At 71.6% G+C, this 57,671-nt stretch carries 47 protein-coding genes, 1 tRNA gene and 1 rRNA gene (1 of these 49 running past the window's edge); 18 read left to right on the top strand and 31 right to left on the bottom strand.

The window, feature by feature from the left end:
- A protein-coding gene (locus J2Z30_RS19400; protein WP_107073506.1) for a diaminobutyrate--2-oxoglutarate transaminase family protein crosses the window boundary here: on the bottom strand, nt 1-1,493 show its 5' portion. 160 nt of this gene lie to the left of the window's left edge; 1,493 of the gene's 1,653 nt are visible here — the first part of the coding sequence; its start codon is at nt 1,491-1,493; its stop codon lies off the left edge, out of view.
- 260 nt (nt 1,494-1,753) lie between these two features.
- Here J2Z30_RS19400 and J2Z30_RS19395 point away from each other — a divergent pair, with 260 nt between their 5' ends.
- Complete coding sequence (locus J2Z30_RS19395; RefSeq protein ID WP_044569366.1) at nt 1,754-2,929, top strand: trypsin-like serine peptidase; 1,176 nt, start codon at nt 1,754-1,756, stop codon at nt 2,927-2,929.
- A gap of 137 nt (nt 2,930-3,066) precedes the next feature.
- On the opposite strand, the gene hflX is transcribed toward J2Z30_RS19395, so the two are convergent.
- The 6 genes from hflX to miaA form a co-directional block, all read right to left on the bottom strand.
- Entirely contained in the window at nt 3,067-4,569 is a 1,503-nt protein-coding gene (gene hflX, locus J2Z30_RS19390; protein ID WP_044569367.1) for a GTPase HflX, read from the bottom strand.
- A 122-nt stretch (nt 4,570-4,691) separates the two neighbouring features.
- Nucleotides 4,692-6,272 carry a M1 family metallopeptidase gene (locus J2Z30_RS19385; RefSeq protein WP_044569374.1) on the bottom strand — a complete coding sequence of 527 codons (1,581 nt, stop codon included), beginning with the start codon at nt 6,270-6,272 and terminating at the stop codon, nt 4,692-4,694.
- Nucleotides 6,273-6,390: 118 nt separating this feature from the next.
- Nucleotides 6,391-8,646 carry a RelA/SpoT family protein gene (locus tag J2Z30_RS19380; protein WP_044569376.1) on the bottom strand — a complete coding sequence of 752 codons (2,256 nt, stop codon included), beginning with the start codon at nt 8,644-8,646 and terminating at the stop codon, nt 6,391-6,393.
- A gap of 136 nt (nt 8,647-8,782) precedes the next feature.
- Nucleotides 8,783-9,715: a diaminopimelate epimerase gene (gene dapF, locus J2Z30_RS19375; RefSeq protein ID WP_044569377.1), complete on the bottom strand. Its 933-nt coding sequence runs from the start codon at nt 9,713-9,715 to the stop codon at nt 8,783-8,785.
- Between the two features lie 76 nt (nt 9,716-9,791).
- Nucleotides 9,792-10,289 (bottom strand): hypothetical protein, encoded by a 498-nt coding sequence (locus J2Z30_RS19370; protein ID WP_044569379.1) that lies wholly within the window; start codon nt 10,287-10,289, stop codon nt 9,792-9,794.
- 108 nt (nt 10,290-10,397) lie between these two features.
- Complete coding sequence (gene miaA, locus J2Z30_RS19365; protein ID WP_044569381.1) at nt 10,398-11,336, bottom strand: tRNA (adenosine(37)-N6)-dimethylallyltransferase MiaA; 939 nt, start codon at nt 11,334-11,336, stop codon at nt 10,398-10,400.
- A 285-nt stretch (nt 11,337-11,621) separates the two neighbouring features.
- On the opposite strand from miaA, the gene J2Z30_RS49715 reads away from it, so the two are divergent.
- Nucleotides 11,622-11,804: a hypothetical protein gene (locus J2Z30_RS49715; protein WP_052701326.1), complete on the top strand. Its 183-nt coding sequence runs from the start codon at nt 11,622-11,624 to the stop codon at nt 11,802-11,804.
- Nucleotides 11,805-11,828: 24 nt separating this feature from the next.
- Complete coding sequence (locus J2Z30_RS19355; protein ID WP_044569386.1) at nt 11,829-12,071, top strand: antitoxin; 243 nt, start codon at nt 11,829-11,831, stop codon at nt 12,069-12,071.
- 112 nt (nt 12,072-12,183) lie between these two features.
- On the opposite strand, the gene J2Z30_RS19350 is transcribed toward J2Z30_RS19355, so the two are convergent.
- Together J2Z30_RS19350 and miaB are read right to left on the bottom strand one after the other, a co-directional pair.
- Nucleotides 12,184-12,963 carry a class III extradiol dioxygenase subunit B-like domain-containing protein gene (locus tag J2Z30_RS19350; protein ID WP_044569388.1) on the bottom strand — a complete coding sequence of 260 codons (780 nt, stop codon included), beginning with the start codon at nt 12,961-12,963 and terminating at the stop codon, nt 12,184-12,186.
- Nucleotides 12,964-12,985: 22 nt separating this feature from the next.
- Complete coding sequence (gene miaB, locus J2Z30_RS19345) at nt 12,986-14,518, bottom strand: tRNA (N6-isopentenyl adenosine(37)-C2)-methylthiotransferase MiaB (RefSeq protein WP_078956596.1); 1,533 nt, start codon at nt 14,516-14,518, stop codon at nt 12,986-12,988.
- 147 nt (nt 14,519-14,665) lie between these two features.
- Between miaB and J2Z30_RS19340 the strand changes: the two genes are divergently transcribed.
- From J2Z30_RS19340 to J2Z30_RS19330, 3 genes are all read left to right on the top strand, one after another.
- On the top strand, nt 14,666-15,388 hold the full coding sequence (locus tag J2Z30_RS19340) for an IclR family transcriptional regulator (protein WP_044569389.1): 723 nt from the start codon (nt 14,666-14,668) through the stop codon (nt 15,386-15,388).
- Between the two features lie 172 nt (nt 15,389-15,560).
- On the top strand, nt 15,561-16,550 hold the full coding sequence (locus J2Z30_RS19335; protein ID WP_044569390.1) for a TAXI family TRAP transporter solute-binding subunit: 990 nt from the start codon (nt 15,561-15,563) through the stop codon (nt 16,548-16,550).
- A 62-nt stretch (nt 16,551-16,612) separates the two neighbouring features.
- The gene (locus tag J2Z30_RS19330; protein WP_044569391.1) at nt 16,613-17,215 is read left to right on the top strand and encodes a class I SAM-dependent methyltransferase; all 603 of its coding nucleotides are present in this window, start codon (nt 16,613-16,615) and stop codon (nt 17,213-17,215) included.
- Between the two features lie 126 nt (nt 17,216-17,341).
- Here the strand turns inward: J2Z30_RS19330 and J2Z30_RS19325 are convergent, their stop codons facing one another.
- Entirely contained in the window at nt 17,342-18,778 is a 1,437-nt protein-coding gene (locus J2Z30_RS19325) for a sensor histidine kinase (RefSeq protein WP_044569392.1), read from the bottom strand.
- A gap of 18 nt (nt 18,779-18,796) precedes the next feature.
- Nucleotides 18,797-19,507 carry a response regulator transcription factor gene (locus J2Z30_RS19320; protein WP_044581309.1) on the bottom strand — a complete coding sequence of 237 codons (711 nt, stop codon included), beginning with the start codon at nt 19,505-19,507 and terminating at the stop codon, nt 18,797-18,799.
- A gap of 306 nt (nt 19,508-19,813) precedes the next feature.
- On the opposite strand from J2Z30_RS19320, the gene J2Z30_RS19315 reads away from it, so the two are divergent.
- From J2Z30_RS19315 to J2Z30_RS19285, 8 genes are all read left to right on the top strand, one after another.
- The gene (locus J2Z30_RS19315) at nt 19,814-20,590 is read left to right on the top strand and encodes an amino acid ABC transporter ATP-binding protein (protein WP_044569395.1); all 777 of its coding nucleotides are present in this window, start codon (nt 19,814-19,816) and stop codon (nt 20,588-20,590) included.
- Between the two features lie 98 nt (nt 20,591-20,688).
- On the top strand, nt 20,689-21,600 hold the full coding sequence (locus J2Z30_RS19310) for a glutamate ABC transporter substrate-binding protein (protein WP_044581310.1): 912 nt from the start codon (nt 20,689-20,691) through the stop codon (nt 21,598-21,600).
- Nucleotides 21,601-21,710: 110 nt separating this feature from the next.
- A complete protein-coding gene (locus J2Z30_RS19305) occupies nt 21,711-22,358 on the top strand; it encodes an amino acid ABC transporter permease (RefSeq protein ID WP_020868017.1) in 648 nt (215 codons plus the stop codon).
- Nucleotides 22,355-23,299 (top strand): amino acid ABC transporter permease, encoded by a 945-nt coding sequence (locus tag J2Z30_RS19300; protein ID WP_044569398.1) that lies wholly within the window; start codon nt 22,355-22,357, stop codon nt 23,297-23,299. Before J2Z30_RS19305 ends, J2Z30_RS19300 begins: the two co-directional genes overlap by 4 nt.
- Nucleotides 23,300-23,532: 233 nt before the next feature.
- Entirely contained in the window at nt 23,533-25,272 is a 1,740-nt protein-coding gene (locus tag J2Z30_RS19295) for an FAD-dependent monooxygenase (RefSeq protein WP_044569399.1), read from the top strand.
- Between the two features lie 274 nt (nt 25,273-25,546).
- Complete coding sequence (locus J2Z30_RS51705) at nt 25,547-25,636, top strand: putative leader peptide (protein ID WP_309471148.1); 90 nt, start codon at nt 25,547-25,549, stop codon at nt 25,634-25,636.
- A gap of 61 nt (nt 25,637-25,697) precedes the next feature.
- Nucleotides 25,698-26,273, top strand: a complete 576-nt coding sequence (locus J2Z30_RS19290) for a cupin domain-containing protein (protein WP_372453284.1) — start codon at nt 25,698-25,700, stop codon at nt 26,271-26,273.
- A gap of 5 nt (nt 26,274-26,278) precedes the next feature.
- A complete protein-coding gene (locus J2Z30_RS19285) occupies nt 26,279-26,674 on the top strand; it encodes a rhodanese-like domain-containing protein (RefSeq protein ID WP_372453286.1) in 396 nt (131 codons plus the stop codon).
- A gap of 59 nt (nt 26,675-26,733) precedes the next feature.
- Here the strand turns inward: J2Z30_RS19285 and recX are convergent, their stop codons facing one another.
- The 4 genes from recX to J2Z30_RS19265 form a co-directional block, all read right to left on the bottom strand.
- Complete coding sequence (gene recX, locus J2Z30_RS19280) at nt 26,734-27,345, bottom strand: recombination regulator RecX (RefSeq protein ID WP_044569403.1); 612 nt, start codon at nt 27,343-27,345, stop codon at nt 26,734-26,736.
- A 3-nt stretch (nt 27,346-27,348) separates the two neighbouring features.
- The gene (recA, locus tag J2Z30_RS19275) at nt 27,349-28,488 is read right to left on the bottom strand and encodes a recombinase RecA (protein ID WP_044569405.1); all 1,140 of its coding nucleotides are present in this window, start codon (nt 28,486-28,488) and stop codon (nt 27,349-27,351) included.
- Nucleotides 28,489-28,624: 136 nt separating this feature from the next.
- Entirely contained in the window at nt 28,625-29,830 is a 1,206-nt protein-coding gene (locus J2Z30_RS19270) for an AI-2E family transporter (protein ID WP_078956597.1), read from the bottom strand.
- Between the two features lie 79 nt (nt 29,831-29,909).
- Nucleotides 29,910-30,104 (bottom strand): DUF3046 domain-containing protein, encoded by a 195-nt coding sequence (locus J2Z30_RS19265; protein ID WP_044569407.1) that lies wholly within the window; start codon nt 30,102-30,104, stop codon nt 29,910-29,912.
- Between the two features lie 78 nt (nt 30,105-30,182).
- Between J2Z30_RS19265 and J2Z30_RS19260 the strand changes: the two genes are divergently transcribed.
- Nucleotides 30,183-31,178 (top strand): hypothetical protein, encoded by a 996-nt coding sequence (locus tag J2Z30_RS19260; protein ID WP_209468746.1) that lies wholly within the window; start codon nt 30,183-30,185, stop codon nt 31,176-31,178.
- Between the two features lie 18 nt (nt 31,179-31,196).
- On the opposite strand, the gene J2Z30_RS19255 is transcribed toward J2Z30_RS19260, so the two are convergent.
- The 3 genes from J2Z30_RS19255 to J2Z30_RS19245 are packed head-to-tail and all read right to left on the bottom strand — an operon-like array spanning nt 31,197 to nt 33,089.
- Complete coding sequence (locus J2Z30_RS19255) at nt 31,197-31,499, bottom strand: AzlD domain-containing protein (RefSeq protein ID WP_020868027.1); 303 nt, start codon at nt 31,497-31,499, stop codon at nt 31,197-31,199.
- Nucleotides 31,496-32,236: an AzlC family ABC transporter permease gene (locus J2Z30_RS19250; protein ID WP_107073274.1), complete on the bottom strand. Its 741-nt coding sequence runs from the start codon at nt 32,234-32,236 to the stop codon at nt 31,496-31,498. The genes J2Z30_RS19255 and J2Z30_RS19250 overlap by 4 nt, the downstream gene beginning before the upstream one ends.
- Before the next feature lies 1 nt (nt 32,237).
- Complete coding sequence (locus tag J2Z30_RS19245; RefSeq protein WP_044569412.1) at nt 32,238-33,089, bottom strand: AraC family transcriptional regulator; 852 nt, start codon at nt 33,087-33,089, stop codon at nt 32,238-32,240.
- An 81-nt stretch (nt 33,090-33,170) separates the two neighbouring features.
- On the opposite strand from J2Z30_RS19245, the gene J2Z30_RS19240 reads away from it, so the two are divergent.
- Both J2Z30_RS19240 and J2Z30_RS19235 read left to right on the top strand, forming a co-directional pair.
- The gene (locus tag J2Z30_RS19240) at nt 33,171-37,835 is read left to right on the top strand and encodes an ATP-dependent helicase (protein ID WP_044569413.1); all 4,665 of its coding nucleotides are present in this window, start codon (nt 33,171-33,173) and stop codon (nt 37,833-37,835) included.
- 97 nt (nt 37,836-37,932) lie between these two features.
- Nucleotides 37,933-38,739 (top strand): Fpg/Nei family DNA glycosylase, encoded by an 807-nt coding sequence (locus tag J2Z30_RS19235; RefSeq protein ID WP_044569414.1) that lies wholly within the window; start codon nt 37,933-37,935, stop codon nt 38,737-38,739.
- On the opposite strand, the gene J2Z30_RS19230 is transcribed toward J2Z30_RS19235, so the two are convergent.
- From J2Z30_RS19230 to J2Z30_RS19185, 10 genes are all read right to left on the bottom strand, one after another.
- Entirely contained in the window at nt 38,673-38,975 is a 303-nt protein-coding gene (locus J2Z30_RS19230) for a hypothetical protein (protein WP_078956598.1), read from the bottom strand. The genes J2Z30_RS19235 and J2Z30_RS19230 overlap by 67 nt on opposite strands.
- 317 nt (nt 38,976-39,292) lie before the next feature.
- Complete coding sequence (locus J2Z30_RS19225) at nt 39,293-39,775, bottom strand: Dps family protein (RefSeq protein ID WP_044569415.1); 483 nt, start codon at nt 39,773-39,775, stop codon at nt 39,293-39,295.
- A gap of 145 nt (nt 39,776-39,920) precedes the next feature.
- Nucleotides 39,921-40,307 carry a helix-turn-helix domain-containing protein gene (locus tag J2Z30_RS19220; RefSeq protein WP_020868033.1) on the bottom strand — a complete coding sequence of 129 codons (387 nt, stop codon included), beginning with the start codon at nt 40,305-40,307 and terminating at the stop codon, nt 39,921-39,923.
- A 109-nt stretch (nt 40,308-40,416) separates the two neighbouring features.
- Nucleotides 40,417-40,935 carry a CinA family protein gene (locus J2Z30_RS19215; RefSeq protein ID WP_044569418.1) on the bottom strand — a complete coding sequence of 173 codons (519 nt, stop codon included), beginning with the start codon at nt 40,933-40,935 and terminating at the stop codon, nt 40,417-40,419.
- Nucleotides 40,932-41,567 carry a CDP-diacylglycerol--glycerol-3-phosphate 3-phosphatidyltransferase gene (pgsA, locus tag J2Z30_RS19210; protein WP_044569420.1) on the bottom strand — a complete coding sequence of 212 codons (636 nt, stop codon included), beginning with the start codon at nt 41,565-41,567 and terminating at the stop codon, nt 40,932-40,934. Before pgsA ends, J2Z30_RS19215 begins: the two co-directional genes overlap by 4 nt.
- Nucleotides 41,564-43,060: a 30S ribosomal protein S12 methylthiotransferase RimO gene (rimO, locus tag J2Z30_RS19205; RefSeq protein WP_044569422.1), complete on the bottom strand. Its 1,497-nt coding sequence runs from the start codon at nt 43,058-43,060 to the stop codon at nt 41,564-41,566. Before rimO ends, pgsA begins: the two co-directional genes overlap by 4 nt.
- 63 nt (nt 43,061-43,123) lie before the next feature.
- Nucleotides 43,124-43,954, bottom strand: coding sequence for a helix-turn-helix domain-containing protein (locus J2Z30_RS19200; RefSeq protein ID WP_044569423.1), 831 nt, complete (start codon nt 43,952-43,954; stop codon nt 43,124-43,126).
- 189 nt (nt 43,955-44,143) lie between these two features.
- Complete coding sequence (locus tag J2Z30_RS19195) at nt 44,144-46,975, bottom strand: DNA translocase FtsK (RefSeq protein ID WP_044581314.1); 2,832 nt, start codon at nt 46,973-46,975, stop codon at nt 44,144-44,146.
- A gap of 177 nt (nt 46,976-47,152) precedes the next feature.
- Nucleotides 47,153-47,830: a response regulator gene (locus J2Z30_RS19190; RefSeq protein WP_020868040.1), complete on the bottom strand. Its 678-nt coding sequence runs from the start codon at nt 47,828-47,830 to the stop codon at nt 47,153-47,155.
- A 274-nt stretch (nt 47,831-48,104) separates the two neighbouring features.
- Complete coding sequence (locus J2Z30_RS19185) at nt 48,105-53,663, bottom strand: HAMP domain-containing protein (RefSeq protein WP_078956599.1); 5,559 nt, start codon at nt 53,661-53,663, stop codon at nt 48,105-48,107.
- A gap of 249 nt (nt 53,664-53,912) precedes the next feature.
- On the opposite strand from J2Z30_RS19185, the gene J2Z30_RS19180 reads away from it, so the two are divergent.
- Complete coding sequence (locus J2Z30_RS19180; RefSeq protein WP_044569425.1) at nt 53,913-56,546, top strand: SpoIIE family protein phosphatase; 2,634 nt, start codon at nt 53,913-53,915, stop codon at nt 56,544-56,546.
- Between the two features lie 81 nt (nt 56,547-56,627).
- On the opposite strand, the gene J2Z30_RS19175 is transcribed toward J2Z30_RS19180, so the two are convergent.
- From J2Z30_RS19175 to rrf, 3 genes are all read right to left on the bottom strand, one after another.
- Nucleotides 56,628-56,700 (bottom strand) — tRNA-Thr (locus J2Z30_RS19175).
- Nucleotides 56,701-56,760: 60 nt separating this feature from the next.
- Nucleotides 56,761-57,459, bottom strand: a complete 699-nt coding sequence (locus J2Z30_RS19170) for a DegT/DnrJ/EryC1/StrS family aminotransferase (RefSeq protein WP_044569426.1) — start codon at nt 57,457-57,459, stop codon at nt 56,761-56,763.
- A gap of 107 nt (nt 57,460-57,566) precedes the next feature.
- Nucleotides 57,567-57,671: ribosomal RNA gene (gene rrf, locus J2Z30_RS19165) — 5S ribosomal RNA — on the bottom strand; the annotation flags it as partial.

Here is a 57,671-nt window from a genome sequence, read left to right as displayed (position 1 = left end):
AGACGGATCACCGCGCCGTGGCGCCCGCCGAGTTCGACGATGAGTCCGCGCCGCAGGCACTCCTGCTGAACGGCCGCCGCGAGCGCGGGATCGGCGGGCGGAGCCCCCGTACGCATGGCACCGGCGTACGACGCTCCCCCGTCCAACGCCCCGCCCGCACCGTCGTCTTGAGCGCCCGCCCGTCGGCCTCCCTCGCGCGGAGTCGTCTCGCAGGGGGCCGCCTCGCTCGGGGATGCCTGGTACGGGGATGCGAAGCCCGGGGCTCCTTCGCGGGTGGCGTTCGTCGCCGGCCCGGCCCCCTTGGCATACCCGGCCCCCGCAGCGTGTCCACCCGGCGCTGCGTTCCCGGCCTCCCCTGCGGGCCCAGCGTCCTGGTCCACCAGTTCCAAGCCGATCATGAGGCCGCGGCCGCGTACGTCTCCGATCCACGCACGCCCAGTGGCGAATTGGCGCAGCCGGTCCAGCATCCGGGCGCCGACGGTTGCCGCGCGTTCGGCGAGATTGTTCTCGCGGACGTAGGCGAGGGTCGCGGCGCCCGCGGCCATGGCCAGTTGGTTGCCGCGAAAGGTGCCCGCGTGGGCTCCGGGGGGCCAGACGTCGAGATCCTCGCGGTAGACCACGACGGCCAGCGGCAGGCCACCACCGATGGCCTTGGACAGCACCATCACATCGGGCACCACCCCTCCGTGATCGACCGCCCAGAAGGCCCCGGTGCGCCCGACGCCGGTCTGGACCTCGTCCGCGATGAGCGGGATGGAGCGGGCCGCGGTGATGTCGCGCATCCGGCGCAGCCAGCCGTCCGGGGCCGGGATCACCCCGCCCTCGCCCTGCACCGGTTCGAGGATCATCCCGGCCGGGCCGGGCACCCCGCCCTTCGGGTCGTCGAGCAGCTTCTCGGTCCAGCGCGCGGAGAGTTCGGCGCCGTGCTCCCCGCCGACCCCGAATGGGCAGCGGTAGTCGTACGGAAAGGGCAGCCGGGTCACACCGGCGGCCGGGGCACCGCCGGAGACGGCCAGGGCTCCGGCCGTCATGCCGTGGTAGGCCCCTGAGAAGGCGAGCAGGCCGTCGCGCCCGGTGGCGGTCCGCACCAGCTTGAGCGCGGCCTCGACCGCGTCCGTTCCCGCCGGTCCGCAGAACTGCACCCGCGCGCGGGCGGCGAGTCCGGGCGGCAGGGTGGCGAACAGCTCGTCCGTGAAGGCGTCCTTGACCGGTGTGGCCAGATCCAGGACCTGCAGCGGCGCCTCCGCGTCCAGGACGGCCCGGATCGCGTCCAGCACCACCGGGTGGTTGTGTCCCAGGGCCAGCGCCCCGGCCCCGGAGAGACAGTCGAGATAGCGGCGGCCGTCGGCCCCTTCGACCGTCATCCCCCGGGCCCGCACCGGAACGATGGGCAGCGCACGGGCGTAGGTGCGGGCGGCGGACTCACGCAGCGCCTGGCGCCGCAGAATGCCCTGGGCGGCGCCGCCGTCGTCGGAGACGGCGGCCAGGGCCATCGGCGGGAGCTGGGTCACGGCCACGCGTCTCGGTCCTCCTGCTGCTGAACACCCTCCGGCTGTCCCCCGTACGTACCAACGACGCGTGGCGCTCTGGATCACGGGCTGGGCGAAGATCCTTGCGGCCGGGAACCAAGGACCCGCTCGCAGCCGTCGTAGGCGGCACCGGCATAGTGGGATACCACCCCATTGCCGGGGCGGTGCATGACAATTCCATACAGGCCGTAGAGCAGCTCAGAACCTCAGGGGGAGTCCCACCCATGCCATCCAAACGCCGACCCGCACTGGCCGTGGCCGCCATAGCCTCGGTTCTGGCGCTCGCCGCCACCGCGTGCGACTCCTCGGACGACAACACCGATGCCAAGCCGACCGCGTCGTCGGAGCAGCAGGGCGTGGACGACATCAAGCTGCCCGACAACCTCAACGACAAGTTGAAGAACCTCGGCATCGATCTGGACCAGTGGAAGAACGGTGCCTGGAACAAGTGGGACAAGGACGACTGGCTGCGCGAGGCCGGTGACTTCATCAACCCGATCATCAAGGGCCTGTGGAAGCCGGACCGGATGCGCGAGGCACAGGAGCCCGACAAGCCGGTCGACGACGGCGATATCGCGGACGACCAGGGTGTGACCGACCCCGATCCGCAGCCCGTCCCGGCCAAGGAGGTCACCAGCCCGTACAGCTCCAAGGTCCCCTACGCGGGCAAGGTCTTCTTCGACGGCCCCGAGGGCTCGATGGTCTGCTCCGCGACGGTGGTCGAGGACCCGGCGCACCCCGGCAAGTCCAACCTGGTGTGGACGGCGGGCCACTGCGTCCACGCGGGCAAGGGCGGCGGCTGGTACAAGAACCTGATGTTCGTGCCCTCCTACAACGACGCGGGCAAGTCGCAGGCGGAGCTGGAGAACGCCACCAAGGAGGAGCTGGCCCCCAAGGGCGTCTGGTGGGCCGACTGGGCGCAGACCTCCTCGCAGTGGCTCGACAACGGCGCGGCCGTGGGCGGTAAGGGCGCCCCATACGACTTCGCGGTGATGCATGTGAAGCCGGAGGCCAGCGGCGGCAAGTCGCTCGAGGAGACGGTGGGCGGCGCGCTGCCGGTCGACTTCAACGCCCCGGCGGTGAAGTCCATCGACGAGATCACGGCCACCGGTTACCCGGCCGCCCCGCCGTTCGACGGCCAGAAGATGAACCAGTGCGCGGACAAGCCGGGCCGGCTCTCCCTGGACGCCAAGCAGCCGACGATGTACCGCATCGGCTGCACCATGACCGCGGGTTCGTCCGGCGGTGGCTGGGTCGCCAACGGCGCGGACGGCAAACCGGCGCTGGTGTCCAACACCTCGATCGGCCCGTCCAACGCGACCTGGCTGGCGGGCCCGCATCTGGGCCCCGAGGCCAAGGGTGTCTACAGCGCGGTCAGCAAGAAGTTCGCGAACCAGTGACCGGCTGAGCCGGTAGCCGTCAGGCAGCCGTCCATCCCACGACGAGGGCCCGCCCCCGGAAATCCGGGGGCGGGCCCTCGTCGTGTAGGTGTCGTAGGTGTCGTAGCCGACGCGGTGCGGCTGGTGTGACCAGCTGGCTAGCGCTGTCCGGCGGCCGTGGCCGGGATGAAGCGCCGCAGCTCCGCCGCGAGCTCCTCGTGCACGCGCGCCTTGAGCAGCGTGCCCTCAGGGGTGTGCTCCTCGGAGAGCACCTCGCCCTCGACGTGGGTGCGCGCGACGAGCTTGCCGTGGGTGTACGGCAGCAGCACCTCGATCTCGACCTGCGGCCGGGGCAGCTCCTCGTCGATCACCGCGAGCAGCTCGTCGATGCCCAGCCCGCTGCGGGCCGACACCGCCATAGCGCGCCGCTCCATGCGCAGCAGCCGCTGCACAACGAGCGGATCGGCCATGTCCGCCTTGTTGATCACGACGATCTCGGGCACGTCGACCGCGCCCACATCGCGGATCACCTCGCGCACGGCGGCCAGCTGCTCCTCGGGGGTCGGATGGGAGCCGTCCACCACATGGAGGATCAGATCGGCGTCGCCGACCTCCTCCATCGTGGAGCGGAACGCCTCCACCAGGTGGTGCGGCAGATGCCGGACGAATCCGACGGTGTCCGCCAGTGTGTAGAGCCGCCCGCTGGGGGTCTCGGCCCGGCGCACGGTCGGGTCGAGGGTGGCGAACAGCGCGTTCTCCACCAGGACGCCCGCGCCGGTGAGCCGGTTGAGCAGCGAGGACTTCCCCGCGTTGGTGTATCCGGCGATGGCGACCGAGGGAACCTTGTGGCGCCGGCGCTCCTGCCGCTTGATGTCACGGCCGGTCTTCATCTCGGCGATCTCGCGGCGCATCTTCGCCATCTTCTCGCGGATGCGGCGCCGGTCCGTCTCGATCTTGGTCTCACCGGGACCACGGGTGGCCATACCGCCGCCCGAGGATCCGGAGCCTCCGCCACCCATCTGGCGGGACAGCGACTGACCCCAGCCTCGCAGCCGCGGCAGCATGTACTGCATCTGGGCGAGCGAGACCTGCGCCTTGCCCTCTCGGGACTTGGCGTGCTGGGCGAAGATGTCGAGGATCAGGGCGGTCCGATCGACCACCTTGACCTTGACGACGTCCTCGAGGTGGATCAGCTGCCCGGGGCTCAGCTCACCGTCGCAGACCACGGTGTCGGCACCGGACTCGACCACGATGTCACGCAGTTCCTCGGCCTTGCCGGAGCCGATGTACGTGGCGGGATCCGGCTTGTTGCGCCGCTGGGTCACGCCGTCGAGCACCAGGGCGCCGGCGGTCTCGGCGAGCGCGGCGAGCTCCGCCAGGGAGTTCTCCGCGTCTTGCACCGTGCCGGAGGTCCATACGCCGACCAGCACCACGCGCTCCAGGCGCAGCTGCCGGTACTCGACCTCGGTGACGTCCTCGAGCTCGGTGGACAGCCCCACCACGCGCCGCAGGGCGGCACGGTCGGAGCGGTCGTACTGGTCGCCGTCACGCTCCTCGTCGATCTCGTGACTCCAGGCGACGTCCTCTTCCATCAGGGCGTCGGCCCGAAGGCTCTCGGCGGGGCGCTGCCGGTCCTGCGGAAGGGAAGAGGAGTGGGTCAAAGGAATCCTTACGTCGTGGAATACCGTCACTGTCGACAACGCGTGGCGGGCCCGCGGGATTCCCCCGCCGGGGCCGGCCACGGACGCCGACCCCTTGATGGTCGCACGCGGCGGGCGGGCCGTCACCCGGGTTTCACGGCCCATGGCACCGCGTGACGGACCGCGTGCCGCCCCGCCCGCGCGCCGGGCAGCGCGGCACCCTTCGTGGTCTCCTTCTCCGTCTGCTTCCAGTCGGGGTGTCCCGGCATCGGCGGCGTCTTCCTGCCGTACAGCCACGGATGGAGGAATCCGCTCAGATCGCGCCCCGCCACCGTGGAGGCCAGCCGGACGAAGTCGGCGGTCGAGGCCACTCCGTCGCGGTGGCGGAGCACCCATCGCCGCTCCAGCCGCTCGAAGGCGGCCCGGCCGATCCGCTGCCGCAGCGCGTACAGCACCAGCGCGCTGCCGTCGTAGACCACCGGGCGGAAGATGCCGATCGGCTGGCCGGGGTCGGCGGCCTCGGGGGCCGCGGGCGGCCCTCCCTCGGCCCGCCAGGCGTCGGACTGCCCGTACGCCTTGCGCATCCGCCGTTCCAGGCTCGCCTTACCGCGCTCATCGGCGTACAGCGCCTCGTACCAGGTGGCGTGGCCCTCGTTGAGCCACAGATCCGACCAGCGGCGCGGGCTGACGCTGTCGCCGAACCACTGGTGCGCCAGCTCATGCACCATGATCGACTCGATGTACCACCGGGGCAGCTGATCGCTGGTGAACAGATCGCGCTCGAAGAGGGAGAGCGTCTGGGTCTCCAGCTCGAAGCCGGTGGTGGCGTGGGCGATCAGAACGCCGTAGGTCTCGAAGGGGTAGCGCCCGGCCTTCTTCTCCATCCAGGCCAGCTGTCCGGGGGTGCGCGCGAGCCACTTCTCCAGCCGTGCGCGGTCCGCCGCGGGGACGACGTCGCGCACCGGCAGCCCATGGGGCCCGGTGCGGCGCGGCACGGCGGAGCGGCCGATGGAGATCTGCGCCAGCTCGGTGGCCATGGGGTGGGCGAGGCGGTACGTCCAGACGGTGCGCGAGCCCTTGCGGACGCGCTGTCCGGGCAGACCGCCCGCGACGACCGTAAGGCTCTTCGGAGCGGTGATCCGGAAGGTGAAGCGGGCCTTGTCGGCGGGGTGGTCGTTGCACGGGAAGACCCGGTGGGCGGCGTTGGCCTGGTTGGCCATGGCCAGCCCGTCGCTGGTGCGGACCCAGCCGCCGTTCATGCCGCTCCGCGGATCGCTGGTGTGGCGGACGGTGACCCGGAAGGCGGCGCCCTTACGGAGGGGGGCGGACGGGGTGATCACCAGGTCCTCACCGGCCGTGGCGAACCGGGCCCGCGCTCCGTCGACCCGCACCGAGTCCACGACGCCCTGGGCGAAGTCGAGGTTGACGGTGCGCAGCGGGGCGGTCGCGCGGGCCTCGATGGTGGTGACGGCGTCGAGCGGCCGGTCCTGACGGTGGTAGGCGAACGCGATGTCGTACGCCGTGACGTCGTACCCGGGGTTGCCGAGCTGCGGGAAGAGGGGGTCTCCGATGCCCAGGGGAGCCGGGTGCGCGGGGGACACCGGCCCCGCGGCGGAGGAGGGGCCGACCGCGAGGAAGACGGCGGCCATGGCGGCGGCCACCGACGCGGTCCTGCGGCGCCCGGTGCGCGGCGGCCAGGGGCGGCGCCCCGAAGAAAGCGTCATGTCCTACGGCTACCAGCGCCCCGGCGCCCGCGCAGTCGCTCCCGGTCTTGATCCACCCGAAGGAGTTCAGGCGCCCGAAAATGATCAGGAGCGTGCCGCTCAGGAGCGCGCCCGTCCGTCAGTGCGCCGCGGCCATGCTGCGGCCCTCGCGCGTCACGTCGTAGACCCCGGGGACGTTCCGCATGGCCCGCATCAGCGTCGGCAGCCTGCCCGCGTCGGGCAGCTGGAGCGTGTAGGTGTGCCGGACCCGCTGCTCACGCGGCGGTTCGACGGCGGCCGCCACCACCTCCGCGCCCTCGGCCGCGATGGCCTCGGTGAGATCCGCGAGCAGATGCGGCCTGCTGAACGCCTCCGCGAAGAGGGTCACGCGATAGTCCCCGCCCCCGTCCCCGTCGTCCTCGTCCGCCCAGCGCACCCCGACGGCCGTGCGCCCGGCCGAGGTCATCCGCGCCACTCCGGGGCACCGCTCGCGGTGCACGGTGACGGCCCCTCCGCGGACCGCGAAGCCGGTGATCGCGTCGGGCGGCACGGGGGTGCAGCAACGGGCGAGCCGTACGGTCGCGCCGGGCAGGTCGACGACGATGCCCGCCTCGGGGCGGCCCGCACCGGGCGACGCGGGGGCGATGGTCTGGCCGCCCTGCGAAGTCTGCGGGTCCCGCGTGGCCTGCGGGTCCTGACCGCCCTGCGGGTCCTGACCGCCCTGCGGGTCCTGGCCGTCCTGTCCGTCCTGGCCGGTGGGCTCGGCGGCGGACTCCGGCTCCTCGGCGGCCTCCCGGGGCTCGTGCTGCGACGCCGGATGGGCGGCCAGCCAACGGTTGATGGCGATGCGGGCGGCCGGAGTGCGGGCGTGGTCGAGCCACTCCGGCGAGGGACCGTGGGAGGCGGTGTCCCGGGTGTCGCTCGCCATCAGCAGCTGCAGGGTGTCACCGTCGCGCAGCACCGTGCTCAGGGTCGCGATCCTGCCGTTGACCCGGGCGCCGATACAGGAGTGCGCGTCGTCGCCGTACAGGGCGTACGCGGCGTCCACGCAGCTCGCGCCCGCGGGCAGGCCGAGCGTCCCGCCGTCGGAGCGGAAGACGGTGATCTCCCGGTCCTGGGCGAGGTCGTCGCGGAGCGAGGTCCAGAAGATATCGGGGTCGGGGGTGGCGCTCTGCCAGTCGAGCAGCCGGGACAGCCAGCCGGGCCGGGTGGGGTCGGCCCGCTCGCCCTCGGGGGCGTCGGCGCCCTCCGTCGGGGCGTACGGATTGCCGAGAGCGATCACGCCGGCCTCCGCGACCCGGTGCATCTGGCTGGTGCGGATGAGGACTTCGGTGACCTCGCCGTCGCGCCCGGCCACGGCCGTGTGCAGCGACTGGTAGAGGTTGAACTTGGGCACCGCGATGAAGTCCTTGAACTCCGAGATCACCGGCGTGAAGCAGGTGTGCAGTTCGCCGAGGACCGCGTAGCAGTCCGCGTCGTCGGAGACCAGGACGAGAAGGCGGCCGAGGTCGGTGCCGGTCAGCTCGCCGCGCTTGAGCCCGACCCGGTGGACGGAGACGAAGTGCCGCGGCCGGACCAGGACTTCGGCGGTGATGCCCGCCTCGTGCAGCACGCCCCGTACGTCCTCGGCGGCCTGGGCCAGCGGGTCGGGGCGGCCGGCGTGGGCCTGGAGGAGCTCGCGGGTCCGCGCGTACTCCTCGGGGTGGAGGATGGCGAAGACCAGGTCCTCCAGCTCGGTCTTGAGCGCCTGCACCCCGAGCCGCTCGGCGAGCGGGATCAGCACATCGCGGGTGACCTTGGCGATGCGCGCCTGCTTCTCGGGGCGCATCACGCCGAGGGTGCGCATGTTGTGCAGCCGGTCGGCGAGTTTGATCGACATCACCCGGACGTCGTTGCCGGTGGCGACGAGCATCTTGCGGAAGGTCTCGGGCTCGGCCGCCGCGCCGTAGTCGACCTTCTCCAACTTGGTGACGCCGTCGACGAGAAAGCGGACCTCCTCGCCGAACTGCTCCCCCACCTGATCGAGGGTCACATCGGTGTCCTCGACCGTGTCGTGGAGCAGCGAGGCGGTCAACGTCGTGGTCTCGGCACCCAGTTCGGCGAGGATCAGAGTGACGGCCAGCGGATGGGTGATGTACGGCTCACCGCTCTTGCGCATCTGACCGCGGTGGGAGGACTCGGCCAGGACATACGCCTTGCGGAGCACATCCAGATCGGCTCCGGGGTGGTACGCGCGGTGGACCTTGGCCACATGCTCGATCGCGTCAGGCAGCCGGCCGCGGGAGGCGGACCCCAGCAGGGCGGCCCGACTGAACCTGCGGAGATTGCGCAGGTCGATGCGGGGGAGGCCGCGCCTGCGGCCGAACGGGGCCTGGTCGGTGGCCTCTGCGCTCATGGGCACCTCCGGCGGCGTCGAGCGTCAACCGGCGTGGGTACTCCCCCGGGGCCGGTGCTTGATGCTATCGAGCCCATCACGCACGGCCGACCGGCTCTCGCCCAGAGTGAAACGGATCACCCATTCGAGGGAAGTGTCAGCCGAGGTCCGTGCCCAGCCAAGAGGGATCTATCTCCCCCTCGGCCACGATCACGGCAGGGCCGGTCATCTCCACCGTACCGTCCGGCCGTTCGCTGATGACAAGCCGCCCTCCGGGAACGTCCACGGTGTACGTGACGGGGTGCCCGGTGACGGCCGGATCGGCCCCGTCACGGCGTGCGGCGGCCACCATCACGGCGCAGGCGCCGGTGCCGCAGGACCGGGTCTCTCCGGAGCCGCGCTCATGCACGCGCATCGCGACATGGCGCGGGCCGCGGTCGACGACGAATTCGACGTTGGTGCCGTGCGGGTACACGGCGGCGGGGCGCACGGCGGGGGCCGTGAACAGATCACCGGCCTGGGCCAGGTCGTCGACGAAGGCGACCGCGTGCGGATTGCCCATGTTCACGTTGCGCGCGGGCCAGCTGTGGTCACCGACCGTGACCGTGATCTCCCCTTCGGGGCCGGGCTCGGGCAACGCGGCCCCGCCCATCACCACGGTGATCGGGCCATCGGTCCCGGCCGTGGCCTCACCCGGCCGGGCGGCGTCACCGGCGTCCTTGGCGATGTGGGCCCGGCGCACCCCGGCCCGGGTGGCGATCGCGAGATCACCCGCCTCGACCAGCCCGGCGCGCTGAAGGTACCGGGCGAAGACGCGGACTCCGTTGCCGCACATCTCGGCGATGCTGCCGTCGCTGTTGCGGTAGTCCATGAACCATTCGGCCTGGTCGGCCATGCCCCGCGCCTCGGGGTGTGCCGAGGACCGCACGACGCGGATCAGGCCGTCGCCGCCGATACCGGCGCGCCGGTCGCAGATCCGGGCGACGGTGGCCGCGGACAGCTCCAGACGACCGTCCGGGTCGGGGACGATGACGAAGTCGTTCTCGGTGCCGTGCCCCTTCAGGAAGGCCAGCCGTGGTGCGGTGCTCATTCCTCGATCCTACGGGGCACCGCGCGCGCCGTCCCCCGGTGCCCGGCCCGCCCGGGGGACCCACTGGACGGAGGGCCTAGCGGAGACGGGCCACCCGCCAGAAGGTGAGGGCGGCCAGCAGCGCCACGATCACCACATAGAGCACGACGAAGCGCCAGTCCGGGCGGCGCCCGGAGCCTCTGGGGGGCAGACCCGGCCAGGTGTAGCCCACCCGGCGGGCGGCCATCAGGCCCCAGCCCGCCGCACAGCAGCTCAGCAGCAGGCCGAGCATGGCCACGACCGCCCCTCCGTCGCCGAACTCGAAGGCGAGCGGGAAGGCGAACATCAGCGAGCCGAGGATGGCCAGGGCGACGATCGGCGCGATCTGCCAGATCCGCAGCCGACGCGGCGGGCGCAGCTCCCGGAAGGACTCCCCGGAGACCGAGCCCGCGCCGGCCTCGCCCTCGGAACCGTCCTCGAGGACCGGTGCGCCGGGTTCGTGGAGCCCTCCGGCCTCATCGGGGCCGTCCGGGGTCAGCGGCCGCGCGTCTCCGTGCGGCGATTGCTGCGATGCGTCGCGAGGGCCGGCCTCCATCGCCACACACCCTCCCAACTCCAGACACCACGGCACGATCGGAGCTTGATGATGGCATGCCCGCCGGGGCCCGAATGACGAGCTGAGCTTCCCGATGCCATGACGTGATCAGGCTGTGACCGCCCGTTCAACCAACGCGAGCGCACTCGCCAGGAGTTCCCCTCTGTGGTCGGCCGCTCCGCTGAGCCAGTGGACCCTGGGATCGCGGCGGAACCAGGAGTCCTGACGGCGTGCGAACCGCTTGGTGGCGCGCACGGTTTCGGCCCTCGCCTCCTCCTCGGCACACTCTCCCGCGAGCGCGGCGAGCACTTGCTGATAGCCCAGCGCGCGGGAGGCGGTACGGCCGGAGCGCAGCCCGGCGTCCTCCAGCCGGCGGACCTCCGCGACCAGCCCGGCGTCCCACATCCGGTCCACCCGCAGGGCGATCCGCTCATCCAGCTCGGGCCGCTCGACGTCGACGCCGATCTGGAGCGTGTCGTAGACCGCCTCGTGTCCGGGCAGATTGGCGGTGAACGGGCGGCCGGTGATCTCGATGACCTCCAGCGCCCGGACCACCCTGCGGCCGTTGCTGGGCAGGATCGCGCGCGCCGCCTCGGGGTCGGCGTCGGCGAGCCTGGCGTGCAGGACCCCGGAGCCCCGCTCCTCCAGCTCGGCCTCGAGCCGGGCCCGGACGGTGGGGTCGGTGCCCGGGAACTCGAGGGCGTCGATGGCCCCTCGGATGTACAGGCCGGAACCGCCGACCAGGACGGGGGTACGGCCCTCGGCGAGCAGGCGGTCCATCTCGGCGCGGGCCAGCCGCTGGTACTCGGCGACGCTCGCGGTCTGGGTGACGTCCCAGATGTCCAGCAGCTGGTGCGGCACCCCCTGCCGCTCGTCCTCCGTCAGCTTGGCGGTGCCGATGTCCATGCCCCGGTACAGCTGCATGGAGTCGGCGTTGACGACCTCGCCGTCGAGGTGTCTGGCGAGCGCGACGCCCAGATCGGACTTTCCGGCCGCTGTGGGGCCGACGACGGCGATGACTCGCGGCGGATGGCCTGCAGTATTCACCGGGCCAGTCTCGCAAATGCCCCGGGGCTCCTCGAATGAGCGACGTAACGGGGCACCGCCGGGTTCGTTGCCTGTTGCGAGGTTCCGAGGGCCGGTTCGGAGGAATCGGCCGCAGCGCGCCGCACAGTCGCCGCGCACCGCACAAGAGGGCACTCCGGGCGGCACGGGATTCCGCCCACGCGAGTTTCGCCCACACGAGTAAGGTATGGAGTAGATATGGGCGTGTTTTCCAGGTTTCGTCGTGCGTCGAAGGAGGCGAGCCGTTCGTCCGGGGAGGCACCGTCCGTGCGGGACTCCCAGGCCACGGCCGACGTCATGACGGCGGAGACCGAGTCCGGGACCGCGGATGGGGCTGAAGCCGCGCGGAGCGGGAAGGAGAATCCGGCGGGTGAAGGCGCCGGGATCCCCAAACAGCAGTCCGCGGCCGACGCGGCCGACAGCGAGACCGGTGAGAGCGCCCGCGCATAGGCAACCGACGAGGGTAGGTGGCACATGGGCCTGATGGACAATCTCAAGGCCAAGGCCGGTCAGATGAAGGGCAGGGCCGGCAGCTTCGCGCAGCAGCACGAGGCCAGGATCGGGCGGGGCCTGGAGAAGGCGGCCAAGTCGGTCGACACCAGGACCAAGGGCAAGTACAGCGCCAAGATCGAGACTGGCACGGGCAAGGCGAAGGACGCTCTCAACCGCCTCTCCCAGATGGACGAGCGCAAGCCCAAGCACAAGGGCGACGCATAAGACCGGCCAAGCAAACAAGGCACAGAAGACGGGGGCGGGCGATGCCGGGCCCGGACCGGCCGGCCCCGCCGGTACGCGGCCGTGGAGCGCAGGCTCCACGGCCGCGAGCGGGTTAGGACGACCAGCTCGCCACGAAATACCCCACGCCGTACGGCGCTTCGTCATACCGCAACTCCCCCTTCAGGCGCGCCCCCTCGCCCGCCCCCGCGAGCACCTGCAGCGGCGCGCGACCTGCCGCCTTGAGCTCGTACGCCAACTCCTCGTCGAGCGCGGCCAGCGCCCCGGTGTCGGCGGCCGCCAGCGCCCGCGCCACCTCGGCGTCGAACGCGGCCGCCCGCTCGTCGAGATAGCCCGGCGCCTTCAGCGTGCGGCATGCGGTGCCGTCGCCCATCACCAGCAGCACGACCCGCTCCGCCCGCCCGGCGAGCTCCCTTCCGACTTCAATACACCGCTCGGCCGCGAGAGGTTCCCCCACACCCAGCCCCTCGACGGGCACCGCCGGGTCCCACCCCGCGCGCTCCAGCAGCCAGGCGCCGACCGCCAGCGACGTCGGCAGCGAGCGCGAGGATCCGCCGTCCGGGGCGTCCTTGCCGCCGGACGCCCCGTCCTCCGTCACGGGTGCGGCTCGCCGCTCCGGCACCGGCGCGGCGAGCCGCACATCCACTTCCACGCCGAAGCCGCGGAACGATCCGGCCGCGCCCTGCGCATGCGGCCCGCGCCCGGCGCGATCGGCGGGTCCCACCACGATCAGACACTCCGGACGCGCCGCCGCGAGGGCGTGGATGACCTCGAAGCACTCCGCGCGCAGCCCGTCCAGCTCGGGGGCGGCTCCGGCGGCGACCTCGGGCACCAGCAGCGGCGGACACGGGCAGACGGCGGCGGCGATCAGCATGATCGTCAGCCTAGCCGTGCGCTCAGTCGCAGCCGCAGCCCGCGGTGGGCGCGGCCGGCTGCGGCGGCGGGGCGCCCACCGTCGGCAGGCCCAGCATCACACCCGCGGGTTTCTTCTCCCCGGGCGCGTTCCGCCGCTCCCAGGCGTCCCCGGCGCGAGTGCGCCGCACGCCCCGGGCCGGGCCCTCGGCCAGCAGATGGTGGGGGGCCGCGTAGGTGATGTCGACGGTGACGACATCACCGGGGCGAACCGGCTCCTGGGGCCGCGCGAAGTGCACCAGACGGTTGTCGGGGGCACGGCCGGACAGCCGCCGCGTGGCGTCGTCCTTACGGCCCTCGCCCTCCGCGACCAGCACCTCCAGCGTGCGCCCGACCTGCTTCTTGTTCTCCTCCCAGGAGATCTCCTCCTGGAGGGCGACCAGCCGCTCGTAGCGCTCCTGGACGACCGCCTTGGGCACCTGGCCGTCCATCTCGGCGGCGGGCGTCCCGGGCCGCTTGGAGTACTGGAAGGTGAACGCCTGGGCGAAGCGCGCCTCGCGCACCACGTGCAGCGTCTGCTCGAAGTCCTCCTCCGTCTCACCGGGGAAGCCGACGATGATGTCGGTCGAGATGGCGGCGTCCGGCATCGCGGCGCGCACCTTCTCGATGATGCCCAGGTAGCGCTCCTGCCGGTACGAGCGGCGCATCGCCTTGAGCACGGTGTCCGAGCCGGACTGCAGCGGCATGTGCAGCTGCGGCATCACGTTCTCCGTCTCCGCCATGGCGGCGATGACGTCGTCGGTGAAGTCGCGCGGATGCGGCGAGGTGAACCGGACCCGCTCCAGTCCCTCGACCTTCCCGCAGGCGCGCAGCAGCTTGCTGAACGCCTCGCGGTCGCCGATGTCGGAGCCGTACGCGTTCACGTTCTGGCCGAGCAGGGTGATCTCGGTGACGCCCTCGGCGACCAGGGTCTCCACCTCGGCGAGGATGTCGCCGGGGCGGCGGTCCTTCTCCTTGCCGCGCAGCGCCGGGACGATACAGAAGGTGCAGGTGTTGTTGCAGCCCACGGAGATGGAGACCCACGCGGCGTACGCGGACTCGCGCCGCGTCGGCAGGGTGGAGGGGAAGGCCTCCAGGGACTCGGCGATCTCGACCTGGGCCTCCTCCTGGACGCGGGCGCGCTCCAGCAGCACCGGCAGGCTGCCGATGTTGTGGGTGCCGAAGACCACGTCGACCCAGGGGGCCTTGTTGACGATGGTGTCGCGGTCCTTCTGGGCCAGACAGCCGCCGACGGCGATCTGCATGCCAGGCCGCCGCGCCTTGATCGGTGCGAGTCGGCCGAGGTTGCCGTACAGCCGGTTGTCGGCGTTCTCCCGCACCGCGCAGGTGTTGAAGACGACGATGTCGGCCTCGCCCTCGCCGGTGCCGTCGGGCGCGCGGACATAGCCCGCCTCTTCCAGGAGGCCCGAGAGCCGCTCGGAGTCATGGACATTCATCTGGCACCCGTAGGTGCGGATCTCGTAGCTCTTGGGTGCTTGAACGTCCACTGCCGGGCTCCGGTCGCTGCTGATGGTCACCCAACAAGGGTAGGCGCTCACAGAAGCCCCTCTGCCGGGCGGTGGACCGGGCCACCGGCCGGGCCACCGGCCCGTCCCTCGGGTATGGGCCGACGGCCGGGCACCGGCACACTGTGTTCCATGACACGGAACAGCGCACAGGGCAACATGCTCGACAAGGCGATGGCCGTCCTCGACTGCTTCCGTCCCGATGGCGGCGCGTTCCGTCTCACAGAACTGTCCGTGCGTACCGGGCTGGCCAAGACCACCGTGTTCCGGCTCTGCGCCGATCTGGTCCGTCTCGGCCTGCTCGAACGCGACGCCGAGAGCTACCGGCTCGGGGGCGCCCTCTTCGAACTGGGCTCACTCGTCCCGCGCCGACGCGATCTGCGGGAGGCCGCGCTGCCGTTCCTGCAGGACCTCTTCGAGGCCACGCACGAAACCGTGCACCTCGGGGTGCGCGAAGGCCACGAGGTGGTCTACGTCGAGCGTATCCACGGCCACGACGCCCTTCGGCTGCCGTCCCGCATCGGCGGCCGACTGCCGCTGACCTGCACCGGCGTCGGCAAGGCACTTCTGGCGTTCTCGGGCTCGGAGCTGGTCGAGGAGATCCTGGCTGCGCCTCTGCCAGCCCTCACCCCCCACTCGATCACCGATCCGGACCGGCTGCGCACGGCCGTCGAGCAGGCCCAGGTCGCGGGTCTGGCCTACGAGGAAGAAGAGGCGGCTCCGGGGGTCAGCTGCATCGCGGCTCCCGTCTTCGACGGGCCGACCTCGGTGGCGGCGCTGTCGGTGGCCGTACCCCGCGGCCGCTTCCGGCCGGCGCAGCTGGCACCGGCGGTCCGGACCGCGGCCCTCGGCCTGTCGAGAGCCCTGCGCTCCGGCAGATGAGCGGGTGGCCGCCCGCACGACGGGTTCCGAGGCTCGCCCCTCCCCTCGTGCGGCGGCTCGCCCCTCCCCTCGCGCAGCGGCTCGCTCCTGCCCTCCCGTAGCGGCTCGCTCCCGCCCTCCCGTAACCGCTCGCCCCTCCCCTCCCGTCAGCGGGCCTGGCAGGATCCTCGCCATGGCCCTCACCCTTCCGCGCCTGGACCGGCGCCGTGCCCTGCAGTCCGCCGCCGCGGGCCTCGTCGCCCTCGGGCTGCTGCTGTGGTGGCTGCTGGCGTCGGGCGGCGGCCCCTCGCCCAGCGGCCGGGTGACGTTCGCGACGGGGGTCTCCACCGGGGTCTACGACACCTACGGCCGGATGCTCGAACAGGATCTCGCCCGGGACCTCCCCGATGTCGATGTGCGGCTGGAGCGGTCCAGGGGGTCCCCGGACAACGTCGAGCGGCTGGCCCGGGGCAGGGCCACCTTCGCCATCGCCGCCACCGACGCCGTCGCCGCCTACCAGGGCGAGGGAGCGGGGCGGCTGCGGGCCTGCGCCCGGCTGTACGACGACTACATGCAGCTGGTCGTGCCGAGGGGCTCGTCCGTACGGTCGGCCCGCGATCTGAAGCATCTGCGGGTGGGCGTGGGCGGCGACGGCTCCGGCGTGCAGCTGATCACCCGGGCGCTGATCAAGGCCGCCGGGCTCGACTTCGACCGGGACATCCGGGCCAAGCGGGTCGGCATCGACGCCATGCCGAGGCTGCTGCGGCAGGGCAAGCTCGACGCGTTCTTCTGGTCGGGCGGGCTGCCGACCACCGCGGTGCGCACCCTGGCCCACGCCTACCCGATCCGGCTCGTCCAGCTCGGCGACCTCACCGGCCCACTGCACCGGCAGGGCGGGGTGACGCGCTACTACCGGGCGGCCACCGTGCCCGCCGACGCATACGAGGAGATACGCAGACCGGAGCCGGTCAAGACGATCGCCGTACCGAACCTCCTGGTCACCACGGACCGGGTGGCACCCGGTCTGGCGGAGGGCGTCACGCGCACGGTGATAGAGAACCGGGACCGCATCGGGGCGAAGGTGCACGCCGCCCAGAAGGTGGACCTGCGAACCGCCGTCTTCACCGATCCCCTCGCCCTCCACAAGGGCGCGGCGCGCTATTACCGCTCGGTCAAGCCGTAGCCCGGCACCGCTGCCGCCTCGATACGGCCGACGGCCGGGACCTGGTCCGGCAGGATCTTCACATGACAGTGAAGAACGGCAGTCGGTGGAACCACAACATCCACTACCACCCCCGCATCCTTCACGCGGTCCCCGATGGCGCCCAGCGCGCCCTCGACGTCGGCTGCGGCGAGGGCATGCTCGCCCGCGCGCTCCGGCGGACCGTGCCGCACGTCACCGGGATCGACCGCGACGCGGCCGGCATCGATCAGGGACGTGCGTACGGGGACGACGTCGACTACGTCCTCGGCGATTTCCTGAGCCATCCCTTCGAGCCCGCCTCGTTCGACGTCATCGCGTCGGTGGCCACCCTGCACCACATGGACGCCGCCACCGGGCTGGTCCGCATGCGCGAGCTGCTGCGGCCCGGCGGGGTCCTGGTTGTCGTCGGCCTCGCCCGGAACACCATGCCCAGGGACCTGCCGCACGTCCTCGCCGCCGTGGCCGTCGGTAAGGTCCACCGCGCCAGGAAAGGGCATTGGCAGCACCCGTCGCCCGTCGTATGGCCGCCGCCGGTGACCTACCCGGAGATGCGGGCGCTGGCCGCCGACCTCCTGCCCGGCTCGCGGTACCGCCGCCACGTCCTGTGGCGCTACAGCATCGTCTGGCGCAAGCCGCGGGACTGAACGGCGAGCGGGCCTTACGGCCGGCGTCACGTCCTTACGGTCCGCGTCACGGACTCACAGCCCGCGTCACGGACCTCACAGCCCGCCTCACGGACACAGCCCGCCTCACAGTCCTCGCGGTCCGCGTCACGTCCTTACGGTCGTCACGGCCTCACCGGGCCCCGACCGCGGCACCGTAATGGTCACGCGCAGACCACACGGCTCGTTGGGCGCGTAGTCGATCGTGCCCCCGCCCGCCGCGAGCAGCGCGCGAGTGATGGACAGGCCCAGACCCGAGCCCGAGACGTTCTGGTGGCGGCTGCTGCGCCAGAAGCGGTCGCCGATGCGGGCGAGTTCGTCCTCCGTGAGGCCGGGGCCGCCGTCGGCGACGACGATCGCCACGGTGTCGCCCTCCGTACGCGCCGAGACCTCCACATGCGCCCCCTCGGGCGTGAACTTCAGGGCGTTGTCGACGACGGCGTCCAGCGCGCTGGACAGGGCCACCGGGTCGGCCCAGCCGGTGATGGCCGCGGGGCCGGTGTAGGCGAGCCCGACTTCCTCCCGCTCGGCCACCGGAAGCCAGGCGTCCACCCGGTCGGTGGCCAGCTCCGCGATATCGGTGAGCCGCAGATCCGCGGCGGAGTGCTCGGCCAGGGCGAGGTCGAGCAGATCGTCCAGGACGCTGGCCAGGCGCTTGCCCTCCGCGCGCACCGAGGCGATCTCCTCATGGCCGTCCGGCAGCTCCAGCGCCAGCAGCTCGATGCGCAGCAACAGCGCGGAGAGCGGATTGCGCAACTGGTGGGAGGCGTCGGCGACGAACGCCCGCTGCTGTTCGAGGACTTGCTCGACGTTGTCGGCCATCTCATTGAACGAGCGGGCCAGCCGCCGCAGCTCCGGCGGCCCGGAGGCGGCCGCGACGCGTGACTGCATCCGCCCGGTCGCGATGTCATGGGTCGCGGTGTCCAGGACGCGTACGGGCCGCAGCACCCATCCGGTGAGCCGGAATGCGGCGCCGACGGCCAGCAGCATCGCGGCGCATTCGCCCGCGCCGATGACCAGCCAGCCGTGCAGGGTCCGCGACCGCATCTGGCCGGTGGGCGAGTCGGTGACGACGACGGCCACCACATCGCCGTCGCGGACGACAGGGGACGCCACGGTGAGCCTGCCCCGCTGCCAGGGCCACACCTGGGGCGGATCGTGGCTGCGGCGCCCGGCGAGGGCCTCGTCGAACGCCTGGGCGCTCTCACCCGTGTCCGGCAGCCGCCAGCCACCGGGCGCCTCGGCCATGGGCGGCGCGTCCCGGTCCCGGTAGAAGACCCCGGCCCGGATGCCGTACAGGTCGTGGTAGCGCTTCAGCTCGGCGCGCAGAGTGTTCAGCCGCTCGTTCCCCTCCGCGCCGACCGCCCCCGTGGGCCCGGCGGTGACGAACTGGGCGAGCGCGGCGAAGCGCGCGGTGTCGTCGATCCGGTCGACGACCACGCGCTGCTGCTCCCGGGCGGCCAGGCTCCCGGCGAGCGGGAAGCCGAGCGCGAGCAGCACGCCCGCCATGAGGACGATGAGGAGGGGGAGGAGCCGAGTGCGCACCGAGGGAGCCCCGGCCGCTCAGCCGGCCGGGGCGACGAGGCGATAGCCCACCCCGCGCACCGTCTCGATCAGGGCGGGCATCCGCAGCTTGGAGCGCAGGGAGGCGATGTGGACCTCCAGGGTGCGCCCCGTCCCTTCCCAACTGGTGCGCCAGACCTCGCTGATGATCTGCTCCCGGCGGAAGACGACACCGGGGCGCTGGGCGAGCAGGGCGAGCAGATCGAACTCCTTGCGGGTGAGCGAAACGGTCGTCCCGTTGACGGAGACCTGGCGGGTGGGCAGCTCGATGGTCACCGGGCCGAGCCGCAGCGGCGGATGGGAGCCGTCCGGGCTCTCCTCGGTGCCATGGCCCGGGTCGTGGGCGGCGGTGCGGCGGCTGACGGCGTGGATCCGGGCGAGCAGTTCCATGGTGTCGTACGGCTTGACCACGTAGTCGTCGGCGCCGAGGTTGAGTCCGTGTATGCGGGAGCGCACATCGGCGCGTGCCGTCACCATGATCACGGGGGTGGCGGTGCGCTTGCGGATCTTGCCGCACACCTCGAAACCGTCCTGGTCGGGCAGGCCGAGGTCCAGGAGGACGACGCCGAAGGGGGCGCCGGTGTCCGGCAGCAGCGCCTGCAGCGCCTCCTCGCCGCTGCGGGCGTGGGTGACCTCGAAACCGTGCTTGGAGAGGATGGCGGACAGGGCCGCGGCGACATGGTTGTCGTCCTCGACGAGCAGCAGTCTCACCGGCCCCTCCGCCACCTTTCCGTATCAGCGGAGACGCGCCCCGTACGCGTCTCCGTCACCATGTCTTCGAATGCGGCCACGAACATGGCCACAGGGCATCCACCCCGATCGACGGGCAGCCGTCAAGACGCATTGGGTCACACACTGGTTTCCGTTACGCAGCCGGTACTGCGCGCGTCGTCCCGTTCACGCAGAGTGTCGCATCGCGGCCATATCGTTATCCTCAATTTCAGCTCAGATGTAATGACGCTGGTCGCGGGCGCTCATTAGTGTCCTCCCAACCGAGGAGGACGGAGCGAGACGCCGATGAGCGAAGTATCGGTGACCAAGGACGCCGCACCGGTGGCGAACGCGTTGGTTGCGCTGTCAGGAGTCAACAAGCACTTCGGCGCGCTGCATGTGCTCCAGGACATCGACCTGACCATCAGCCGCGGCGAAGTGGTCGTCGTCATCGGACCGTCCGGGTCCGGGAAGTCGACGCTGTGCCGCACGGTCAACCGGCTGGAGACGATCGACTCCGGCTCCATCACGATCGACGGCAAGCCGCTGCCCCAGGAGGGCAGGGAGCTCGCCCGGCTGCGTGCCGACGTCGGCATGGTCTTCCAGTCCTTCAACCTCTTCGCGCACAAGACGGTGCTCGAGAACGTGATGCTGGGCCAGATCAAGGTCCGTAAGGCGGACAAGAAGGCTGCCGAGGAGAAGGCCCGCACGCTGCTCGACCGGGTCGGCGTCGGCGCCCAGGCGGACAAGTACCCCGCCCAGCTGTCCGGTGGCCAGCAACAGCGCGTGGCGATCGCCCGCGCCCTGGCCATGGACCCGAAGGTGATGCTCTTCGACGAGCCGACCTCGGCGCTGGACCCGGAAATGATCAACGAGGTGCTGGAGGTCATGCAGCAGCTCGCCCGGGACGGCATGACGATGGTCGTCGTCACACATGAGATGGGCTTCGCCCGCTCCGCGGCGAACCGGGTGGTCTTCATGGCCGACGGCCGGATCGTCGAAGAGGCCGAGCCGGAGCAGTTCTTCAACAACCCCCGCAGCGACCGGGCCAAGGACTTCCTGTCGAAGATCCTTCACCACTGAGCCCGCCGAGCCCGCCGGGCCCGCATTCGGCCCGGCAGACGCTCCACGTTCGCCACTGCGTACGTGAACCACGTACTGAACACAGAGGGATGGGCACCATGAGGATTCGTAAGACGGCCGCGGCGGCCACGGTGGTTCTCGCGCTGGCCGCGACGGCGACCGCCTGTGGCGGCGAGAAGGGCAACGCCGGGGACAAGCCGAAGGGCGGCGAGGTCTTCAGCGGCGACTACACGGTCGCGAAGGATGTGAAGATCGACTCGCCGACCCTGAAAGCGGCGCAGAAGCGCGGCAAGATCGTCATCGGCGCCAAGGCCGACCAGCCCTTCCTCGGGTTCCAGGACACCGAGGGCAAGCGCTCCGGCTTCGACATCGAGATCGCCAAGATGGTCGCCGCCGACCTCGGCTTCTCCGCGGACAAGATCAGCTTCAAGACGGTGGACTCCAACGTCCGCGAGACCTCGATCTCCAAGGGCCAGGTCGACTACTACGTCGGCACGTACACCATCAACGACGAGCGCAAGAAGCAGGTCGGCTTCGCGGGCCCGTACCTCACCGCCGGCGCCGACCTCCTGGTCCGCGAGGAGGACAAGGGCAAGATCACCGGCCCGGACAGCATCAAGGGCAAGAAGGTCTGCTCGATCGTCGGCTCCACCCCGCTCCAGGAGATCAAGAAGCCGAAGTACGGCGCCAAGACCACCGAGCTGAGCAAGTACTCGCTCTGCGTCAAGCAGCTGCTCGACGGCCAGGTCGACGCGGTCACCACCGATGACGCCATCCTCAAGGGCTACGCCGCCCAGCGCCCGAGCAAGCTGCACGTGGTCGGCAAGCCGTTCACCGAGGAGCCGTACGGCGTCGGCATGGACAAGAGCGACAAGGCGCTCCGCGACGCGATCTCCGACTCGCTCGAGAAGCACATCAAGAACGGCGACTACAAGAAGGCGTACGAGGGCACGCTCGGCAAGTCCGGCTCCTCCTACGTCGCGCCGAAGACGCCCCTGCCGCGCTACTGAGCAGGGTTACTGAGCAGGGCCATCCGCCCGCTCGCTCACCCGTTCGCCTGTTCACCCCGAAGCCGGTGCGCTCCGCACGCCGCTGACCTGACCGCTACCGCGGAGAATCGATGAACGTACTTCTCGATCATTTGCCCCAGTTCCGGGAGGGGTTCCTGGGAACCCTCTCCATCACGGCGGCCAGTGCGGCGCTGGCTCTCGTGCTGGGCGTCGTCATAGCCGGCTTCCGGGTATCGCCCATACCGCCGCTGCGGGCGTTCGGGACGGCCTGGGTCACCCTGCTGCGCAACACCCCGCTGACCCTGCTGTTCCTGATCTCGTTCTTCGTGATCCCGCAGATCTTCTTCCCGGGGACGAGCCCCTTCGTCCTCGCCATGATGGCGCTGGGCTGCTACACGTCGTCCTTCGTCTGCGAGGCCGTGCGGTCCGGTATCAACACCGTGCCGCTCGGCCAGGCGGAGGCCGCCCGCAGCCTGGGGATGACCTTCTTCCAGACCCTGCGGCTGATCGTCCTCCCCCAGGCCACCCGGTCCGTGATTCCCCCCATGAGCAGCATCTTCATCGCGCTCACCAAGAACTCGGCCATCGCCGGGGCGTTCAGCAACACCGAACTGTTCAATGTCTCGAAGCTGCTGAGTGACAAGGGCTTCGCGATCGGCTGGATCTTCCTGTGGATCGCGCTGTGCTACCTGGTCATCACGTTCGCCATCAGCGGTCTCTTCCGGCTGCTGGAGAACCGCCTGGAGGTGGCCCGATGAGCTCGAGCGTCCTGTACGACGCCCCCGGCCCCAAGGCGCGCGTCCGGAACCGCGTCTTCTCCGTGGTCGGCGGTCTGGCCGTGCTCGGGCTGATCGCCTTCGCGGTGGTACGGCTGAACGCCAAAGGTCAGTTCGCGCCCGAGATGTGGGACATCTTCAACTACGCGGGGGTGCGGACCAGCATCCGCGACGGTGTGGTCACCACCCTGAAGGTGTTCGCGGTCGCGGCGGTCCTCTCCCTCGCCCTCGGTGTGCTGCTGGCCACCGGCCGGCTCTCGGACCACAAGCCCGTCCGCTGGTTCGCGACCGGCTTCATCGAGCTGTTCCGGGCCGTCCCGCTGCTGATCACCATCTACGTGCTGTGGGTGCTCTTCCTGACCTACCGCTCGGACCTGGGGCTCAGCGGTGACAACACCGGCTTCTGGGCCCTGGTCATCGGCCTGACCGTCTACAACGGCTCGGTCCAGGCCGAGGTCCTGCGGGCGGGCATCAATTCGGTGCCCAGAGGCCAGCGCGAGGCCGCGTACGCCCTGGGCATGCGCAAGACCCAGGTCATGATGACGGTCCTGGTGCCGCAGGCCGTAAGGGCGATGCTGCCGACCATCATCAGCCAGCTGGTGGTGACGCTGAAGGACACCTCCCTCGGCTATGTCATCACCTACCAGGAGCTGCTGTTCCAGCTTCAGCAGCTGGCCGGCAACACCGTGGTCAACGACGAGAACCCCTACGTCCCGGTGATCATCGTCGGCGGTGTCATCTACATCGCGATGTGCCTGGCCCTCTCCGCCCTCGCCACCTGGATCGAGCGGCGCGGCCGGCGCGCCAAGACCGGCATCCGGGTCGCGGACGCCGGACAGCCGCTCGCGGCCGCCGACGCGCTCGATGTCGTCGACCAGTCCGCGACCTCCGCTCCGGACGCGTCCGCGGGCAAGACGAACTGAGGGGACGCCCCCGGCCCTCCGGGCGGACGCCGTCCGGGGAGTCGGGCGGACGCCGCCCGGGGCCGGGCGGATGAGCGAGACCCCTACCAGGGCGGTGGCGCGCGCGCCACCGCCCTTCGTCGCTTGACGCGGGCAGCGGCAGTGGGTTGCATGCTTTCTGTGATCGCTCACCGGGTTCCAACTGCCAATTTCCGTACGTCACGTACGACCCGCAGGGCCACAGGAACCGCACCGTGGACCCGGTGATCGTCGCCGGGGCGGGCCCGGTCGGCCTGACCCTGGCCCTCGCCCTCGCGCGCCTCGAGGTGCCCGTCATCCTGCTGGACGAGTCCACGGAAGCCGAGGAGAGCCGCCTGGCCCGCACCGTCGTGCTGCGCCCGGACGCCGCCGCCCTGCTGGAGCGGCTGGGCTGCCGGGTCACCGCCCGCACCCGGCCGTGGACCGGATGGCGCACGATGCGGCGGCGGCAGCTGGTGCGGCAGGTGCCCCTCACTCCCGGCGGCCTCTTCGGCGGTCCGCCGTCGCCCGAGCGCGGCACCGGCGGCTGGGGCGGCGGCCTTACGGAGGCCATGGACGCTCCCGAGGGTGACGGGTCCGCCTCCGAGGACGAGTCGGCGCCGGTGTCGGCGCCCTCACCGCTGCATCTGCCCCAGCACGAGCTCACCAGGGCGCTGCGGGGCTCGCTGGCCGCCATGGGCGACGAGGACCTCGTCCGGATCGTCTCCGGAACCCGGATCGACGACCTGGAGCAGGACGACCACGGGGTCGGGGTGCGCACCCGGGGCGCCCAGGCCACCTGGTGGCGGGGCAGCTATCTGGTGGGCTGCGACGGGCCGCGATCCACCGTCCGCAAGCTCCTCGGCGTGCGCTTCCCGGGCCGTACGGCGGTGGAGCGGCATGCCGTCGCGGCGCTGCGGGCCGAACTCCCCTGGCCCGGCGAGGCCCTGCTGCACCGCTCCCCGCCCTGGCGCAGCATCGACGCCGAGGTCACCGCCAAGCCGCTGCCGCACGGCCTGTGGCGGATCGACTGGCTGCTGCCGCCCGGCCGCGACCTTGTCACCCCTGACGCCCTGATGGTGCGGGTGCGCGACACCCTCGCGGGGTGGTGCGGCGAATCCGAGCCCCCCTATGAACTCCTGGACACCGGCGTGCACACCGTGCACCACCGGCTCGCGCTGCGCTGGCGCGTCGGGCGCGCCTTCCTGGCCGGGGACGCCGCCCATCTGCTGGGCGCGCTCGGCACCCAGGGGTTCGAGGAAGGGCTGCGGGACGTCGACAACCTCGCCTGGAAACTGTCCCTCGCCTGGCACCACGGGGCCTCGGACGCGCTCCTGGACAGCTACCAGGCGGAGCGGCGCGGAGCCGTCGGGGCCCGGCTGCGCGCGGCGGACCAGGCGCTGCCGCTGGTGCGCGCGGCCGGCGGCTGGCACGCGGTACGGCGCACCGTGCGGCCCGGCGGGGCGCGCGGGCACGACACGCTGCTCACCGAGGGTCACCTCGGGCGGGGTCCGCTGGGCGCGCCGCCCGTCTACGACCGTTCGCCGCTGGCCCCGGCCGCGCCGCCGGACGGCTCGGTCACGGTGGGGACGGCGCTCGGGGCGCCGGTCGCCGATGTGCCGGTGACCGCGCCGGACGGTTCGGTCGTACGGCTGCGGGAGCGGCTCGGCCGGGAGCTGCTGGTGGTGCTGGTCGCCCCCGGCACCGGGGTGTGGGACCGCCGCCACTGGATGCGGGCCGGGCTGATGCCGCGGCTGGCGGCGGCCGTCGCGGCGCTGCCCCTGCGCACCGAGTTGCTGGTCACCGAGGCGTACCCGGGCGCCCCGGCGCACACCGTGCTACTGGTGCGGCCGGACGGCCATCTCGCCGCGGCGCTGTCGGGGGTGCGGCCGAGCGCGCTGTACGTGTGCGCGGACGCGGCCCGGGGCGGGAACGCGGCCAGGGGCGCCCCGGCGGAGGCGAGCGCACGGCGGTAGTGCGTACGGGAAGCGCGGGCTCAGCGGGGCGCGCCGGGGGTTGACACTCCTGCCCCCGGCCGCGTCTCCGGGCGCGTGGTGCGTGTTCGGGCGCGGGTGGTCGTCCGCGGGGCGCGGGTGGTCGTCCGCGGGGCGCGGGTGGTCGTCCGCGGGCGTGCTTGGTCGGTCCGCGGGCGTGCGTGGTCGTCTCCGGGGCGTGCGTGATCCGGGCGCGCATCGAGGTCCGGGCCGGTGAGGTTGACCTTCCTTTCCGGCACATGATTCACTTCGCAGCGTGACTGACACCTGCTTGCCTCGCTTCTGGCGGAGGGTCCATCTGGACCTGGTCCGCTACGCGGGCTGTGTCTGTCGTCCGTCCTGTTGATCCGCCTCTTTCCCGCGCGGCGCGGCCGCGCCCCTTTCGCGATCATTCAGGACGGTTCTCTGTGCCCGACGTACGCACTTCCCCCTCCAGTCCCGTGCGCCCCTCCGCGGACCTCGTCACGGACCCCGCGTCCGGCCCCGTCGCCCCGCCCAGCGCCGCGGAACTGCTCGACTTCGCCCGCCGGACCGCCGCCGACGCCGAGCTCGTCGCCTCGCTTCCGCTCGATCCGGAGGGCCGCACCTGGCTGCGCCTCGCCGGGCCGGGCGGCAGCGAGGCCTGGCTGATCGGCTGGCCTCCGGGCACCGGCACCGGCTGGCACGACCACGGCGGCTCCCATGGCGCCTTCGTCTCGGCGGCGGGTGAGCTCAACGAGCAGTCACTCGCCGCGCGGCTGCCCACCGAGGGCTGGAAGACCCTGGAGCTGGCCGACGGTGTGGACCGCGAGCGGCGGCTGCCCGCAGGACGTGGCCGGGCCTTCGGACCGCATCATGTGCATGAGGTGATCAACCCGTCCGACACCGAGCATGCGGTGTCGGTGCACGCCTACTATCCGCCGCTGCCGCTCATGCGGCGCTACAGCCGCACCGGTCAGACGCTGCGGCTGGAGCAGGTCGAGCGGCCCGAGGAGTGGGGATGAACGCGATGGGCACGACCGACACGACCAAGCGGAGCGTGGACGAGCTGCTGGCCGAGGCCCGTGAAGAGCTCGACCGGCTGGAGCCCCTCGACGCCGCCGCGGCGCAGGTCGAGGGCGCACTGCTGGTGGACATCCGGTACGCGGCGCTGCGGGAGCGCGACGGCACCATCCCGGGGGCGCTGATCGTCGAGCGGAACGAGCTGGAGTGGCGGCTCGACCCGCAGTGCGACCACCGGCTGCCCGAGGCCACCCACCACGATCTGCGGGTTGTGGTGGTGTGCAACGAGGGCTACGCGTCCAGCTTCGCCGCGGTCTCGCTGCGCCGGCTGGGGCTGGCGCGGGCGACCGATCTGATCGGCGGCTTCCAGGCGTGGCGCGCGGCAGGCCTTCCGGTCAACTAGCGCCCCGCGTCTCGGATGCCGGGACGGGCCTGGAGCTCTCGGAGGTCGGCCGCCGAGGCTCAGAGATCCGGAAGGTGACGCTCCAGCAGCTCCGTGTCCTCCCCCTCCTCCTCCAGCGCGCACCGCACCACCCGCAGTGCCAGCCCCTCGGAGTAACCCTTGCGGGCCAGCATCCCGGCGAGACGGCGTATCCGCTTCTCCCGGTCCAGGCCACGGGTGGCCCTCAGCTTGCGCTCGACCAGCTCGCGCGCGGTCTGCTCCTCCTGACCGGCGTCGAGCTGTCCCACGGCGTCGTCGATCAGGGTGGCGTCCACGCCCTTGGTGCGCAGCTCCCGGGCGAGCGCCCGCCGGGCGAGCCCTCGGCTGTGGTGCCGGGACTCCACCCACGCCTCCGCGAACGCCGCGTCGTCGATCAGACCGACGTCCTCGAACCGGGACAGCACCTCCTGCGCCGCGTCATCGGGGATGCCCCGGGTGCGCAGCGCGTCCGCGAGCTGCTTACGAGTGCGCGGGGTCCCGGTGAGCAGGCGCAGGCAGATTGCCCGCGCCTGCTCCTCCGGGCCCGGCGGCGACCCCTGCTCGGCCCTCGACAAGGAGGGGGCGCCGCTGTCCGGACGGTCCGGGCGCTCCGGACGGCCTGGGCCGTCCGGCCATTCGGTCCGCCGTGTCATGGATCAGCTCTTGGCCGCGGCGGTCTTGGCCGCCTTCGCCCCGGACTTGGCCGCCGGGGCGGCCACGGCCTTCGCCGGTGCGGCGGCGGCCACGCCCGCGGCACCCGCCGCGTCCGCGGCGGGCTCCGCGGCGGCCGGGTCCTGGGGCTTCACTCCGATGCCGAGCTTTTCCTTGATCTTCTTCTCGATCTCATTGGCGAGATCGGGGTTGTCCTTCAGGAAGTTGCGGGCGTTTTCCTTGCCCTGACCGAGCTGGTCGCCCTCGTAGGTGTACCAGGCGCCGGACTTGCGGACGAAGCCGTGCTCGACGCCCATGTCGATCAGACCGCCCTCGCGGCTGATGCCCTGGCCGTAGAGGATGTCGAACTCGGCCTGCTTGAAGGGCGGCGCGACCTTGTTCTTGACGACCTTGCAGCGGGTGCGGTTGCCGACCGCGTCGGTGCCGTCCTTGAGGGTCTCGATGCGACGGATGTCGATGCGGACGGAGGCATAGAACTTCAGCGCCCGGCCACCGGTCGTCGTCTCCGGGGAGCCGAACATGACGCCGATCTTCTCGCGCAGCTGGTTGATGAAGATCGCGGTGGTCTTGGACTGGTTCAGCGCACTCGTGATCTTACGGAGCGCCTGGCTCATCAGCCGGGCCTGGAGACCGACGTGCGAGTCGCCCATCTCACCCTCGATCTCCGCGCGCGGTACCAGGGCGGCGACGGAGTCGATGACGATGAGGTCGAGAGCGCCGGAGCGGACCAGCATGTCCACGATCTCGAGCGCCTGCTCGCCGTTGTCCGGCTGGGACAGGATCAGCGAGTCGGTGTCCACGCCGAGCTTCTGCGCGTAGTCCGGGTCGAGGGCATGCTCCGCGTCCACGAAGGCGACCGTGCCGCCCGCCCGCTGGGCGTTGGCCACCGCGTGCAGGGTCAGGGTCGTCTTACCCGAGGACTCCGGGCCGTAGACCTCCACCACGCGGCCGCGCGGCAGGCCGCCCACGCCGAGGGCGACGTCGAGAGCGGTCGACCCGGTGGGGATGACCTCAATGGGGTCGTTCGGCCGGTCGCCCATGCGCATCACGGCGCCCTTGCCGAATTGCCGTTCAATCTGTGCGAGCGCGGCGTCGAGGGCCTTCTCGCGGTCGGTTCCTGCCATGGGTCCCACCCGGTTTGCTTGAGTCGATCGCTTCACGTCCATGACGCTAGCGCCTGCCACTGACAAGCGGCCCTGTCGTCCTCGGCCTGTGGATAACTGCCGGGGCCTCCATGAGAATGGATGTTCGATTTTTGTGTCAACCACGCCGCGCCAGCGCGGCGCGCATCCGCGCGAGGGCCGAGACTCCGCGCCGCCGCGCGCGCCCGTGCACCCGCGGATCGTCGGTCACGTCGTAGCGCTTGATGTACGCGCCGAGGAACGCCTGGAGTGTCGCGGTCGCCGGAATCGCGATCAGCGCGCCCACGGCGCCCAGCAGCGCGGTGCCGGCTATCACCGATCCGAAGGACACGGCCGGATGGATGTCCACCGTCCTGGCGGTGATCCTCGGCTGGAGCAGATAGTTCTCGAACTGCTGGTAGATCACGACGAAGATCAGGACCCACAGCGCGTACCAGGGCTCGATGGTGAACGCGATCAGCATCGGCAGGGCCCCGGCCAGGTAGGTGCCGATGGTCGGGATGAACTGCGAGATCAGCCCCACCCAGACGGCGAGCGCCGGGGCGTAGGGCACACCCAGGGCCTCCAGCAGGATGTAGTGGGCGACACCGGAGATCAGGGCCATCAGCCCGCGGGAGTAGATGTAGCCGCCGGTCTTCGCGACCGCGATCTCCCACGCGCGCAACACCTCGACCTGCCGGGTCGGCGGCAGCACCGAGCACAGGGCGCGGCGCAGCCGGGGGCCGTCGGCGGCGAAGTAGAAGGCGAACAGGGTCACCGTCAGCGTCTTGAACAACCCGCCGAGCACCTGTGCGGAGACGTCCAGCACATTGTCGGCACTGTTCTTGACGTAGCTCTGGAGCCAGTCGGAGTGCAGCAGGCTGTCCTGGATCTCCAGACGCGACAGATGCGTATGGAACGTGTCGTTGATCCAGCTGACCACGTCGTCGAGGTACTTCGGGAAGTCCTGGACCATGGTGATGATCTGGTCGGCGAGCATCGAGCCGAGCAGGGTGAAGAACCCCGCGGTGCCGACGAGGATGGCGAGAAAGACCAGCCCGGTGGCCAGCCCCCGGCGCATGCCCCGGGCGGCCATCCGGTCCACGGCCGGTTCGATCGCGAGCGCCAGGAAGAACGCGATCAGGATGTTCAGCAACAGCCCGGTCAGCTGGTCGAAGGCCCAGGTCGCAAGGCGGAAACAGGCCACCAGCGCGAGTGCGAGCACCATGGCGCGCGGCAGCCAGCGCGGCATGCGCGCGGCGGGTTGCGGGGATTCCGAGGAGACCCGAGCGGCGCTCGGGTTGTCGTCGGCGTCGGAGGAGAGGGTCTCTTCGGTCGGGGCCACGGAGCAAGTGTGGCGTACACCGGTCGAAGAAATCCGGCCACCCCGGGAAGCTGATACGTCCGGAGCGCCCGGGGACCGCTCAGCGCCTGCCCTCGGGGATCTCCATCGCGGCGCAGACCCCGCGCCAGACCTCCTTGGCCTCCCAGCCGTCCCTCAGCGCCTCGTGCACCGTCCGGCCGCCGAGTTGCGACATCACATGATCGCGCGCGAAGGAGTCGGCGTACGCCTCGCCGAAGTGATTCGCCATTCGCTGCCAGAAGTCCGTCAACCGCATGCGCCCAGTATCGCGCTCCCGGGGTGCACCGGTGCGTGAGCCCCCTACCGACCGTGCCTTCCGGCCTACGGTCTGTCCATGGATCGATCCGCAAGCCTCCCCTCCTCGCCGTCGTCGCCCCCCTTGCCCCCGCCCGGACCCGCCGACCCGGCCCGGCTGGCCGGGTCCTCCGCGCTCTCCCGCGCCGAGCGGTTCGTCTGGCTGACCGCCCGCGTGCTGGAGCAGCGCAGATTCGCGTACCACTTCCTGGGCGGCGGCGCCGAGGCCGTCGAGACCGCGCTGACCACGTACCTGGGGGCCGACGGGGGCTACGGCCATGCGCTGGATCCGGATCTGCGCGGCCCGGTGAGCCAGCCGCCGCACGCCGTGCACGCCTTACGGGTGCTCGACGGGATCGGGCGGTGCGGCGGGCAGCGGGTGGAGCGCCTGTGCCGCTACCTGACGTCCGTGTCCACCCCGGACGGCGCACTGCCCGTCTGCCACCCTTCGCCGCACGGCTACCCGGCGGCCCCCTGGGTCCCGTCGGCGGACGATCCGCGCGGTGATCTGCTGACCACCGGGCCGGTGGTGGGACTGCTGCATCGCAACGAGGTGTGGCATGCGTGGCTCTTCCGGGCCACGGACTTCTGCTGGGCGGCGGTCGCCGCCCTGGGGGAGGGCGGCGCGGCGGTGCGTCCGTACGAGGTCGCCGCCGCCGTCACCTTCCTCGACGGGGTGCCGGACCGGGCCCGCGCCGAGGCGGCAGCCGAGCGGCTCGGCCGCCGGGTGCGGGAGGAGCGGCTGATCGTGCCCCACCCGGCCGCCGACCCCACAGAGGACCGCCCCCTGGCGCCGGGGCCCTGTGAGTCCCTCCAGGTGCACGACATCGCCCGTACGCCCGGCTCCCTGGCGCGCCGGTGGTTCACGGACGCCGAGGTGGAGCGGTTCCTGGACACACTCCTGGCCGCACAGCAGGAGGACGGGGGCTGGCCGCCGCCCCGGCGCGCCTGGACGCCGGGGGCCACGCTGGAGTGGCGGTCGGTGGCGACCATCGAGGCGCTGCTGACACTGCGGGCCTACGGGCGGCGGATCTGAGCGCGGGCGTCCGGGAGGTCACAGGGCCCGGACGCCGGCCGTGACGGCGACGGCCACGGCGACCACGACCAGGAAGGGGGCGCGGAGCACCAGCGCGAGCGCCGCCGCCCCCAGCCCGGCCGCCCTCGCGTCCAGGAGGAGGTGCCGACCGTCGCTGAAGGTCTGCTGGGCGGTGAGCGCGGCCAGCAGGGCCACGGGCAGCAGCGCGGCCAGACGCCTGACGAGCGGGCGCTCCAGGACCCCGGCGGGCACCGAGAGGCCCAGCAGCTTGACCAGGTAGCAGCCCGCCGCGGTGACGCCGATGGCGATCCAGGTGGTCATCGGCGCTCACCCGGCTCCGCGCCGCGCGCCATGCGCCCGTGCACCCCAAGGACGACGGGAGCGGCGAGCGCAGCCACCAGGACCGGGACCCCCGCGGGCAGCACCGGCTGGCACAGCAGCACCAGCAGGACGCCGAGACCGGCCACGGCCCGTTCGACGGTGCCGCTGAGCATGGGGGCCAGCAGGGCGAGGAAGACGGCGGGCCCGGCGGCGTCCAGGCCCCAGGCGTCGGTGTCGCCGAGGGCGGACGCACCCAGGGCGCCGATCAGGGTGGTGAGGTTCCACAGGACGTACAGCGTCAGCCCGGTGACGGTGAAGCCGAGGCGCGCGCTGCGCCGGTCGGGCTGGGCGAGGGCGACGGCCGAGGTCTCGTCGATGACCCATTGGGCCGCCAGGGGGCGCACCGCGCGCGGCAGCCCGAGGAGTCCGGACAGCCGCAGCCCGTAGAAGGCGTTGCGCACCCCGAGGAAGAACGCCCCGGCGGCGGCGGTGAACGGATTGCCGCCCGCCGCCAGCGCGCCCACGAGGGCGAACTGCGACGCCCCGGTGAAGACCAGCAGGCTGAGCGCACAGGTCTGCAGCAGGCCGAGCCCGGCGCCCGCCGATGTCACCCCGAAGGCGAAGCCGGAGAGTCCGACCGCGACACCGACGCCCAGGGCGTCGCGGACGACGGCCGAGTCCGCCGGGGGCGTGGCGGGATCGGTTCGTATCTCTATCTGTTCTGACACAGCGCGCACTTTAGGAGAGCGCTTCGACTCCGGTCTTGTACGTTCTTGCGCGCTCACGCCGGTAGGCGCCCGGTGGCACCCCCACGATCCGGGTGAAGTGACGGTTCAGGTGGGACTGGTCGGTGAAGCCGACGGCGACGGCCACCTCAGCGGGCGCGCTCCCGGCGTCCAGCTGCCGCCGGGCCCGGCGGACCCGCGCGTCGGTGAGCCAGGTGTGCGGCGGCATCCCGTAGACCGCGCGGAAGGCGCGCAGGAGGGCGAAGGGACCGGTGCCCAGCTCGGCCGCCAGCCGCTCCAGGGACGGCGGGTCCGCCATCCGCTCCTGGAGGATCGCGCGGGCGCGCGCCGCCGTCCGGGCACCCGCGGTGCGCGCCGTGCGCTCGGGGAGCGGGCCGCCGTGGTCGCGCAGCAACCGGGCCAGCGCGATGCGCAGCAGGCTGTCGGCGGCGAGCGCGTTGCCCTCCTCCGCGGCCCGGTGCACAGCGGTGACCAGCCGCGCCCCCTGGGGGTCGTCGACGGTGGGGATCCGGAACCCGGCCGTGCCCCGGAGCGTGGTCGTCTCGGCGGCGATACCGGCGACCAGGTCCGCGGCCGGGTACAGCACGCTGTACGCCCACCCCTCGGGCGCCCCCGCCCGTCCGGTGTGCGGCACCTCCGGGTTGATGAGCGCGAGCCCGCCGGGCCCGGTGCGCTCGATGGCGCCGCGGTGGTGGAACTCCTCGACGCCCTCGGTGATCGCGGCGATCACGAAGGTCTCGTGGGTGTGCCAGACGAAGGTCTTGTCGATGTAGCGGGCACGCAGCAGGTCGACGCCCGGAAGCTGGGGGTACCGCCAGTGCCGCGCGCTCTCCCGGTTGGCCATGGCACCATTGTGCGCCCCGCCCGGTCCCCCTCTGACCTGCGGCTCCGTCCATTGTCAGTGGTGCGGTGCACGATGGAGGGCATGGCAGGCTCGGCGCTCGACGGATTCTCCCCGGCCACCCGCGGATGGTTCACGGGTGCCTTCACCGCGCCCACGCCCGCGCAGGAGGGCGCGTGGCAGGCGATCGGCGCGGGCTCGGACGTCCTGGTCGTCGCCCCCACCGGCTCGGGCAAGACCCTGGCCGCCTTCCTGGCGGCCCTGGACAAGCTGGCCGGTGAGCCGCCGCCCGCCGAGGCGAAGAAGCGCTGCCGGGTGCTCTATGTCTCCCCGCTGAAGGCCCTGGCGGTGGACGTCGAGCGCAATCTGCGCAGCCCGCTGACCGGTATCCGCCAGGAGGCGGTGCGGCTGGGCATGCCCGAGCCGGAGATCCGGGTGGGCACCCGCTCGGGCGACACCCCGGCCGCCGAGCGCCGCGCTCTGTCCACCCGCCCGCCGGACATCCTCATCACCACCCCCGAGTCGCTGTTCCTGATGCTCACCTCCGCCACCAGGGAGGCGCTGCGCGGGGTGGAGACCGTGATCCTGGACGAGGTCCACGCCGTCGCGGGCACGAAGCGGGGAGCCCATCTCGCGCTGTCCCTGGAGCGCCTCGACGAGCTGCTCGAGCGCCCCGCCCGGCGCATCGGCCTGTCCGCGACCGTACGGCCGGTGGACGAGGTGGCGCGGTTCCTGTCGCCCCGGCGCAAGGTGGAGATCGTCCAGCCCCCGTCGGGCAAGGAGTTCGACCTGTCGGTGGTCGTGCCCGTGGAGGACCTGGGCGAGCTGGGCGGCGCCCCCGCCCAGGAGGGCGAGGCGGGCGAGCGGCCGTCGATCTGGCCGCATGTGGAGGAGCGGATCACCGATCTGGTCCAGGCCCACCGCTCCACCATCGTCTTCGCCAACTCCCGCCGGCTGGCCGAGCGGCTGTGCAACCGGCTGAACGAGATCGCCTACGAGCGGGCCACCGGTGAGGCCCTGCCCGAGGACCACTCCCCCGCCGAGGTGATGGCCGAGGCCGGTGCGGCCCGGGGCGCGCCCGCGCTGCTTGCCCGCGCGCACCACGGCTCGGTGTCCAAGGAGCAGCGGGCGCTGGTCGAGGAGGACCTCAAGGCGGGCCGGCTGCCCGCCGTCGTCGCCACCTCCAGCCTCGAGCTCGGCATCGACATGGGCGCGGTCGACCTGGTCGTCCAGGTCGAGTCGCCCCCCTCGGTGGCCTCCGGGCTGCAGCGGGTCGGCCGGGCCGGACACCAGGTGGGCGCGGTCTCCACCGGAGTCGTCTTCCCCAAGTACCGCGGCGACCTGGTGCAGGCCGCGGTGGTCACCGAGCGGATGCGCGAGGGCGCCATCGAGTCGCTGCGGGTGCCCGCCAACCCGCTGGACGTGCTCGCCCAGCAGCTGATCGCCATGACCTCCATGGACACCTGGGACGTGGACGAGCTGCTGGCCCTGATCCGCCGCGCCGCGCCGTTCGCCTCGCTCCCGGAGTCGGCGTACACCTCGGTCCTCGACATGCTCGCCGGGCGCTACCCCTCCGACGCCTTCGCTGAGCTGCGGCCGCGCCTGGTGTGGGACCGCGTTGCCCATACGGTCACCGGCCGCCCTGGGGCGCAGCGGCTCGCGGTGACCTCCGGCGGCACCATCCCCGACCGCGGGCTCTTCGGCGTCTTCCTGGCGGGCGCCGACCCCAAGAAGGGCGGCGGGAGGGTCGGGGAGCTCGACGAGGAGATGGTCTACGAGTCGCGGGTGGGTGATGTGTTCACCCTGGGCACCACCTCATGGCGGATCGAGGACATCACCCGCGACCGGGTCCTGGTCTCCCCCGCCCCCGGCGTCCCCGGCCGGCTGCCCTTCTGGAAGGGCGACCAGCTGGGCCGCCCCCTGGAGCTGGGCCGCGCCCTGGGCGCGTTCCTGCGCGAGGTGGGCGCGCTGCGGCCGGAGGACGCCCGTCTGCGGCTGCTGGCCGCCGGTCTGGACGCCTGGGCCGCAGAGAACGTCATCGGGTATCTGGACGAGCAGCGCCGCGCCTGCGGACATGTGCCGGACGACCGCACGATCGTGGTGGAGCGGTTCCGCGACGAGCTGGGCGACTGGCGCGTGGTGGTCCACTCCCCCTTCGGCGCGCAGGTCCACGCCCCCTGGGCGCTCGCCCTGGGCGCCCGGCTCTCCGAGCGGTACGGCATCGACGCCCAGGTCATGCACGCCGACGACGGCATCGTGCTGCGGCTGCCCGACGCCGATCTCATGGGCCTCGACCTCCTCGACGCGGACCCGATGCGCCAGGGGGTGGAGTACGACACCGAGCAGTCCCCGGTGGGGGCGGCCGATGTCGCGTTCGACAAGGGCGAGATCAACCAGATCGTCACCGACCAGGTCGGCGGCTCGGCGCTGTTCGCCTCCCGGTTCCGCGAATGCGCCGCCCGCGCCCTGCTGCTGCCCCGCCGCGACCCCGGCAAGCGCACCCCGCTGTGGCAGCAGCGCCGGCGCGCCGCGCAGCTCCTCCAGGTGGCGAGCGAGTTCGGCTCCTTCCCGATCGTCCTCGAAGCGGTCCGCGAATGCCTCCAGGACGTCTTCGACGTCCCCGGCCTCACCGAGCTGATGGGCGACATCGAGGCCCGCCGGGTCCGGCTGGTGGAGGTGACCACCCCCGAGCCGTCCCCCTTCGCCCGCTCGCTGCTCTTCGGCTATGTGGCGCAGTTCCTCTACGAGGGCGACTCCCCGCTCGCCGAGCGCCGCGCCGCCGCGCTCTCCCTGGACTCGCGGCTGCTGGCCGAGCTCCTAGGCCAGGCCGAGCTGCGCGAGCTGCTCGACGCCGACGTCCTGGCCGAGCTGGAGCAGGAGCTCCAGTGGCTCACCGAGGACCGCCGGATCAAGGACGCCGAGGGCGTGGCCGACGCCCTGCGGGTGCTCGGCCCGCTCACCGCCGCCGAGCTGGCCGAACGAGGTGCCGGACCCGGGTGGGCCGACGATCTGGCCGGGGCCCGGCGCGCCATCCGGGTCCGGATCGCGAGCGAGGACCACTGGGCCGCGGTGGAGGACGCGGGGCGGCTGCGGGACGCGCTCGGCACGGCTCTGCCGGTGGGCGTCCCCGAGGCGTTCACCGAGCCGGTCAAGGACCCCCTCGGCGATCTGCTGGCCCGCTACGCCCGCACCCACGGCCCGTTCACCTCCGCCCAGGCCGCCGCCCGCTTCGGCCTCGGCGCGGCCGTCACCGAGGGCGCCCTGCACCGGCTCGCCGCGAGCGGCCGCGTCGTCCAGGGCGAATTCCACCCGTCGGGGCTGGGGCAGGAGTGGTGCGACGCCGCGGTGCTGCGCCGGCTGCGGCGCCGTTCCCTGGCCTCGCTGCGCCACGAGCTGGAACCCGTGCCGCCCTCGGCGCTCGCCGCCTTCCTCCCGCAGTGGCAGCATCTGGGCACCCACAGCCTGCGCGGTATCGACGGGCTGGTGCGCGCGGTCGAGCAGCTCCAGGGTGCGCCCGTCCCCGCCTCCGCCCTGGAGAAGCTGGTCCTGCCGTCCCGGGTGAGCGACTACACCCCCACGATGCTCGACGAGCTCAGCGCCTCCGGGGAGGTCGTCTGGGCCGGTGCGGGCGCGCTGCCGGGCAAGGACGGCTGGGTCACCCTGCACCTGGCCGACACCGCCCCGCTGCTGCTGCACACCCCGCACCCCCTCGAGGCGGGCCCCCTCCACCAGGCCGTCCTCGACTCCCTGGCCGGGGGGTACGGGCTGTTCTTCCGCCAGATCGCCGAGCAGGCCCGCGCCGCCGGGCACGAGTTCCTGGATCCCGAGCTCGCCGAGGCCCTGTGGGACCTGGTCTGGGCGGGCCGGGTCACCGGTGACACCCTCGCCCCGCTGCGCTCCCTGCTGGGATCGGGCCGTACCGCGGGCTCCACGGCCCACCGCGCCAAGCGCACGGTCCCCCGGGGGCGCTATGGCGGCCTTACCGGCCGCACCGGCCGGCCCACGGCATCGCGCAACGGGCCGCCCACCGTCGCCGGGCGCTGGTCCCTGCTGCCGGAGCGCGAGCCCGAGCCCACCCACCGCGCCCACGCCCTGGCGCGCGCCCTGCTCGACCGGCACGGCGTGGTCACCCGCGGGGCGGTCGCCGCCGAGGGGGTCGAGGGCGGCTTCTCCGCCGCCTACCGGGTGCTGTCCGCGTTCGAGGAGTCCGGCCAGGCGCGCCGCGGCTATGTGATCGAGGGGCTCGGCGCCGCCCAGTTCGCGATGGACGGCGCGGTGGACCGGCTGCGCGCGGTCAGCACGGCCCGCGACCGCGCGGCGGCCCCCGCCTTCGACGGACAGCGCGGGCAGCCCCGGCGTGCCTTCGTGCTCGCCTCGGCCGACCCCGCCAACGCCTACGGCGCCGCTCTCCCCTGGCCCGATCCGCCCGCGGACGCGGGCCACCGGCCGGGCCGTAAGGCGGGAGCGATGGTGGTGCTCGTCGACGGGGAACTGGTGCTCTACATGGAGCGGGGCGGCAAGACCCTGCTCGCCTGGCCCTCGGGCGAGGCCGAGGCCGCCTCCCCGGAGGACGACGCCAGGCTGTGGACGGCGGTGGAGGCGCTGGCCGAGTCCGCCCGCGCGGGGGCGCTCGGCTCGGTCACCGTCGAGCGCGTCAACGGCGCCCAGGCGCTCTCGTCCCCGATCGGCAAGCTCCTGGAATCGGCGGGCTTCCACCCGACCCCGCGGGGCCTCCGCCTGCGCCCTTGATCAACAGCCCTCGTCCGCGCGCCTGAGCTGCACCCTGGGCCCACGCCCCTGATCACCCGGCGCCCCGCCTGGTCTCGCCCCCGGCATCATGGATGGCATGCCCGAAGGAGACACCGTCTGGCAGACCGCACAGCGCCTGCACCAGGCCCTCGCCGGAGCCCCGCTCATCCGCAGCGACCTGCGCGTCCCCCGTCTGGCGACCGCCGACCTCACCGGCCGCCAAGTCCTCGGGGTCGTCCCGCGCGGCAAGCATCTGCTGACCCGTGTCGAGGGCGGGCTGACCCTCCACTCGCATCTGCGGATGGACGGCTCCTGGCAGGTGTACGGGCCGGACGAACGCTGGCGCGGCGGCCCGCACCACCAGATCCGGGCCATCCTCGCCAACGCGGCCCACACCGCCGTCGGCTACCGTCTGCCCGTCCTGGAACTGCTCCGCACCGGCGACGAGGACCGTGTCGTCGGCCATCTGGGCCCCGATCTCCTCGGCCCCGACTGGGACCCGGACGAGGCACTGCGCCGACTGCTCGCCGATCCCTCCCGGCCCCTGGGCGAAGCGCTGCTCGATCAGCGGAACCTCGCCGGGATCGGCAATGTCTACAAGTCCGAGCTGTGCTTCCTGCTGCGCGTGTCCCCCTGGCTGCCGATCGGCGAGGTGCCCTCCCCCGAGCGCCTGGTGGCCCACGCCAAGAAGCTCCTGGAGGCCAACAGGAACCGGCGCGTCCGGGTCACCACGGCCGAGTCGCGCCGCGACCGCAGGCTATGGGTGTACGGGCGTCCTGGGCGGCCCTGTCTGCGTTGCGGTACGCCGGTGCGCGCCGCCGACCAGGGGGACGCGGGTCAGGAGCGCTCGACCTTCTGGTGCCCGAGCTGCCAGGCGGGGCCGCAGGGTCCTGTCCCGTCCTGACGCGGAGGGCCTCCCCGGCGGCGGGTGCCGCCCCTTCTGGGCGAGGGACCGCAGTGCACCGGCAACAGGCTCAGCCCCCAGCCGCCGACCGCCAACGCCCCCTCCACCGGTCCGGCCTCCCCCGGCTGCACCGCCAGCCGCAGCACAGACCACCACCAGACGCCGCCCAGAGCGAGCGCGAGCACCCATCGGACCGGCCTGAAGCCGTGGGTGTCGGCCCCTCCGACGGCTGCCATGACTGCCTCCTTCGGCGACGCTGAGCGCTCCGCGGGAAGTGGCGCGAGGTGCGGTCGTTCATCCGCGGCTGCGTCGTGGCTGGTCGTGCGGTTCCCCGCGCCCCTTCGGGGCGCGACCGAACCGCACCGGACTTCAGTGAGGCCGCTTAGACGCCTGTTCGCACACGGCGGGAGGGCGCACAGGAGGCACGTCGGCACGTGTCGGACACTCGCGCTCCCCCCAGTTTGCCCAGCCGGGCGATACGGCGCACCCAGAGCGGGGCACCGGGCCGGAACGAGGCGCCCTCAGCCTCGCCCGACCTGGCCCCGCGTCCGTCTCAGCTCCGCTGGCCGCCGTTCTCGGCCTGGAACATCCAGTGGTGCTTCTCCAGGTCACGAGTGAGCTCGATGAGAATGTCCTGGGTCACCGGGTCCGGCTCGTCGGTCGCCCTGATGCGCTCCCGCATCCGCCCGATCACCGCTCCGAGGGCGTCCACGAGCGTCCGGACGGCCCGCGCGTCATCGGTCCAGCCGTCCTTGACCGTGTCGACACCACTGGTCGCGGCGACCGTCTGGGCCCGTCCGTCCGGCGGCACCCCGAGCGCAGAGGCCCGCTCCGCCACCGTGTCCGCATACTCCCTGGTCGACGCCACGACCTCGTCGAGCTGCAGATGAACCGTGCGGAATCGCGGGCCCACGACGGTCCAGTGGATCTGCTTGCCCACCAGGTGGAGGTCGACGAGGTCGACGAGGGCGCCTTGCAGCGCGTCGGCGACGATCTTGAGGTGCTCCTCCGGCAGCGGGCTCTTCACCACAGACATCCACTTCCTCCTGTTCGAACCGTTTGGCCCCTCTTGATTGCCTCTCTTCCTCTGGGGTGACCCGAATCCGGCCGGACAAACATCGAGGCCCCGGCCGGTATGGCTACCGGTCGGGGCCTCGGAGAGCTGGCTTCTGAGGGCGTTCTCAGGCCGCCACCACGTCCACGGCTTCCTTGGGCGTCTTGATGGTCACCCGCTCCTCCGGGACGCCCGTCACGGACGTCACAGACACGGGGTTGAGCACGGGCCGCATGGGCGCCGGCACCTTCTCGGTGGTGGACGCGGCCGACTCGGCCAGCTCGGCGAGCGACAGCTCGTCGCTGACCTCGCGCATGACCTGCGACATCCGTACCTCCAGGGCGTCGCAGATGGCCGACAGCAGCTCGGACGAGGCTTCCTTCTGGCCGCGCTCGACCTCTGACAGATAGCCGAGCGACACCCGGGCGGAGGAGGAAACCTCGCGCAGAGTACGGCCCTGGCGCTGGCGCTGCCGGCGCAGCACGTCACCCAGCAGGCGACGGAGCAGAATCATCGCTGGCTCCCTCCTCGGACCTCGGATCCGGATCCTTCACGCCCCACCGTACCGCCTCGGGCTGCGCCCGTGCGGGGAGCGATGTCGTGTTCACTCAGGGCTGCAAACATCAAATCTCGTCGTGTTGTTCCGTATCCTTTGCCCCCGCCGTCGCGATCAATTCGCTGAACAGCAGCTTGACTGCGGCATGAACGGTCTGGCCGCGGATTCCGGCGCGGTCTCCTTCGAGCCGCAGCGCCGCCGCGGCCACCGCGTCCGAGGGCCCCGCGACAGCCACATGAACGGTGCCCACGGGCTGGCCGTCCTGTGGTGTGGGACCCGCCACACCGGTGGTGGCCACGCCCCAGTCCGCGCCCAGCGCACGCCGTACGCCCCGGGCCATCTGCCGGGCCACCTCGGCGTCGACCGCGCCGCGCTCGGCCAGCAGGGCCCCGTCCACACCCAGCACCTCGTGCTTGAGGTCGGTGGCGTACGCCGTCACCGAGCCCCGGAAGGAGCGGGACGCGCCGTCCACCGAGGTCAGTTCGGCGGCCACCAGACCGCCGGTGAGCGATTCGGCGGCGGCCAGGGTCTGCCCGCGCCGCTCCAGCAGCGCCAGCACATCGGCCGCCGTCCCGCCGTCGCTCACTGTGTGGCCTCCTCCGTCGTCCGTCCCGCCCGGCGCAGCACGATCGCCTGCCGGACGTAGTCGAGGCCGGTGACCACGGTCATGACGACGGCCACGGCCATCACCCAGAACCGCAGCGAGGCCAGCGGTCCGGTCAGCGCCAGGATGTACATCCCGACGGCGGTGCCCTGCGCGAGCGTCTTCATCTTTCCGCCCCGGCTGGCCGGGATGACCCCGATCCGGATCACCCAGAACCGCATCAGTGTGATTCCGATCTCACGGAAGAGAATCACCCCCGTCACCCACCAGGGGAGGTCGGACAGCGCCGACAGACAGATCAGCGCCGCGCCCATGATCGCCTTGTCCGCGATCGGATCGGCGATCTTCCCGAAGTCGGTGACCAGGTTGTACCGGCGGGCCAGATGACCGTCGAAAAGATCGGTGATCATGGCGATGGCGAACGCCGCCCACGCGAAGGAACGCCACGCCGGGTCGTACCCGCCATTGTGCAGCATCAACAACACAAACCCGGGCACCAGCAGCAGCCGCACCATGGTGAGGATGTTGGCGATGTTCCACAGACCGGCGGGCCTGACCGTGGCGGCGGCCGGCCGGCGGTGACCTCCCGCGGCGGAGGCCGGGACACCCGTCATCTGTCCGCCTCTCCGGTGGACGCGCCGCCGCCCTGCCGCTCCAGCTGCTCAAGCGGCTCCGCGACGAGGTCCACTCCCTCCGTCGCGATCACCTTCGCTTCGACCATACGGCCCACCTCCGGCTCCCCGTCGGTGCGCAGCAGCGTCTGGCCATCGGTCTCCGGCGCCTGGTGGGCGCCACGGCCCAGGACCGCCCCGGTGTCGTCGATCTCCTCCACCAGGACCGCCACGACCTCGCCGAGCCGCTCCTCCGCCCGCTGGGCGGTCAGCTCCTCCGCGAGCCGCGAGACGCGCTCCAGGCGCTCCGCGACCACCTCCGGGTCGACCTTGTTCTCGTAACCGGCGGCCTCGGTGCCGTCCTCGTCCGAGTACCCGAAGACGCCGATCGCGTCCAGCCGCGCCGCGTCGAGGAAGCGCTCCAGCTCGGCCAGATCCTCCTCGGTCTCGCCGGGGAAGCCGACGATGAAGTTGGACCGGGCGCCGGCCTGCGGCGCCTTGCCTCTGATCGTCTCCAGCAGCTCCAGGAACCGGTCGGTGTCGCCGAAGCGGCGCATGGCGCGCAGCACCCCGGGCGCCGAGTGCTGGAAGGACAGATCGAAGTACGGCGCGACCTTCTCGGTCGAGGTGAGCACGTCGATCAGCCCGGGACGCATCTCGGCGGGCTGAAGGTAGCTGACCCGGATCCGCTCGATGCCGTCCACCGCGGCCAGCTCCGGCAGCAGCGTCTCCAGCAGCCGGATGTCCCCCAGGTCCTTGCCGTACGAGGTGTTGTTCTCCGAGACCAGCATGATCTCCTTCACCCCCTGCTCGGCCAGCCAGCGGGTCTCGCCCAGCACATCGGAGGGGCGGCGGGAGATGAAGGAGCCGCGGAAGGACGGGATGGCGCAGAACGAGCACCGCCGGTCGCAGCCGGAGGCCAGCTTCACCGAGGCGACCGGGCTGCTGTCCAGTCTGCGCCGCAGCGGGGCCCGCGGCCCGGAGGCCGGGGCCACCCCCTCGGGCAGATCCTCGGGCGCGGTGTCCTGGGCGTGGCCGGGGAGCGCCACCGAGGTGGCGTCCTGCCGCTCGGCGGGGCTGATCGGCAGCAGCTTGCGGCGGTCGCGCGGGGTGTGGGAGGCGTGGATGCCGCCGGAGAGGATGGTCTGGAGGCGGTCGGAGATATCGCCGTAGTCGTCGAAGCCGAGCACCCCGTCGGCCTCGGGCAGCGCATCGGCGAGCTCCTTGCCGTACCGCTCGGCCATGCAGCCGACGGCGACCACGGCCTGGGTGCGGCCGTGGTCCTTCAGATCGTTCGCCTCCAGCAGGGCGTCGACCGAGTCCTTCTTGGCGGCTTCGACGAAGCCACAGGTGTTGACGACGGCGACGTCCGCGTCGGCGGCTTCCTCGACGAGCTCCCAGCCGTCCGCCGCCAAGCGGCCTGCGAGCTCCTCCGAGTCCACCTCGTTACGGGCGCAGCCAAGAGTGACAAGGGCGACGGTGCGGCGTTCGGGCATGGGCTCACACTACTTTGTCCCCACGACAGCCCCCGCTGCCAGGGCTGCCGATCCTCGCGCGGGTCAGCCCGCCTCGGGGTCTCCCTTGGTGTAGCTGAGCCGCTGGACGGCCCCGCTGGTGCCCACGTTCTTCACTTCCTTGCCGTTCACGAACAGCTTGATCGCCCCGGCGTTGCCCAGCACCAGGTCGATGCGCCTGCTGTCGCTGAAGGTCTTGGAGTCGCCCTCGCGCAGCACGCCCTCCTGGATCAGCCGGCCGTTGTGATCCTGGGCGGAGATCCAGCTCTGGCCGCCCTCGGCGGTCAGCTTGACGGTGACCTTGTCCGCCGGGACGCCCGCGATGGCGCTGTCGGACGGGTCGGGCTTGTGCGGGGTGGCGGGCTTGGAAGGGGCGGCGGTGTTGGTGGGCGCGGAGGCGCTGGGCTTGGGCGAGGCGGTGTCCTCGGCGACGCTCGAGCCGCCGCCGTCGCCGCCCCGGAACAGGGTGAAGCCCACGAATCCGACGACGGCGACGATCGCCGCGACCATCGCGGCCGTCCAGTTGGGGCGCCGGGGCTCGGGGCGGATCCGTTCGGCCTCGAACAGCGGCGCCGGCGCGGTCGGCGCGGGCCGGCCGCCGTGCTCGGCGTCGAACTGCGCGATCAGGGACTCCGGATCGAGGCCCACGGCGCGCGCGAGCACCCGGATGTGCCCCCGGGCGTAGACATCGCCGCCGCAGCGCGAGAAATCGTCCTGCTCGATGCCCCGCACGATGGGGGTGCGCACCCGGGTAGAGGAACTGACCTCGTCGACGGTCAGCCCAGCGGAGATACGGGCCTGCTGGAGGGCGCGACCGATGGAAGGCCGGTCGTCTTCGGGGGAGTTGCCGTCTTCGGGAAGGTTGCCGATGGACACGGGGGCGCCTTTCGAGCGTGAGCCACCTGCTGGGGGTTCAGTCTAGGGGTGGGGCGAAAGGGTCGGGCAAGCGGGAGGACGGAGTTTGTCCGCCATCGGGATTGCCGTTCGATCACGATTCTGGGGTCTCACTCCGCCACCTCCCTCAACTTGACGTTTCGGTAGGGGAAACGGTTGCCCGCCAAACCCTTATGAGTGAGCCTTACCGCGGATCACGTCGAGCACGCCATCCAATTCATCCGGCTTGACGAGCACATCGCGCGCCTTGGATCCCTCGCTCGGGCCGACGATGTTCCGGGACTCCATGAGATCCATCAGCCGCCCCGCCTTGGCGAAACCCACCCGCAGCTTGCGCTGAAGCATCGACGTGGAGCCGAACTGAGTGGAAACCACCAGCTCAGCGGCCTGGCAGAGCAGATCGAGATCATCGCCGATCTCCTCGTCGACCTCCTTCTTCTTCGACGTCCCGACCGTCACGTCGTCGCGGAAGACCGGTGTCATCTGCTCCTTGCAGTGGGCGACGACCGCCTCGACCTCGGACTCGGTGACATAGGCGCCCTGCATCCGGGTGGGCTTGTTCGCGCCCATCGGCAGGAAGAGGCCGTCGCCCTTGCCGATCAGCTTCTCGGCGCCGGGCTGGTCCAGGATGACGCGGCTGTCGGCCAGCGAGGAGGTGGCGAAGGCGAGTCGTGAGGGCACATTGGCCTTGATCAGACCGGTGACGACGTCCACGGAGGGCCGCTGGGTGGCCAGCACCAAGTGGATCCCGGCCGCGCGCGCCAGCTGTGTGATCCGCACGATCGAGTCCTCGACGTCCCGCGGTGCGACCATCATCAAATCGGCCAGCTCGTCGACGATCACCAGCAGATACGGATAGGGCTTGAGCTCCCGCTCGCTCCCCTCGGGCTCCTTCACCTTCCCCTTGCGGACCGCCGCGTTGAAGTCGTCGATATGGCGGAAGCCGTAGGCCGCGAGGTCGTCATAGCGAAGATCCATCTCCCGCACGACCCACTGGAGCGCCTCGGCGGCTCGCTTGGGGTTGGTGATGATCGGTGTGATCAGATGCGGAATGCCCTCGTAGGCGGTCAGCTCCACCCGCTTGGGGTCGACCAGCACCATCCGCACATCGTCCGGCGTGGCCCGGACCATGATCGATGTGATCAGGCAGTTGATGCAGGACGACTTGCCGGAACCGGTCGCGCCCGCCACCAGCACATGCGGCATGGTGGCCAGGTTGGCCGCCACATAGCCGCCCTCGACGTCCTTGCCCAGCGCGACCAGCATCGGATGGTCGTCGCCGACGGAGTCCGCCGAGCGCAGCACATCGCCCAGGTTGACCATCTCGCGGTCGCTGTTGGGGATTTCGATGCCGACGGCCGACTTGCCGGGGATCGGGCTGATGATACGAACATCGGGGCTGGCGACCGCGTAGGCGATGTTCTTGGTCAGCGCGGTGATCCGCTCGACCTTGACGGCCGGGCCCAGTTCCACCTCGTAGCGGGTGACCGTCGGGCCGCGGGTGAAGCCGGTGACGGCGGCGTCCACCTTGAACTCCGTGAACACCTTCGTCAGCGACTCCACGACCGCGTCGTTGGCCGCGCTGCGGGTCTTGCCGGGGCCACCGCGCTCCAGCAGGTCGAGCGTGGGCAGCGAGTAGGTGATGTCGCCGGAGAGCTGAAGCTGCTCGGCGCGCGGCGGCAGCGGCGCTCCGGACTCGACCGCGGGCCGGGTGAGATCGGGAACCTGGGCCGAGTCCGCCTCGTCGGCTCCGTCCGGACGCTTCCCGGCCGCCGCCCCGCCCTTGGCTCCGCCCTTCCCGGACTCCTTGTCGGCATCGCGCGCGCCCGGCACCCCGCCGCTCGCGGCTCCGTCCTCGCGCTCGCCCGAAAGCCCGTTGCTGAGCCCGGCGACGAGCGGCGAGGGCTGCACACCGTGCAGCACGGCCCCGTCCAGCGAGGCGGCGGCAGCGGCCGCCACGTCCACCGCGTCCAAGGGCCGGTCGAACGGCGGTTGAGTGGACGACGAGCGGCGCGAGCGCCGGCGCTTGCGCAGCGCCTCCTCCTCGGCCCGCTCCGGGCCTCCGGCGCCGTCCGGGTCCTCTTTGGCGAGCGAGGTTCTGCGAGACCGTCTGCCGGGCGTCTCGCGCCATTCGTCGGCGTACTCCGCCGCGTCGTACCCGGCCTCCGACGCGTACGCGTCCTCGTGGTCCCGCACCAGGCCCAGCCGGACGCCCAGCTGCCGCAGCCGGTGCGGAATCGCGGCGACCGGCGTCGCGGTGACCACCAGCAGCCCGAAGACGGTGAGCAGCACCAGCAGCGGTACGGCCAGCACGTCGCCCATCAGGTAGATCAACGGCCGGGAGACGGCCCAGCCGATCAGACCGCCCGCGTCCTGCATCGCCGCGGTGCCCTCGCCGCGCCCCGGGGCGCCGCAGGCGATGTGCACCTGCCCCAGGACGCCGATGACGAGCGCCGAGAGCCCGATGACGATCCGCCCGTTGGCCTCCGGCCGCTCCGGGTGGAGGATCAGCCGGACGGCGATGGTGCCCAGCAGTATCGGCACCACCAGGTCGAGCCGGCCGAAGGCGCCGGTGATCAGCATCTCGACCAGCCTGCCGACCGGCCCGTCCAGATCGGACCAGGTGCCCGCCGCGACGATCAGGGCGAGGGCGAACAGCAGCAGAGCGCTGCCGTCCTTGCGGTGGGCAGGGTCGAGTCCCTTGGCGCCGCGTCCTATGCCGCGGAACATCGCCGCGAGGCCGCGCGCCATGCCCATCCACACGGCGCGCACGATGCGGAACAGGCCGCTGGTCGGATTCGGGGCGGGTGCGGGAGCCGCCTTCGACGCCGCCTTCTTCGACGCCGCCTTCTTCGCGGGCGCGGCGGACTTCTTGGCGGGTGCCTTCTTCGCGGGCGCCTTCTTGGCGGCCGCCTTCTTCGCCGCGCCTCCGGACTGCCCGGCGCGCTTCTTCGAGGTGCCCGCCGCGCTCTGGGAACCCTTGCCGGACGTACGAGAGGCCATGGAGGCGAGGTTACCCGCGTCCGCCGTACGGAGCACGCATGGCGGGGGTATCGGGCAGCACTGACGTCACACCGGTGCCGCTGCGCCGACGAGGCGGTGAGACGGCCGTGACGGCGCGTCAAAGTGCGGGTGACCGGTCGGCGATGACCGACCGACGGTGACGGTGGGGCGGGCGGATCAGTTCTGCGAGGGGACCTGGCCGGCGCCGCTGCCCGCACCCGGTTCGAGCGCGTCCAGCGCCCGCCGCAGACCGGTCAGCTTGCGCTCCAGATGGGCCGCGGTGGCCACGGCCGCGGCATCGGCCGACTCGTCCAGCTGCTTGGACAGCGCCTCGGCCTGCTCCTCGACGGCGGCGAGCCGCGCGGACAGCTCGGCGAGCAGCCCCGCCGACTCCTTGGCCTCCCCGGCGGCGGGCTGGCCACCCTCCAACTGCAGCCGCAGCAGCGACGCCTGCTCCCGCAGCTGGCAGTTCTTCATGTACAGATCCACGAAGACCGAGACCTTGGCTCTGAGCACCCACGGGTCGAAGGGTTTGGAGATGTAGTCCACCGCGCCGGCCGCATAGCCCCGGAAGGTGTGGTGCGGGCCGTGGTTGATCGCCGTGAGGAAAATGATCGGGATGTCGCGGGTCCGCTCCCGGCGCTTGATGTGCGCCGCGGTCTCGAACCCATCCATGCCCGGCATCTGGACGTCCAGCAGAATCACCGCGAAGTCGTCCGTCAACAGCGCCTTGAGCGCTTCCTCCCCTGACGATGCCCGCACCAGGGTCTGATCGAGCGCGGAGAGAATGGCCTCCAGCGCCAGCAGATTCTCCGGCCGGTCATCGACCAGGAGGATCTTGGCCTTCTGCACCATGCCCCGTCCTCCTCGTCCCGGCTTGGGGTCTCCCCAGCTCGCAGAGCTGAGGGAAGCACCGGGCGCCGCCCCAGGGGACGGCTCCCTTGTGCCGCCCGTCCTTGTGCCGGTCATGGTAGCCGCACCCCGCTGTTCGCCACACCCTGTCACCGCGATGTCACTGTGCACGTAGCAGAAACGCGGTGGGAGACCAGAAGGTTCCCCGAATACCGCGTTCCCACACGTGTTCGGCGACACTCAGTCAACACCACGGTTGTCCCGCGCGTGCCTCGGGTCACTCCACTGACATCCACTGCTCCATCACCGTAAGAAGATGATCGGTGTCGACCGGCTTGGTGACGTAGTCCGACGCGCCCGCTTCGATGCTCTTCTCCCGGTCGCCCTTCATCGCCTTCGCGGTGAGGGCGATGATCGGCAGCCCGGCGAACTGCGGCATCCTGCGGATCGCGGCCGTCGTGGCGTAGCCGTCCATCTCCGGCATCATGATGTCCATCAGGACCAGCACGACATCGTCGTGCTGCTCCAGGACCTCGATGCCCTCCCGGCCGTTCTCCGCGTACAGCACCTGCAGCCCGTGCTGCTCCAGCACGCTGGTCAGCGCGAAGACATTACGGATGTCGTCGTCGACGATCAACACCTTCTCGCCGTGGAAGCCGCCCACCGGCTCCGGGGCCACCAGATCCTGGCCGCCCAGCAGCCACGGCTCGGGGGCCTGCGCCTGCCGTCCCGGCCGACGGCCCGCCGACCGGGCACCCGGCTCCGTATCCGGCTGCGGCGGGGCCTGCTCCGCGTCGGTCAGCGACGCCTCCTGCTCGGCCCGCTGACGCCGCCGGAACAGCCCGGAGCCACCACGGCCGCGCGCCGCCGGAGAGCCCTCGGAGGCGTCCTGTGCGGCCTCCTCCCGCTCCGCCGCGGCACCGTTCTCCGCGGTCTCCTCCACGGCGCCGGGGAACGCCTCGAGCGCCAGCGGGGCCGAGCTGCTCGGGGCGAGCTGCGGGTAGCCCTGGGGCGGCAGCTCGCTGGGGTGCAGCGGCAGGTAGAGCGTGAACGTCGAGCCGCGGCCCGGCTCACTGGCCGCGTGGATCTCGCCGCCCAGCAGCCGGGCGATCTCCCGGCTGATGGACAGGCCCAGTCCGGTGCCGCCGTACTTGCGGCTGGTGGTGCCGTCGGCCTGCTTGAACGCCTCGAAGATCACTCGCATCTTGCTCGCCGCGATGCCGATACCGGTGTCGGTCACCGAGAAGGCGATCATCTCGGCGTCCGCGTCGCGCAGCGCACCGTGCTCCAGCAGCTGCTCCCGGATGGCGTGCGGCACATCCGCGCCCGCCGGCCGGATGACCAGCTCCACGGCGCCGCTGTCGGTGAACTTCACCGCGTTGGACAGCAGATTGCGCAGCACCTGCAGCAGCCGCTGCTCGTCGGTGTGCAGCGTCGCCGGGAGCTCCGGCGACACCCTTACGGAGAAGTCCAGGCCCTTCTCCGCGGTCAGCGGCCGGAAGGTGGCCTCCACATAGTCGACGAGCTGGACCAGGGCGATACGGGTCGGGCTGACGTCCATCTTGCCCGCCTCGACCTTCGACAGGTCCAGGATGTCGTTGATCAGCTGCAGCAGGTCGGAGCCCGCGCCGTGGATGGTCTCGGCGAACTCCACCTGCTTCGGCGAGAGGTTGCCGTCGGCGTTGTCGGCGAGCAACTTGGCCAGGATCAGCAACGAGTTGAGCGGCGTGCGCAGCTCGTGCGACATGTTCGCCAGGAACTCGCTCTTGTAGCGCATCGAGACGGCGAGCTGCTCGGCACGCTCCTCCAGCACCTGCCGGGCTTCCTCGATCTCGGTGTTCTTGACCTCGATGTCGCGGTTCTGGCGGGCCAGCCGCTCGGACTTCTCCTCCAGCTCCGCGTTGGACGACTGGAGGGCCTTCTGCCGGTTCTCCAGCTCGGCCGACCGCTCCCGAAGCTGCTCGGTCAGCTCCTGCGACTGCTTCAGCAGCACCTCGGTCTTGGTGTTGACGCTGATGGTGTTGACGCTGGTGCCGATCATCTCGGCGATCTGGTTGAGGAAGTCCTTCTGGATCTGGGCGAACGGCTGGAACGACGCCAGCTCGATCACGCCCAGCAGCTGCCCCTCGAAGAGCACCGGCAACACGATCACATGGGCCGGAGCCGCCTCGCCGAGCCCCGAGGCGATCTTGAGATAGCCCGGTGGCACGTTCTCCACCAGGATCGGGCGCTTCTCCTCGGCGACCGTGCCGATCAGCGTCTCACCGGGCTTGAAGCGGTTGGGCATCGAGCCCTGGGTGTAGCCGTAGGAGCCGACCAGCAGCAGTTCGTAGCCGTCGTCGGAGGTGCTGTCCGCGACCACGTCGGTCCCCTCGCCGGGCGGTACGGCCAGGAAGAACGCACCGTGCTGGGCGGAGACCACCGGGGTCAGCTCGCTCATGATCAGCCGGGCTACGTCCTCCAGGTCGCGACGGCCCTGCATCAGACCGGAGATCCGGGCCAGGTTGCCCTTGAGCCAGTCCTGCTCCTTGTTGGCGAGCGTGGTCTCGCGCAGGTTGGCGATCATGGTGTTGATGTGGTCCTGGAGGACCTGGATCTCGCCGGAGGCGTCCACGTCGATCTTGAGGTTGAGATCGCCGCGGGTCACCGCGGTGGCCACCTCGGCGATGGCGCGCACCTGACGAGTCAGGTTGCCGGCCATCTCGTTCACCGACTCGGTCAGATCCTTCCAGGTGCCGGCCACGTCCCGCACCCGCGCCTGGCCGCCCAGCTGGCCCTCGGTGCCCACCTCACGGGCCACCCGGGTCACCTGGTCGGCGAACGACGAGAGCTGGTCCACCATCGTGTTGATGGTCGTCTTCAGCTCGAGGATCTCGCCCCGCGCCTCGATGTCGATCTTCTTGGTCAGATCACCCTGGGCGATGGCCGTGGTGACCATCGCGATGTTGCGGACCTGGCCGGTCAGGTTGGACGCCATCGAGTTCACCGACTCGGTGAGGTCCTTCCACGTCCCCGAGACGCCGGGCACCCGGGCCTGGCCGCCCAGGATGCCGTCCGTGCCCACCTCGCGGGCCACGCGGGTGACCTCGTCGGCGAACGAGGACAGCGTCGTCACCATCGTGTTGACGGTGTCGGCCAGCGCCGCGACCTCGCCGCGCGCCTCGACCGTCACCTTCTTCGTCAGATCGCCGTTGGCGACCGCGGCCGAGACCTGCGAGATGTTCCGCACCTGGATGGTCAGGTTGTTGGCCATCAGGTTGACGTTGTTGCTCAGGTCCTTCCAGATACCGGTCACACCCGGAACCCGCGCCTGACCGCCCAACTGCCCCTCGGTGCCCACCTCACGGGCCACCCGGGTCACCTGCTCGGCGAACGACGACAGCTGGTCCACCATCGTGTTCACCGTCGTGACCAGCTCGAGGATCTCGCCCTTGGCATCGACGGTGATCTTCTTCGACAGATCGCCCTTGGCGACCGCCGTCGTCACCTCCGCGATCGAACGCACCTGGGACGTCAGGTTGTTGGCCATGCCGTTGACGGACTGGGTGAGGTCCTTCCACGTCCCGGAGACGCCCTGCACCTCGGCCTGACCGCCCAACTGGCCCTCGGTGCCCACCTCGCGGGCGACCCGGGTGACCTCCTCCGCGAAGGACGACAGCTGGTCGACCATCGTGTTCAGAGTGTTCTTCAGCTCCAGGATCTCGCCGCGCGCGTCGACGTCGATCTTCTGGGAGAGGTCACCGCGCGCGACCGCCGTGGCCACCTGCGCGATATTGCGCACCTGGGCGGTCAGGTTGCCCGCCATGCCGTTCACCGAGTCGGTCAGATCGCGCCAGACGCCCGCCACACCGGGCACCTGCGCCTGACCGCCCAGCCGGCCGTCCGTGCCCACCTCGCGGGCGACCCGGGTCACCTGCTCGGCGAAGTCGGAGAGCTGGTCGACCATCGTGTTGATGGTGTTCTTCAGCTCCAGGATCTCGCCGCGCGCGTCCACCTCGATCTTCTGCGACAGATCGCCGCGCGCGACCGCCGTCGTCACCTGGGCGATACCGCGCACCTGCGCCGTCAGGTTCCCGGCCATGGAGTTCACGGAGTCGGTCAGGTCGGCCCAGACGCCGCTGACCCCATCCACCCGGGCCTGACCGCCCAGCCGGCCCTCGGTGCCGACGTCCCGCGCCATCCTGGTGACCTGGTCGGCGAACGAGGACAGCTGGTCCACCATGGTGTTCACGGTGTTCTTCAGCTTGAGCATCTCACCGGAGACGTCGACGGTGACCTTCTGCGACAGATCGCCGTTCGCCACCGCCGTCGTCACCTGGGCGATGTTGCGCACCTGTCCGGTGAGGTTCCGGAACGCGGTGTTCACCGAATCGGTCAGATCCTTCCACGTACCCGCCACGCCGGGCACCTGCGCCTGACCGCCCAGCTCACCCTCGACGCCGATCTCCCGGGCGACCCGGGTCACCTCGACACCGAAGGACTGCAGCTGGTCCACCATCGTGTTGACGGTGTTCTTCAGCTCCAGCATCTCTCCGGCCACATCGACGGTGACCTTCTGCGACAGATCGCCGTTCGCCACCGCCGTCGTCACCTGGGCGATGTCCCGCACCTGCGCGGTGAGGTTCCGGAACGCGGTGTTCACCGAATCGGTGAGATCCTTCCACGTACCCGCCGCACCCGGCACCTGCGCCTGACCGCCCAGCAGCCCATCGGCGCCGACCTCGCTGGCCACCCGCGTGACCTCGTCCGCGAAGGTACGCAGCGTCTCGGTCATGGTGTTGATCGTGTCGGCCAGCTGCGCGACCTCGCCGCGTGCGCTCACCGTCACCTTCTGCGACAGATCACCGTTGGCGACCGCCGTGGTGACCTGGGCGATCCCGCGCACCTGCGCGGTCAGGTTCCCGGCCATGAGATTGACGGAGTCGGTGAGGTCCTTCCAGACGCCCGCGACGCCCGGCACCTTCGCCTGGCCGCCGAGCTCACCCTCGGTGCCCACCTCACGGGCGACCCTGGTCACCTCGGAGGCGAAGGAGGAGAGCTGGTCCACCATCGTGTTGACGGTTTCCTTCAGCTCGAGCATCTCCCCGGACACATGAACCGTGACCTTCCGGGACAGATCACCCTTGGCCACCGCCGTGGTCACAAGAGCGATGTCACGCACCTGAGCGGTGAGCCGGGAGGCCATCGTGTTGACGGACTCCGTGAGATCCTTCCACGAACCCGACATTCCGCGCACCCGGGCCTGGCCGCCCAGCTTGCCCTCGGTGCCGACCTCACTCGCGACCCGCGTCACCTCGTCGGTGAACGCCGAGAGCTGATCCACCAGGCCGTTGACCGTGCGCCCCACCTTCAGGAACTCACCCCGCAGGGGGTGCGCCGACCCGTCGGAGCCCTGGGCCCGCAGGTCCATGCGCTGCTCCAGGTCGCCCTCGGCGACCGCCGACAGCACCCGGCCCACCTCGGACACCGGCCGTACGAGATCGTCCACCAGGGCGTTGGACGCGTCAATGGCCGCGGCCCACTGCCCCTCACAGGCTCCGGTCTCCAGCCGCTCGGTGAGCTTGCCCTCGCGGCCGACCACCCGCCGCACCCGGGTCAGCTCGCCCGTGAGCTGCAGATTGCGGTCCGCGACCTCGTTGAAGACCGCGGCGATCTCGGACATCACGCCCTCGCCCGAGACCGTGAGCCGCTTGCGGAAGTTCCCGTCCCGCATGGCCGTCATCGCGGTCAGCAGCCGGTTCAGGGCCGCCGTATCCACTTCAGTCGTCCCATTGCTCCGGGACCGTCCGCCTTTCGCGCGCGTATTCGTGCCCCGCGCCGCTGCGCCAGACTCCACCGTGTCCCTCCCGCAGGGTTGACCGTCCTCGTCGGGTTCTTCTTCCAGCTTCCCCAGTGTTTCACCATGCCCCAACCAGGCCATAACAGTTCGGCAGCATCCCACACCGCCGAGGCACCTCTGGGTGGAATCGAAGCCGACCGGCATTCGCGACGGCATCGGTGGTAAGTAACCTGGCAACCGGCCAGGGCATCGGAGGGGCGCTGCGACATGGGTGAGCAGTTCGCCGAGACACTTATGAGGAGACCTGTGATCACCGCGCGGGCAGCCGCCACCTTCGAGCCGGTGGGACGCTCGGTCGCCGCCGCCCGCACCTTTGTCCGGGACACCCTCCAGGGGTGGGGCCTCACCGACATCGTGGACGACGCCGTCGTCCTGACCAGCGAACTTGTCACCAACGCGGTGGTGCACGCCGGTACCACCGCCGATGTGGTCTGCATCCGCGCCGACACCGGCGTGCGCGTCGAGGTCGCCGACCGCTACCCCGAGCGCGAGGTCCCGCTGCAGAGCAACGGCGGCCACCACTTCGGGCACCCCGACCGCGAGGGCGGCCGCGGTCTGCTGCTGTGCGCCGCGCTCGCCGCCCGTTGGGGCGTCGAGTACACCGCGACCCACAAGCAGGTATGGTTCCAGCTCGACTTCCCCGACCGCCCGGCCGGCACCCGGGCCGCCGGGCCCGCCCTGCCCTCCAGCGCCCTGCCCATCGCCGACTCCCGGGTCCGGGTGGGCGTCGTCCAGGTCGACAGCGGCGGACTGATCAGCGCCTGGAACGACGACGCTCAGGAGCTGTTCGGTTACCATCCGGAACAGATCATCGGCAAACCACTGACCGACCTCGCGGCCTGGCCGCACACCCCCGGCACCGGCACCGGCGTCGCCGAGGCGCTTCTGCTCTCCCGCTGGGAGGGCTCCTACGGGATCCGCGGCGCCGACGGCCGGGTCTCCCCCGTCTACGCCTCCCACCTGCGCATCCGCGACGCCGAGGGCGAGCCGTCCACCGTCTGTCTGCTGGTCCGCGACCTCGAGCGCGCCGTACTCCAGAGCCCGATGCGCGGTGCGAACGTGGACACCGCCGAAACCGCCGAGCGAGGCCCGGCCACCGACGCCTTCGAGGTCTTCATCGGCTCCCCGGCCCCCGACGACCTCGACGGACTGCTCCAGCGCACCGTCGAGCGGGCCCGCGACATGCTCGACGGCGACGCCGCCTATCTGCTGCTCGCCACCGACGACGAGACCGAACTGGAGGTCCGCGCCTCCACCGGGCTGCCCTCCGCCCGCCAGCGCTTCGCCCGCGTCCCCGTCGAAGCGGGCACCGGGCGCTACGGCTCGGCCCGGATGCCCGCCGTTCACGAGGATCTGTCCGCGGTGCCCGGCGCCGTTCCCCTGCTGGTGAACACGGGGATGCGCTCCGTGGTCACCGTCCCGCTGAAGGTCGAGGGCCGGCTCACCGGCTCGCTCGGCGTCGCCGCCGAGTCCCCCGCCCGCTACAGCAACGAAGAGGCCCTGCGGCTGCAGTTCGCCGCCGACCGCATCGCCCTCGCCGTCGAGCGCGCCCGCCTCACCGAGCTGGAGCGGCTGCGCCGCGGCTCCCTGTCCTTCCTCGTCGAGGCGTCCGACCTCCTTGCGGGCACCCTGGACCGCGATCAGACACTGGCGCTCATGGCCCAGATGACGGTGCCCACGCTGGCCAGTTGGTGCGCCGTCTATACGGTCGCCGACCAGGCCTCCGAGCCCGAGCTGTCGTACGTTCTGCATGAGGACGAGGACCGCATCGACGGGCTCAAGGCCCTGCTGATGAAGATCGACCCACCGGAGCAGGTCCCCACCGGCGGTGCCCGCAGCTGGTCCGGCCCCTACGACGCGGCCCACGCCGCCGCCCTGCGCACCTCGCTGCGCAGCCTCAGCCTCGGCGACTCAGCCCGCCCCTCCTCCGGCCCCGGCGCCTCGCTCGCGACCGCCTCCGCGGTCGGCGGGGAGACGGTCGTACTGCCCCTGGTGGCCCGCAACCGAGTCATCGGCATGCTCATCCTCGGCAAGCCCACCGACGAGCACTTCCGCCAGGAGAACCTGGAGCTGGCCGAGGATCTCTCCCGCCGGGCCGCGCTCGCGCTGGACAACGCGCGGCTCTACTCGGAGCGCACCGCGATCAGCCAGTCCCTGCAGCGCAGTCTGCTGCCGCCCGAGCAGCCCGAGGTCCCCGGAGTCGAGGTCGAGGTCATCTACCGCGCGGCGGGCGAGGGCAACGAGGTCGGCGGCGACTTCTACGACCTCTTCCCGATCCGCGACGGGGCGTACGGCTTCGCCATCGGCGACGTCTGCGGCACCGGACCGGAGGCTGCCGCGGTCACCGGACTCGCCCGGCACGCCCTGCGGCTGCTCGCCCGCGAGGGCTTCGGCGGCCCGGCGGTCCTGGAGCGGCTCAACGCGGCGATCCTCGACGAGGGCGCCCGCAGCCGCTTCCTGACTCTCCTCTACGGCGAGTTGTGGCCGCAGCACGACGGCAGCGCGGTGCTCAAGGTCGTCTGCGCCGGACACCCGCTGCCGCTCCGGCTGCGCCAGGACGGCAGCGTGGAGGCGGCGGCCGAGCCCCAGCCGCTGCTCGGCGTCATGGAGGATCTGGAGCTGTACGAGCAGACGGTGACGCTCGACCCTGGCGATGTGCTGCTGTGCGTCACCGACGGTGTGACGGAGCGGCGCGAGGGCACCAGGATGCTCGGCGACGACGGCCTTCTCGATGTCCTCACGGCCTGCACCGGCCTTACGGCGGGCGCGGTGGCCGCCCGGGTGCTGCGGGCGGTCGAGCGCTTCGCCCCGGATCCGCCGTCCGACGACATGGCGATCCTGGCGATGCGCGTCCCGGAGCCCGAGCCCGCCGACGCCTGAGATGTTCGGGTATCGCCGGGCCTCCGGCGATGCCCGAACATGACGAAGGCCCCCGCCAGTTGGCGGGGGCCTTCGCAGGAGAGCCCCAATACGGAATCGAACCGTAGACCTTCTCCTTACCATGGAGACGCTCTGCCGACTGAGCTATTGGGGCGCGTCGACGAGATCGATCATACCCGAACTCGAGTACGCTCCCGACCACTCGCCCCGTGGCTCAGGCGGCTGACTGCAGCAGCCCGCCCAGCGCGTTGCAGGCCGAGACCACGCGCTGCAACTCCCGCCGCGACATGGTCGGATCGACGGGCAGCGCCAGGCACTCATCGGCCGCGCGCTCGGTCTCCGCGAGCCACAGATCGCGCCGGAAGCGCGCGGTGCGGTGCGCGGGTGTCTGTACGGGCACATGGCATACGACGCCGCGAGAACGCAGCGTACGGGCGAAGGCGTCCCGGTCCGGCCGACCGTTGCCGGGGACCCGGACGACGTATTGCTGGTAGGTGTGTTCCACACCGGGCGCGACAGGCGGCGTGCGGACGCCACGCAGCTTTCCGTCCAGATAGGCCGCGTTGGCCTGCCGTCGCAGTATCTCCCCGGCGGGCTCGGCGGCGGCCCCGTGTCCGATCACCAGCACGCCGTGCCGCCGGCCGAGCTCGGTGAGGGCCGCCATGTCGGCGGGATGTCCGAAGGTGTGAATGGCCACGATGGCCGCGGTCCTGGGCGTCAGCGCCTCGGCCACCGCGGCCGGGTCTATGCAGTAGGTATAGGCGTCGATGTCCACGAACACCGGCCTGGCGCCGGCCAGCAGCACCGCTTCCGCGGCTTCGGAAGTGCCGTAGGACGGCACGATGACCTCGTCGCCCGGTCGCACACGCGCCCGGGTCAACTCATGCAGCAGCTCATCCGTAGGAGTCCCCATGAGCGGCATCGTGCCCAGACAACATGAACACCGAGTGGCTCGCAACACAACATGAGAAGAGCCCTGCCGGTGACCGAAGTCCCGACAGGGCTCTCTCTGCAAAATTTGTTCGGCGGTGTCCTACTCTCCCACAGGGTCCCCCCTGCAGTACCATCGGCGCTGAAAGGCTTAGCTTCCGGGTTCGGAATGTAACCGGGCGTTTCCCTAACGCA

The organism is Streptomyces iranensis, assembly GCF_017874715.1.
GTDB classification, from domain to species: Bacteria; Actinomycetota; Actinomycetes; order Streptomycetales; family Streptomycetaceae; genus Streptomyces; species Streptomyces iranensis.
The sequence above is the reverse complement of the archived record's forward strand: the minus strand, read 5'-3'. Positions and strand labels throughout refer to the sequence as shown.

What these genes read in the sequence shown, in the direction of transcription:
- J2Z30_RS19395 (WP_044569366.1), top strand. Translation starts at nt 1,754, where the DNA reads ATGCCATCCAAACGCCGACCCGCACTGGCCGTGGCCGCCATAGCCTCG.
- J2Z30_RS19385 (WP_044569374.1), bottom strand. Translation starts at nt 6,272, where the DNA reads ATGACGCTTTCTTCGGGGCGCCGCCCCTGGCCGCCGCGCACCGGGCGC.
- J2Z30_RS19380 (WP_044569376.1), bottom strand. Translation starts at nt 8,646, where the DNA reads ATGAGCGCAGAGGCCACCGACCAGGCCCCGTTCGGCCGCAGGCGCGGC.
- dapF (WP_044569377.1), bottom strand. Translation starts at nt 9,715, where the DNA reads ATGAGCACCGCACCACGGCTGGCCTTCCTGAAGGGGCACGGCACCGAG.
- J2Z30_RS19370 (WP_044569379.1), bottom strand. Translation starts at nt 10,289, where the DNA reads ATGGAGGCCGGCCCTCGCGACGCATCGCAGCAATCGCCGCACGGAGAC.
- J2Z30_RS19355 (WP_044569386.1), top strand. Translation starts at nt 11,829, where the DNA reads ATGGGCCTGATGGACAATCTCAAGGCCAAGGCCGGTCAGATGAAGGGC.
- J2Z30_RS19350 (WP_044569388.1), bottom strand. Translation starts at nt 12,963, where the DNA reads ATGCTGATCGCCGCCGCCGTCTGCCCGTGTCCGCCGCTGCTGGTGCCC.
- J2Z30_RS19340 (WP_044569389.1), top strand. Translation starts at nt 14,666, where the DNA reads ATGCTCGACAAGGCGATGGCCGTCCTCGACTGCTTCCGTCCCGATGGC.
- J2Z30_RS19335 (WP_044569390.1), top strand. Translation starts at nt 15,561, where the DNA reads ATGGCCCTCACCCTTCCGCGCCTGGACCGGCGCCGTGCCCTGCAGTCC.
- J2Z30_RS19330 (WP_044569391.1), top strand. Translation starts at nt 16,613, where the DNA reads ATGACAGTGAAGAACGGCAGTCGGTGGAACCACAACATCCACTACCAC.
- J2Z30_RS19315 (WP_044569395.1), top strand. Translation starts at nt 19,814, where the DNA reads ATGAGCGAAGTATCGGTGACCAAGGACGCCGCACCGGTGGCGAACGCG.
- J2Z30_RS19310 (WP_044581310.1), top strand. Translation starts at nt 20,689, where the DNA reads ATGAGGATTCGTAAGACGGCCGCGGCGGCCACGGTGGTTCTCGCGCTG.
- J2Z30_RS19305 (WP_020868017.1), top strand. Translation starts at nt 21,711, where the DNA reads ATGAACGTACTTCTCGATCATTTGCCCCAGTTCCGGGAGGGGTTCCTG.
- J2Z30_RS19300 (WP_044569398.1), top strand. Translation starts at nt 22,355, where the DNA reads ATGAGCTCGAGCGTCCTGTACGACGCCCCCGGCCCCAAGGCGCGCGTC.
- J2Z30_RS19285 (WP_372453286.1), top strand. Translation starts at nt 26,279, where the DNA reads ATGGGCACGACCGACACGACCAAGCGGAGCGTGGACGAGCTGCTGGCC.
- recX (WP_044569403.1), bottom strand. Translation starts at nt 27,345, where the DNA reads ATGACACGGCGGACCGAATGGCCGGACGGCCCAGGCCGTCCGGAGCGC.
- recA (WP_044569405.1), bottom strand. Translation starts at nt 28,488, where the DNA reads ATGGCAGGAACCGACCGCGAGAAGGCCCTCGACGCCGCGCTCGCACAG.
- J2Z30_RS19265 (WP_044569407.1), bottom strand. Translation starts at nt 30,104, where the DNA reads ATGCGGTTGACGGACTTCTGGCAGCGAATGGCGAATCACTTCGGCGAG.
- J2Z30_RS19260 (WP_209468746.1), top strand. Translation starts at nt 30,183, where the DNA reads ATGGATCGATCCGCAAGCCTCCCCTCCTCGCCGTCGTCGCCCCCCTTG.
- J2Z30_RS19255 (WP_020868027.1), bottom strand. Translation starts at nt 31,499, where the DNA reads ATGACCACCTGGATCGCCATCGGCGTCACCGCGGCGGGCTGCTACCTG.
- J2Z30_RS19245 (WP_044569412.1), bottom strand. Translation starts at nt 33,089, where the DNA reads ATGGCCAACCGGGAGAGCGCGCGGCACTGGCGGTACCCCCAGCTTCCG.
- J2Z30_RS19240 (WP_044569413.1), top strand. Translation starts at nt 33,171, where the DNA reads ATGGCAGGCTCGGCGCTCGACGGATTCTCCCCGGCCACCCGCGGATGG.
- J2Z30_RS19235 (WP_044569414.1), top strand. Translation starts at nt 37,933, where the DNA reads ATGCCCGAAGGAGACACCGTCTGGCAGACCGCACAGCGCCTGCACCAG.
- J2Z30_RS19230 (WP_078956598.1), bottom strand. Translation starts at nt 38,975, where the DNA reads ATGGCAGCCGTCGGAGGGGCCGACACCCACGGCTTCAGGCCGGTCCGA.
- J2Z30_RS19225 (WP_044569415.1), bottom strand. Translation starts at nt 39,775, where the DNA reads ATGTCTGTGGTGAAGAGCCCGCTGCCGGAGGAGCACCTCAAGATCGTC.
- J2Z30_RS19220 (WP_020868033.1), bottom strand. Translation starts at nt 40,307, where the DNA reads ATGATTCTGCTCCGTCGCCTGCTGGGTGACGTGCTGCGCCGGCAGCGC.
- pgsA (WP_044569420.1), bottom strand. Translation starts at nt 41,567, where the DNA reads ATGACGGGTGTCCCGGCCTCCGCCGCGGGAGGTCACCGCCGGCCGGCC.
- rimO (WP_044569422.1), bottom strand. Translation starts at nt 43,060, where the DNA reads ATGCCCGAACGCCGCACCGTCGCCCTTGTCACTCTTGGCTGCGCCCGT.
- J2Z30_RS19195 (WP_044581314.1), bottom strand. Translation starts at nt 46,975, where the DNA reads ATGGCCTCTCGTACGTCCGGCAAGGGTTCCCAGAGCGCGGCGGGCACC.
- J2Z30_RS19190 (WP_020868040.1), bottom strand. Translation starts at nt 47,830, where the DNA reads ATGGTGCAGAAGGCCAAGATCCTCCTGGTCGATGACCGGCCGGAGAAT.
- J2Z30_RS19170 (WP_044569426.1), bottom strand. Translation starts at nt 57,459, where the DNA reads ATGGGGACTCCTACGGATGAGCTGCTGCATGAGTTGACCCGGGCGCGT.